We start from the raw sequence: 57,671 nt of genomic DNA, 5'->3' as shown, positions 1-57,671 counted from the left end.
GCCGGGCGACGTTATCTTGGACGGTTCCAGCGACCTCACACCCTTCCGGGCATGGGCACAGGCGGCACTGAACAGTTCGCTGTGGATGCAGATCAACCACCCGGGTCGCGTGGTCCAGCGCGACACCGGCTCGAGAGCGCTCGCTCCCTCGGCGGTCCCCGTGAGGGTCGGCTCGCTGTCCAAACTCTTCGCCACGCCGGTACCGATGACCGAGGACGACATCCACGAGACCATCGAACGGTTCGCCACCACGGCGGCGCTGGCGGAAGAGTCCGGTTTCGCGGGTGTCGAGATCCATGCGGCGCACGGTTACCTGCTCGCCCAGTTCCTCTCCCCGCTCGTGAACAGGCGTGACGACCAGTGGGGCGGGTCGCTGCGCGATCGCGCCCGGCTGCTCCTCGAGGTCGTGGCCGCCGTCCGTGCGCGCGTGTCAGCGGGCTTCGGTATCGCCGTCAAACTCAACTCCGCGGACTTCCAGCGCGGAGGCTTCGACCTCCACGACGCACGCCAGGTGATCGACTGGCTCAGCGACGGCGTCGACTTCGTCGAACTCTCAGGAGGAAGCGTCGAATCACTCGCCACCGCGGGGCACCCCGCGGACGGACGCACCCTCGAACGCGAGGCCTACTTCCTGAAACTCGCCGGAGAACTCGTAGAACACGCTTCGGTGCCCCTCATGCTCACCGGTGGTATCCGGCGAGCGCGGGTCGCGCAGGACGTGCTCACACGAGGGTTCTCGCTCGTGGGTGTGGCCACCGCACTGGCCCAACAGCCCGACGCCCCTCAGCGGTGGCTCGCGGGCCAGGACGCCGAAGTCGAGCCGCCGTGCACGCTGGTCCGCTCCAAGTCCCTTCGCGCCGCGGCCGTGCAGGCGAGCGTCACCGCACGTATGCACGAACTGAGCCGCGACAGACCGAACCGGTCCGTTCCGCCGCTCGCTGCCCTCGTCCTGGACCAGTGCAAGCGCTCACGTGCGATCCGTCGTCACCGACGAGCGGGGCCGCCTTCACCTTGAAGCGGCCTGGTGTTCCCGGAGAGACGGGGTGGGGTGGGCCGTGAGCGTCGGCTGGCTGTGACCGGCTACCGCGCTGAGCCGTGGAAAACAGAAGTGCGGGCCGAGATCCGACTCGACCCGCACCAGAAGGTCGACGCTTCCCGTGGGGAAAGGGTTCGTGTCCGAGGGGGACTTCGACCATTCCCCCATCAGGACTGGGCTCCCTGGTCCTGAGCACTGACCTGTCCCTGGACAGGCGATGATCTGCAATGGATTCTTCCCGCTGGTCCTGCTGGACCACTATCGTCGCCGTGCTGATGCTGGCCGTGATCGCGGCCGTGGTGAGCTACAGCCATATGTATGAACTCGCCCTGCGGCAGAGCGAGCCGGAGTGGCGTGCGGCGCTGTTCCCGCTGTCGGTGGACGGCATGATCGTCGCCTCACGATCACCTGGAAGTCCCCGTTGAGGGCTTCGATGGTTCGCTGGATCGTCTTGTAGAGGTTGAGCAGAGCGGTTCTGTCGGGCCCGCCAGAGCGACGTTGTCGGGGCTATCTTCGGGAAAGCAGACCTGGGATGGCTGGTCAAGGATGAGGAAGCGTGGCACGGGACAACTTGTCTGGCGCCGGGAGCTATGGAGGCTCTGGTGTGTGCCGCGTTTCGTGATGACTAACCTGGGCCGTGTGGAGCTCACGGGCTGTGGCCATGCGGACGTGCGGCTGCCTTCACCGCTGGAGGAAGTCGACGATGAGCTCCTGCGCGAGCACGGGGTCCGTTTGCTGCTCAAACGCGACGACCTCATCAGCGCCGAGGTGCCGGGCAACAAGTGGCGCAAGCTCCACCCCAACCTCCGTGCGGCACACGGGCAGGGCCACTCCACGCTGCTGAGCTTCGGCGGGGCCTACTCCAACCACATCCGAGCGGTGGCCGCGGCCGGCAGGGCGTGCGGGTTCTCGACCATCGGCATCATCCGAGGCGAAGAGCACCTTCCGCTCAACTGGTCGCTCACCTACGCCGCACAACAGGGCATGCGGCTGGAGTACCTGGACCGGACGACCTACCGGTCCAAGCACACACCCGCGGTCGTCGACGGGTTGCACGAGCGGTTCGGCGACTTCTACCTGTTGCCCGAAGGTGGAAGCAACGCCCTGGCCGTGCGCGGCTGCGCTCCGATCGCCGACGAGATCGACGAGGACTTCGACGCCATCTGCTGTGCGTGCGGCACGGGTGGAACACTCGCCGGTCTGGCGGCAGGTCTGGCCCCAACGCAGGAAGCCATCGGCTTCTCGGTGCTCAAGGGCGGTGACTTCCTCACCGAGGAGGTACGCCGGTTCCAGGAGGAGGCCGGTGTGGTGACCGACAACTGGTCGATCGAGACCGGTTACCACTTCGGGGGATTCGCCAAGCATCCACCTGGGTTGGCCGCCTTCATCGAGGAGTTCCACGCGCGCCACGGGGTGCTGCTGGAGCGGATCTACGTGGCCAAGATGCTCGCCGGGGTCTACGACCTGGTGGCGCGCGGCAGGTTCCGCCGGGGCAGCACCGTGGTCGCGCTCATCACCGGCCCGGCCGAGGGGACGTGACGAGCGATGAGCACTCACAGCCTCATGTGGTACTCGCGGATGGTCCTGTGTGAGGAGGCGTGGTCCACCCACGTGAGGGCCCACTCGCCGGAGTCGACCGAGAAGTCCTTGCCGAACCCCGACCACTTGCCCTTCATGGCGCGCCCCATCGGGTTGATGAGGAGCTGCGGAGTGCCGTGGTGGCCCACGCCGCGGTAGTGACCCGTGAGCGAGGCCCGCTCTCGCTCCAGGAGCCGCCAGCCACACCACGGGCTGTGACGTGGACGTCCAAGGATTCCAAGCGCTCCGCGGCTGCCAGGGCCCGCTCCCCCTCCGTATCGGCATCGGAGGTTCCATGAGCCACGAGCAGGGGCAGCTCATCGGCGACGGACTTCGCCCGGTGGGCGGGGTCTTCCGGCGCTGGCGCAGCCATCGGTGCCGGTCGCGGGAATGGCAGGCCTTGTCGCCGTGGAACTTGGCCGGGCGGCGCCTGCACGCTGATCTGTTGCCGCGCACTCACCAGATGAGACGAGCTCTTAGTTGTTTTTGCATGGGGCCGATGAGTTCCGCGGGATGGTCCGGTCTATCTGAACGACGGCCGACCAAAGAGAAGGGATCTGCGGCCATGAAGCTGACGACCATCACGAACGTCTCTGTCGATGGGGTGATGCAGGGACTCGGCGGGCCGGACGAGGACCGCAGGGGCGGCTTCGAACGCGGCGGATGGGCCCTGCCGCTCTTCGGCGACGAGGCCGAGATGTTCCTCGGCGAGGTCTACCAGCGCGCCGATGCCTTCCTGTTCGGCCGACGGACCTACGAGATCTTTGCCGGCTCCTGGGGAACAATGCCAGATCCGAGCACCAGCCCCATCGCAGCGGCGTTGAACACGCGGCCCAAATACGTGGCATCGTCCACGCTCAGCGACCCGAGATGGGCGAACACGACCGTCCTCTCCGGAGACGTCGCGGCCGCCGTCGCAGAGCTGAAAACCAAGCGGGAAGGGGAACTACAGGTCCACGGAAGCGGCAGCCTGGTCCGCTGGCTACTCGACAACCACCTTGTCGACGCGATCACCCTGTTGACCTACCCCGTGGTCGTCGGCCAGGGCACACGGCTGTTCCCCGACACCGGTCCGGACGCAGCACTCGACCTGGTTGACTCCCGAGCCTTCACGGGTGGCATAACGATCCAGGTCTACCGGACCAGCGGCCGCCCACAGTACGCAACGAACACACGGACCTGACGTACGAGACGCAGGTACCGCGCCACTGGACGCGGGCCGCCTCTGCCCCGGCCAAGCCCCATTGTGCGCCGATGACGTCGAGCCGGTCGGCGGTCAGGTTCCAGCGCCCGCGCGGGTGCCCTGCCCCGATTACCTCGGCCGGCGCGGCGGCTCGTTGGACGGGCGTCCAACACGAGATCGATGACAGAACGATGAGGTACTCCTAAGAACTCCTAACGGAATGACTATCTGGGGTCGGCTGCCTGACGTGGGGTGTCGTCGGGCAGCATGGGGCGATGCACTTCGATCAGCCGCTTCCTCGCGAGGTGAAGGTCATCGATTCATCCTCGCTGTTCAGGCTAGAAGAGCGTGCGCGTGCCCTCGGCTTGAACCAGCGGTTGGACCCGGCATGGGTGCAAGCGAATGCGGCGCCCGACGGAAGCCACTACCTGTGGCCGGCCCTGTGGAACAGCCTGTCCCATCGCCCGGACGTTCCACGTCAGTTGCGGTGTGAGCTGTTGGTCACCTTGAGTACCGGAGGCCGCGTGCTGAGCCTGCTAGACGTGCTTCCCGACGGCTTCACCTCGCTGCCGAGGGTGACCTCACGCGAAGAAGGCATGCATGTCAGTCGGCTGCTCGACCGTGCTCCTTCGGTCAGGGAATGGCTACTGCGGGAGAGCGGAGACTCGGACCGGCTGTGACAGGCGTCGTCGGCAGATGGGTTCGCATCCGAAGGTGAGGAAGACTTCGTGGATATCGTCATCGACTTCCCACGGCTTCGGCCGAGCCGCTCCACACCCCGATCAACGGTCCCGGAACGATCCAACCACCTCGAAAACCATTCCGTTAGGAGTTCTTAGAGCTCAGCTCATTTGGTGAGTTCGCGGTAGCAGATCAGTGTGAGGCGATGCCGGCGAAAGCCAGGAAGTGATCGGCTTCGCGCTCGTAGCGGCGGTGCAGGCGGCGGCATCCGGCCAACCAGGCCATGGTGCGCTCCACCTGCCACCGGTGTCGTCCCAACCGCTGAGAGAACTCCACCCCTTTACGGGCCAGACGGTGGACGATCCCCCGCTGGCGTAGCCATCGGCGCAGGTGGTCGTAGTCGTATCCCCTGTCGCCGTGCAGCTTGGCGGGCCTGCGCCGCCCCGGCCCGCGGCGAGAGCGGAGTCGGGTGGGTGCCTCGGGCACCACCCTCTGGAACAGCTCCCACAGTCCGTCCGGCACCAACCGCTCAACCATCGACACGCGGCCAGGTCACCGAGAACCCAAATGAGATGAGCTCTAAGGACTCCTAACAAAAGTGGTGGGCTTGACCTGGTCAGAGGTCGGTATCGTTCACGAGGCCGCCGGGTAGCGGGACGTGGTCAGCCGCGTAATCGCACGCGATAAACCCGACGACGTCGGCGATCATCCCCGGGATACTGGTCGCCCATGGATGAGATCAAAGTCGTCGTCGCCCATTCCGAGCGCGCGACCCTGCGCGCTGGCGACGTGTTCTTGAAGGTGGACGCCGATCAGGCGCGCATCGACGTCGAGGCCGAGGCGATGTCCCTCGCGCCGGTCCCGACTCCGGAGGTCCTGTGGCGCAAGCCGCCCGTGCTTGCGATCGCCTCCGTCCCGGGGACGGTGCTCGGCCGTCTCGGTGAGCCGTCGACCGCGTCGTCAGCGGCGTGGGCCGCGGCGGGTGCCGTCATCCGGCAGTTGCACGAGGCCCCGTTGCCGCCCTGGCCCGGCCGGCGCCGCCGGGGTCCCGACGAGTTGGCGGCGGAACTCGACGGCGAGTGCGAGTTGCTCGTGACGAACGGTGTCCTACCCGCTGACCTGGTCACCCGCAACCGCCAGGTCGCCGAGGCCGCGCTCCGGCCGTGGACTCCGGTGTTCACGCACGGCGACCTGCAGATCGAGCACGTCTTTGTCGACGGCGACGAGGTCACCGGCATCATCGACTGGTCCGAGGCGGGCCGGGGTAATGCCCTGTTCGACCTTGCCACCTTGACGCTCGGACACGAGGAGCACCTCGACGACGTCATCGCCGGTTATGGCACCGACGTCGACCTCGACGTGATCCGCGCGTGGTGGTCGTTGCGAAGCCTGCTGGGGGTCCGCTGGCTGGTCGAGCACGGCTTCGACCCCTTCGCGCCGGGCTGTGAGGTCGACGTGCTGAGATCCCGGCTGTGAGGCTGCGCGGGCCCGACTGCTGTGGGTGCGTTCTGACGCATCGAGCAGGCCATCCCCTGGGTCGCACCGCCTGCCCTTAGCTCCCGACAAAGTGCGGTGCGCAGTCGTCGCCAGCAGATGACGGCGCACTCGAGGGTGACGAACGCGTGGTGGATGTCGCCGCGGATCTCCCAGCGGATGCGCAGGCGGCGGAACCAGTGCAACAGCGCGATAGCTCGAGCGCACCATGGCCTGGCTGGCCGGATGCCGCCGCCTACACCGCCGCTACGAGCGCAAGGCCGACCACTTTCTGGCCTTCGCCGGCATCTCCTGCACGCTGATCTGCTACCGCAGACTGGCCAAATGAGATGAACTCTTAGGCGGCCCACCTCACCCCTGGTACCGATGGCGCCTGTCCTTCACAGAAGAGGATTGGGACCAACTGCCTGCTGGTCAGGAAATGAGGTCCTTCTTCCTGGAGCCTGACCACACCGGCCACACCCCCATCGAAGACTGGGCACGCTTCTATAACCAATCGGAACGCAGCATCGAGGAGCGCCAAGTGCCGAGGGCCCTCACACGGTTCGAGGACCTGAAATCCAATCCCGTGCCCACAGTCGCCGACGCACTGGCACGGTCCGACCTTCACCCACCTCGACACCTCATCGAGGAAGCGGTGCGCGGAAGCACGTTCGACGCGATGCGCGCGCATGAGGACCGCAAAGCCAGCGGAACGGGCCGAGTCATGCGGCAAGGGCGAGTCGGTGGCTGGGCAGAGTGGATCACCAGTGAGCTAGCCACCCACTTTGCGAAGGAGCCGATCGTTTCGACCGCCCGCAGATACGGCTACGACCTCACCCCTGGAGAACGGGGCGATCGGCCACGATGGTGAATGCCCGCCCGCATCAGCCCGGTTGGCTCGTGGCCGTCGTCCTGGGCAGCGCGGTCTTCCTCGCGCTGTTCGACAGCACCGCGGTGGCTACCGCGCTGCCGGCCATCGGGCGTGAACTGGAGATCAGCTCAGCGAACCTGACGTGGGTGGTCAACGCCTACTCACTCGGACTGGGGTGTTTCGTCCTGGTCGGCGGTCGTATCGCCGACCTCATCGGGCGCCGCCTCACACTGGTCATCGGTCTCAGCCTGCTAGCCGCGGCGTCGGCCCTGGCCGGTACGGCGCCGGTCTTCGGAGTGCTGCTGGCCGCCCGGGTGCTGCAGGGAGTCGCGGCGGCGCTGGCCCTACCCGCCGCTCTGGCCCTGACCGGGCAATTGTTCGTCCAGGAGCCGATGCGCAGCCGTGCCTTCGCGGTCAACGCGGTCGCCGGCAGCGCCGCCGGGCTGCTCGGGGTCATCGCGGGCGGGACCGTCACCACGGTCGTGGGGTGGCGGTGGATCTTCCTGTGTGCGGCCGTGCCCGCGGTCCTCGCCGTGCTGGCCGCGATCGCACTCCTCCCCCGCGATGCCCAGAAGCCTCGACGCAGAACGCTGGACTTGCTCGGCGTCGCACTGGCCGCCGCTGGCCTGGCGGGGGTGCTCTACGGGCTCACCTCAGCCGGCCAAGAGCAGCCCCTGCATGCGTGGTTGCCCGCGGCTGCCCTGGGTGGCGCACTCTTGGGGCTCTTCGTCCTTCGGCAGGTCAAGGCCACCGATCCGCTCCTGAACCTGTCGCTACTGAGATCCCCGCGAACCCTGGGCGGCAGTTTGGGCATCGCTGCTCACTCCGCCGCCTACACGGCCGTGAGCGTGATCGGAAGTCTGCAGATGCAACTGGCCGCAGGGGCCACACCCGCCCAAGCCGGCCTGCTGCTCTCCCCGGTGCTGGTCATCGTCATCATCGCCAGTGCGTTGATCGGTCCCGTACTGCGCCGCTTCGGCACCCGCCTCATCGCGGGAGCCAGTCTTGTACTCAGCGGAGCGGCCCTGGCCGTACCGGCCGCTGTGTCCTCCTCGGCCCCGCTGTGGGCCTATGGGCTGGCGCTCACCGTGTGGGCGGCCCTTGGCGGCGGGATCAACCACGTCGCCCTGACGCGTGAGACTATCGGGAACGCACCCTCGGGCCAACGCGGGGCCATCTCGGGCATCTTCGAGACCGCCACGCATATCGGCGGTGCCCTCGCCCTCGCGATCTACGCCGGGGCCCTGGCCGCCGGCGGCTTCTCCGCGGCCTACCTGTGGGCCATCGCGTTCTCGGTCGCCGGAGCCGCCGCGGTCTTTCTGCTCATCCCACGGCCATCCGCGCGAGAATGCGACGCAGCCCCCGGCGACCGCTCCACGCCCTGACACCACCGGCAGCGTCGGCACTGGGCGATCGATCTGGCTGACACCCGTAGAGTGCGCGAACAAGCAACCGAGCACTGTGGCTTGAGAATCCGGCAACACAGCCCTGCCAAACTCAATACAGGCCGAGAGCCTCCATCACACTCGGCACGAAGCACGTCATGTGGGGCGCTGGCGGGCGGACGCGGGCCCCTGGGCGGCCGGGCCCGCAGGGTCACGGAACGGCAGAATGCTCCGCGAGGTCCCCTCCACCTGTACGAGACCTTGCACTGGGGAGCACACACGGAGCATTCCAGGCCCCGATCGGTGCCGCGCGCCTTGCCTGTTCGACTCGTACGTCCTGTTGACCTGGGGTTTTGTGGCGCACCCGGCAGGATTCGAACCTGCGGCCATCGGATGAGAAGTTCGCCGGTTACGTACCGTGGCGTGTCGCTACGTACCGTTTCATGTCACCCCATCCGATCCGCCGTGCCGCCTGGCGTCATGTCATGCTGCCCGGTGTCGCCCAGTTCCGAAACCGCGGAGCACGAACGGAGCACGCACGCCCTGTCGCTGGCGTCCGATGGCACCTCACGAGGTTCTCGTTCGACGTTCGGCCGCCGACCGCGCGGTGCCCGGCGGTCACAAGGGCGTTCGCCTGCCGATGGGGACGGTCAGCAGCCGGAAGTCGCCCCGGCGGCCTTCCAACCGGGAGTACCACGACCACGTACACCGGTACGCGCCGCGCAGCGTAAGGGCCTCTTCCCGCTTGGCGGTGGTGCCCTGGCCGGCGTAGGGGCGCCAGGCGCGGACGCCCGCCAGGCGGGCGCCTTCGTAGAGGCGGAAGGCGTCGTGGATGGCGGTCCGGTGGTGGTCGGGGCGTTTCCAGTACAGGGCGTCGTTGATCAGGAGCAGGACGCCGCCGCTCCAGCCCAGGCGGTGGTCGGTCAGCCGTTCCAGGTCGCGGATGTCGCGGACCACGTCGTAGCAGGTCAGGTCCTGGGCGCTGTGGTTCTTGAGGGCGAAGCGCTCGCCCGCCACGGTCCCGCTCCAGGCCGCCCGGGGGTAGCGCAGCCGCAGGGCCAAGTGCACCCCCACTGCGGGGACGGACGCGCGCAGGTCCACGCGCTCGGTCCCTCGGCCGTCGCCGGGGTGGAGTTCCAGGGCCGGGTCGCAGGCGCGGATGCTGCGGGCGAGGGAGTGCACCAGGTCCGACTTGGACTGGAACACCGGCCGTGTGCGCCTCAGGTGCTCGATCCACGCCCCGAACCGGCTGCCCCAGTTACTCATGCCGGTCAACCTACAGTTGCACGACCACGCACGGTACAGGCTCCCTCGAACCCGGTACGCACCGGAAAGTCCGGAAACACGTTTTCACCGAAGTCGACACGCATCACCACCTTCATCACACCCGGCGCGAAACGCGCCGTAGATACGGCATGCCGTATCTACGGCGCCTGCCGAGGCAGAGCTTCCTAGGTCGCGGGTGGCTCACCACCCCCGTCCTCAGATTTAGGAAGGGGGCGTATCAGGCGGAGAACCCGCAGAGCGCGGTGTCGGAGGAGAGGGTTGCGCGACCACACTGCAGGAACGACCACAAATAATACAACTAGCAGCAGGGGCCAGCTCGGGGCGGTGTCCAGCACGGCGATCGCCACGTCGACCAGAGGGCGTGAAGGGGACACGGCATTCCTTCCACAGAATCGAAACGGATTGGTGAGACCAGCTTCGACTCTGTGAAAGGAGAGATGGACGGTCGGTGACGGGTACGTCCATCATCGGCCGAAACCTGACAGATGGCCACAGCGCCGGGCTGCGCCTGGCAGGATGTCTGACAGTTTCTGACACCACCGTACTCCCGGCTTGGAAGGAGCCACCGCATGCCACGGCCCTGGAAGCGCCCTGATCTCCCGACAGGCCCGCTTGCCGACCTCAACCGCTCCTTGCATGAACTACATCACCGGGCCGGATGGCTTTCCGCCCGTCAGATCCAGCGCTTCCTAGATGACAAGGGGGTGCCCATGTCCCACACCAAGATCCATGACACCCTCATCAAACCCACGCTTCCAACCAAGGGCGCCGTTGAGATGATCGCTGAGGTTCTGGCTGAAGCCATCCGCGGCGCCAACGTTGACGCTGAAGTCCACCGCCTTCTCGAACTGTGGGACGCCGCCTCCCCTTTTTCACCCGCTCCCGTTGGTACTGAGATAAGGCATGACAGCGAGGCCGATGGTCCACGCGCTGTTGAGCCCTTGCACCCTGAGCAGAAGTTTTCGGCGAGCGTCGCCTTTCCCGACAATCGCAAGCAGGACGCCAGCCACGTTAGCGATCACATTGACTTCCGTAACTCCACCTTCGTAGGTCCGGTTGTCGGCACAGTGAAAAATACACAGGACTTTGAGATCAGGCGAGAACAGCGCCACGACGACCTGGGGCCGCCACACCCTGGAGAGATTCAGACCACCACGGAACCGTCGCGCGCCGCAGGCCAGGACCTATTCGGCTCAATTACCGTGCCGCGCGATTACCGGGTCGCGGCCACTGCACATACAGGCAACAGCCAGTGTTCCCTACCGCTCCCTCTGGTCCTGCACGCACATGTTCCCCATCGGTTCCATATCGAGCATCTCCCTCCTGGTGCTAGCGGGCCACGAACGCAGGAGGTGAGGTTCCGGTTCTGGCCCCCCATCGCCGGTGTGGATGATGCGAACGCCTGGCGATGCCCCTGCGACCGGCCCACCGGTGAGACAACTGAGGGCCAAGGGCACTGGGAGATGCGGGTACCGATCAACCACTCTCGTCCCCCGAACCTGCACTGAACTCCTGGGTTTTGCTGAGATTCCGCTTCTTTGAGACGGGTGCTGGGGCTGCCTCCCGTCACTCGCTCTCATGTCTGTCGGAGCGGAGATGCCTGTCCCTGAAGCTGCGCTACTCCGATCCATCCCTGGTCGGATGTCGGTGCCGCCTGCAAGAATGTGGCGTAGCCGTCGTTGGGTTCACGACAGGAAAAAGTCGCGAGTCAGCGGGGTCGAAGGCTCAACGGGTTCGTGGACTTGGGGATCAAATGTCGGGGAAGCGTGCGGAAGAGCCTGAGCCGGGATCAGCGCGCGACTGGTACTTCGGTGACAGAGAGCCCCAGCTGCTCCCCACCCCCTGGCTCTCGGCCATGCGCTTCGAGGTTTTCGTTGAGCGGCTGTTGAAGGCACAGCCACTTCTCGGCACGGATGTGCGACACGTCGCGGATGTCGTTCGCTGGGGCGTCTCTGGTGATACTCAGGACGGCATCGACTTGTTCGGCCACTTCAATGATGGTGTGCCCGCAGCATGGCAGTGCAAGCACCTCACGTCCCTGCCACCAGCCCAAGTGCGCAAGGCGGTACAGGCACTGACGTTCAAGGGCGCCAAAGAGTTCTATCTCGTCTACGCCGATGTGGCGAAGGCTGGTGCACGCAAGGAGATCAAGAAGCATCCGGAATGGCAGTTGTGGGATCGGCGGGACTTGACCGTGAAGCTGCGTGAGCTGCCGGTGCAGATCCAGCGGGACATCCTTGACGAGTTCTGGGGTCAGGAGGTCAGGCGGCTGTTTTTGGAGAGTTCGGACGACGCCTTCGTGCCGATCGAGACGTTCGCGGACAGCCGACGGCGCCCCGAGGTTGTGATGAACGATCTTGGTGCTCTCGCCGGCCGGACCATCGAGATGGACACGATGAGGGCTGCTTTCGACCGCTTTTCGGGCGATTTCCGGCAAGTCGTGGTAGTGACCGGACCCGGTGGCCGGGGGAAGTCTCGCCTCTTGACCGAGTCGCTTCTCGAACTGCGGGAGCGACAACCGCACCTGCTTGTCATCTGTCTGAGGCCCGGATGGGTGTTCAGTGAGAAGGCGATGGGTGAGCTTCGGGGCGGCGCTTCGGTGGTCGTAGTCGATGACGCTCACGTCGACATCGAGGCGCTCGCGCCGCTATTGAGGTTCGCGCGCAGTCGGGAAGACGTCCAAGTCGTTTTGGCGACTCGTCCGAGCGCGCTGGAAGCCGTTAACCAACAGGTGATCCTGGCGGGTTTCCGGCCTTCCGAGAGAACGAGTGTTTCGGTCGGTGAGCTCACGAGAACACAGGCGCAGAGTCTCGTGAGAGAACTCACGGACGGGATGGGGCTGGGTTTTGACTTGCGGTCCTACCTAGCAGGTCAGGCACAACACAGTCCGTACGTCGCAGTGATCACCACCAACCTCATCCGACACGGGGAGCTGACCGCAGCGCTCGCTGTTGACGCCAACCTGCGCGAAACGGTCCTTGCGCGATACCGCGACCTACGTGAGCCCGACATCGATGGGTTCGACGGCAGCACCACACACAAGGTCCTGGCCACCTACGCCGCACTCGGAGCAGTACCCCGTAAGGACCACGAACTGATGAACCAGATCGCAGATTTCTGCGACCTGCCACTCCCAGATCTGGTGCGGATTATCGCCTCGCTGACCGACCACGGTGTCCTCGTGGAACAGGGCGATGTGTTCCGGGTCGTACCGGACATCGTGGCCGACAGCATCCTTGAAGAACAAGCGGCTTGTGGCAACTTCGATACCGGGTTCGCCACCGAGCTCTGGAAAGCCTTCGGTCACGGAGAGCACCAGCACCGGCTGATGATGTCTCTCGGTGAACTCGACTGGCGCCTGTCCAGGTGCGACGGCCCCCGTGTGATGGATCGAATCTGGGCGACGATCCGTCAGCGCCTCCAGACGTTGACCTATGGCGACTTGCACGACGAACTCGGCCACTTCCCACAGCTCGCGGCGACTCAACCGCGAGCACTGCTCGACGTGCTGGAGGACCTTCGTCTCCGACTGGATGAGGAGGATCAGAACAACACGCCAATCCCTCAGGGCAGTGGTGAACGGTTGTGGCGCCAACTCAGTGGTCTGCCACCCCTGGGTCGGGACGACGTTCGCAGCAAGCTACCTGCCCTGTACGCGCGTGCTGCCGTCCATGCACCCGAACTCCTCGAAACCGCCTTGGACGCGCTATGGGCTCTACACCAGCGCACCCCGCAGCCGTCCCACTCGAACCCAGAGAACGCACGGTGGGCGGTCGAGCAGCACCTCGGCAACCTGGTCAAACTCCCCGACCCTTCCTTCCCGGAACGCATCGTCGCGCAAGTCACCGGATGGCTCACCGAACCTGGCCAGGACGAAAGCGCCGCTACCCCGTTGTTCGCCCTCAAACCCCTTCTGGTGAAGGAAGAAGTCGTAACAGATCAGACAGCCCCACGGACGCTCTCGATGCAAGGAAAATCTATCTCCGCGACCGCGATGCGAACGGTACGCGACCAGATCCGAGCGCTCCTTCTCGACCAGGCCCTCTCCGAGAACCTTCACCACGCCTCTGAGGCCATCGAGCTGTTGCAGCAAGCCCTGCGTCAACCACACGGACACTTCGGCCAGGGAGTCGAGCCCCGCATCATCCTCTCCTGGGAAGATGACGACCTGGCGACCATCACCGTGCTGACCGAGATCTCACGGCGAACACCCATCCCCGCTCTCCGCCGGCGCGTGCGCCACACCCTCACCTGGCCAGCAGAGCGCGCAATGTCGTCACGCGTCATGCATGCCGCACTCACGACTCTGGCCGCACTCGACGGTGTCGACCACCTCGAGGATGACGTCGCAGACGTCCTTTTCGGCAGATGGCTCACACCTACCAGGGTCCATCCGGACGACGTGCCCACACTCGAGGAGCTCGAAGCCTCCCGAGCAACAGAACGTGAGCGTCTAACAGGCCTGACCAAGAGCGAAATCCAGGCCGAGCGTGCTGAGCAGTCAAAACAGAAGGTCCACCGTCGGCACGAACTCGAAGACGCCAGAGACGATGACATTGTCCGGCGCCTCCTCGACTTGGACACGTTTGTTGAAATGCTTGACCTGCTAGACCGCACTGCCCGCGACGTTATCAACCTCCATCACGACCGATCCTGCAACTTGTGGTCCATCTGGCAGCGCATCGCACAACGGGCACCAGAACTCCTCCTCGACATCATCCGCGGAATCGCTGACCGGGAACCCGGGCCCCTCGACCGAGGCTTGCAGCACCTGATCAACCTCATGCTGCAGCACAATCCCCATGAAGCCTTGATGTGGCTCCAGGAGGCTGTCGTCAGCGAGCGCACAGCCGTAAAAACGGCGATCGCTCACGGATTCGACCGCAACGCCTGGGACCACGTCGACGGCCTGTATGCCCTCTGGGTTACGGGCACCAGTGATCCCGATCCCAAGGTTGCAAACGAGTTTCTCAGTGCAGGTGGCCCCTACCTTCGCGCAGCGCCACTGGAAGCTGTCCCGTTCATGCTCGGTAAAGACATCACCGATACCGCCGCCACCTGTGCTCTATCAGAAGCCAGCGGCCTCGACGCAGCATCGTACGGAGCTGGACTCACCAGGGAAGAGGCCACCGCAGTTCTCCGGCTCATCGCACGCGCTGACTACGGGGCCTATGAGATCGAGAACGCGCTCACGGGAATCGCGTCCTCCCACCCCGACCTCGTACTCGACCACTTCACTGAACAGGACGCCGCAGATATCGCGCTACCCGTCGACCTGCACGACCTCGGAGCTGTCTATGACAACCACTCCACCGCGCTCGCATCCTGGCTCCGCCAGAATCTCTCTCTCGACCCCACCGTTCAAGACCGCCTCGGCCGCGTGGTCGCCACAGCCACTAACGATCGTCTAACCCAGGCTCAGGGGACGGCTCTCATTGAAATCCTCCCCGAACTCGACGCGGACTACCTCTTGGCCCTGACCCAGGTACTGAGAAGCGTCGATACGTGGCCGTTGTACCATCCGGTTCTTGCTGAGGCGATCATGACGCGTGCTCGCCAAAACGACGTCCACCACAAGGTTCGGGAGAGCTACCGGGACAGATTGCATCCGAGCCATTGGGGTGGCTGGAACGGCGAATCCTCGGAACTCACCGATGCTCTTGATCGCGCGCGACAGGCCGCGAGCCAAGTCCAGGATCCAGACCTTCGATCCGACTACGAGTGGGCCATAAATATAATTCAGAGCACCATCGACGCTGACCGTCGGCGTCACCAAGAGGACACTGAAAACGGGTGGGACTGACGAACTGGATGTTGCGCAATGACATCACTCCTGAAGAGATCGAGCATCTGTGTGAGGTGGGACCCTATGCATCGCAACCTGAGACATAACCCGGTGCCGCTGGTCTGCACCGAATCGGCAACGGCCTGTTCTGAAGCTGACCTGTCAAGAAGATGGGAAGCTTCGTAGTGAAACTCACGCTCGATACTAACTGCATCATCGCTTTGGATGAGAATCGACAGCCGGTGGCTGGATCTCTACGTCAGCTTCTTGCAGCACACTCGGTCGGGAACGTCCATCTGCGGCTGGTCGCCAGTAGCGCATCAGAATTTCAGCGTACGGGCGTCTACCTGACGAACTTTGGTCAGTTTGAGCAGCGCTTGGCCAGGCTCGACTTAGACCATCTGGAGGTTCTACGGCCACCTGCGACCTTGGGTGTCGGCTATTTGGGCCAGATGGTGCTCATTGGAGACGACGACCTGATCCTGCTGGAACGCATCCACGCAGTGCTATTTCCTTCCCATCCGTTCGAGTTGCAATATGCTATCGACGATGCGCCGCTTGGTACGGCCCAGGACATCGTCGAGCGTAAGTGGCGCAACCGCCGCCTCGACGTCGAAGCCATGTGGTGTCATATCCACTACGAGGGTGATGTCTTCGTCACCACCGACGATAACTTCTTCAAGGAGACGAAGAAGCCCCAGCTTTTAGCTCTCGGTGCACGTTCTATCCTCACACCGCTGCAAGCTGAAAAGCATGTCGAGCAGCGCCGTGCCTGATAAAAGCCACAGGGTGGTGTGCCGGGATTGTCTCCCGTCACTCACCTGACGCACTCCTTCTCCGCGGCCCGCCTATGCCTGGTGGTCATGGGGCGGCGGAGTCGATCCGGCATAGCCTGAGACCCGTGGCCCACACCGAAGACTTCGCCCAACATGCCGCTCGTGCTGTCAGTGTTGCCGCTCGGGCCCTGGGTGTTCCCACTTCACGGCTTGACGGACTTCCCGAGCTCGTTCGGATGGGAGAACGAGCGGTGTTCCGTCTTGGCAGTGACGTGATCGCCCGTGTTGAGCGCTCCGCGGACAGGTGGGAGGAGGCCGACCGGGAGGTGCGGGCCGCCCGCTGGCTCGCCGAAAAGTCACTTCCGGTGACCCGTCCCCTTCCCGGGAAGCAACCCGTCTTGGCCGAGGACCTCGTCGTCACTTTGTGGGAGGCGGTCCAGGGCGAGTGGACCGTTCCCCGGGAACTGGGCCGGCTACTGCGCGCCCTGCACCACCTCACCCCGCCACCGTCGCTCGGCCTGCCCGCCCTGGGCCCCTTCCACCGCGTGGCTGAACGCATCGACACCGCCCCTGGACTCGACACCGCCCAGCGCGACCTGCTCCGCACACACCACCAGGACCTCGCCGCCCGCTGGCCCACGGTCACACCTGTCCTCGGCACACACGTCATCCACGGCGACGCCAACATCGGCAACGTCCTGGCCACCCCCCAAGGGGTCGTGCTCTTCGACCTAGACGGCATCTGCTGGGGCCCACCCGAATGGGACCTGGTCTTGACCGCCCTGTACCGGGACCTGGGCTGGCACAGCGACACCGAGTACGCCGACTTCTGCGACGTCTATGGGTTCGACGTCACCTCCTGGGACGGCTATCCCCTCTACAAGCAGGTCAGGGAGTTGCGGATGACGACCTGGCCCGCTCAGAAGGGTGGGGAGAGCCCTGAGATCGATGCTGAGATCGCTCGGCGGATCGCCGACCTCGCCGACCCCCGGCGCCCTCGGAGCTGGAATCCCTACTGACCCGTGGATCTCACGGTTCCCGTAGTCCGGGCCTGGTGGAGGAACCGGTCCGCTTCCGGCTGCCCCCGATAAGCGTGCACACTGTCGACGAACGTGTCCAGGTATCCCTCACACCTGGCCAAGGATGTCGCCTGTACCTGCGGCACCACCGCGGCACCTACGTGACAGGCCTCCTCGACCTCGCCCTGCCCGAGTATCGCGGACGCCAGCACGAGCCGGGTGAAGACCCGGCTGCGCGCGTACTCCTGCCCGGAGGAGGCGGTCAGGCTTTGCTCGGCCGATCGTCGAGCGGCACGGGCTTCTCCCAGGTCATGATGGCAGTGGGCTACTTCATCGGCGTACTCCGCCTGGTCGAAGTACCCGATCCACGCCGGATCGGCATCAGGGTCACATCGGTTGAAGGCCTGCTCGGCGTGGCCCATCGCCCGAGAACACGCACCTTTGTCCCCCAGGGAAGCATGGGCACGCGCCTCCATCATCAGGAACTGCGCCCGCAGGGTCGCCGTTGCCCGCTCCCCGGCTCCGGTCAACGCCGCCCGCGCCAGGTCCCGCGCTTCGGCATAGGAGCCCACGTAGTTGGCCTGGTGGCTCATCGCCGACAGCACACTCGCCCCCAACAGGCGGTCTTCGGCATGGTCCGCCAGGTCCAAGGCCTGCACGAAGTAGCGTCGGGCCGTCCCGTTGCGCTGGGCATCGTAGGACATCCACGCCAGCGAGAGCACGAACTCCGCAGACACCGCGAACACTGATCGCCCGATACTGCTCGGGTACGACCTGCGCAGCAGCGGAACCACCGTGCCGCTGAGGTACTGCGTGGCCGCTATCCGCGCATGATCACCGCCGAAGCGGTTGTCCAGGCTCGCGAACGCAGCCGCAGCAGCCCGGATAGCCGCTACGGGACCTTCCTCACCCCGAAGCTTCTCGGAAACGGACGGGGTGTGGGACACCAACCACGACAGTACGGCCGAACTGATCACCGAATAGGGCGGTTGCGCTTCCACCCCGGGGACTTCCTCCAGATCCAGCCGGGTCACCCCCTCAAGGACCGACGCGGTCTGCTGCCCGGAGCCGTTCAACTCCAGGCCGAGTTCAGGCGGGAAGCGTTCCATCACCGGGCTAGGGATGTCGTACCCGCGAGTGAGACCCTCCAGCACCCGCTGGACGGTCTCCCGCTTGCGCAACTCGCGCTGTCCGCTCAGGACCCGGGAGACCATGGCCTGCGACAGGTCAACCATCCGCGCGACGGCGTCCTGGGCCAAGTCCGTATGCCGCAACCAACAGAAGGCGGATCAGCGCGTTGACGTCCTGATCGGCCACAGCCCGCCGCACCTGAGGCATGCGCCAAAAACGCGCAGGGACGCAAGAGCAGTCGTCGCTACGCAGGCGGCCACAATTTCCGCAGAGCACGGGTGCCTTCCATCGGAGACCTCGGGGCGGTCGGGTGGCACAGAAGACTACGCGGACCGCATACCGACCGGCCATGACCGGCTTGTCATAACCACCATGCCCGCACAGTCATGGGGTTGTCAGCGTTTTCTCTCAACAGTGGCCCCCTGACCCCAGCGAAAACGACTGAGACCGGACCGGCCGTTGCGCGAAGTGCTCATCGGACACTTCCCGGGCCTCCACACAGCACCCAGCCCCATGCTCACTGCGGTTTCCCGCCACCTTCGAAGACCGAGCTGAGAACAGCGGCGTGGCGAGGAGACGACCAGGGCGGGCCGGTCGTGTATGCCCCGCGCGGGTCGAGTGAGTTCGGTCCGTTGCTGCCACCACCCCGCGCCGATGACCCGGTGGGGCACGGGTACACGGCTTTCCAGGTGGTGCGGTTGGCGGTGTGGGCGGCGCGGGAGTGCCGGTGGGTGGACGCCATGGACCCGGTGCACCGCGCGGAGACCGCGTGGGAGGCCATCGCCGAACACCTCCAACTCGCCCACGAGCGCCCGGAGGAGACGGAGCTGATCGCCCTCGGGTGGAAGGCGATGAAGGCCCAGCATTACCAGGACCTCAAAGTCCGCGGCCTGGGCGGCAAGGACAAGGCCCTGCTGACGCGGGCGTTCGTGCGGTACTGGACCAGCGCCTCGGCACCCGCCCACTCCCACGAGGACCACATCGTCGACCGCCTCGCCCTGGCGCAGATCTGGACCGCACTGAAACCCGCCCACCGCCAGGTGCTCACCGCCCTGGCCGAACACGAGGATCGACGCAGTGCCGAACGTTCCCTGAACATGGACCCCGCCGCTTTCACCCGCACGTTGGGGCGAGCTCGCCGTGCCTTCCTGGCGCTGTGGCACGAGGGGGAGGCCCCGTCCCTGCTGTGGGGCTACGACCGGACCGGGGCGCGGCACCAGAACGTGATGTACCTGGTCCGGCTGCGCAAACGCCGCACCCTACAACGCAAGGCCGAGGGGCATGTGCGCCGCTACGGGCACCGCCCGCCCCGGGACCTGGGGGTTCCCGACGCCGAGCTGCTGGCCCGGCACGAGGCCGGGGAGAGCTACGCGGCGTTGGCCGCGTGCTTCGGGGTCAGCCGCGCACTGATCGCCTCCCGGGTGGCCAGGACCCGGGCCCGGACGCCGACAGGCGCTGGCGGTTCCGGGATTGGGCTGCGAGGCCCGGGCTGACGGCGACCCGTGTATGTGCGGGATTTGGGTCGGGGGTTGAACCACCTCGCGAGGCAGAGCGACCATCGACCAGCCCGCTGCAGGACGCACGTACCCGGCGGGTGTGGGAAGCCGTGTGCCGGGCGCGTCCGGGCGGGAAGCGCAGCCCCGGGCGGTAGACGCCGCCGGGGCCAATGACACTCACCCGGCCTGCACGAACACGCTGAACAACCAACAGAAGACAGGTGCCCCGACCGGTGCTGGAACACCGGACCGGGGCGCGATCACCACCTGATAGCTCCAGGAGGAGACCGTGCACGATCCTACAGTTGGCCGTCACCGGCGGCCGTGTCACAGCATGGCCGGGCGCGTGTGGGCGCTGACCGCCGCGCTGCTGGCCGCCGCTCTGGCTGCACTTTTCAGCCCTCGATCGGATGGAATTCCCCGCCGGGTCCCGCGCGCACTGCCCACCGCACCCCCGACCACCACCGCCGCCAAGTGGGGCGACCTGTTCGCCGACCGTCCCGGCTTCCCTGATCTGGAGGTTTGGATGACTGGAGCCTCGACCGCCTCGGCGCGCTGGGGGCAGGCCTACCGCGACCACTCCGCCTTGTTCGAGTCAGAGGATCGGGTGGACACTGACCCTGACTTGATCGCCGGAGCATTGGTGCGCCCCTACCTCGACCTCGCAGCCATTCCTCACCCCCGCCCGGCCGAACCGGAGGATTACCCGGCCACACCTCCGAGCGTGGAGCCAGAGCCGGTGGAGGAGGAGTTCGCCGAGCTAACCGACCGCATCCGCATCTATTTGGCGCTGCGGGGCTGAGGAAACCGCGAGCAGTCCGGGGCGTCTTCTCCTGCGGGAGGAGACGCCCCGGCGTTTTTCTGCGCCCCCGAGGCCGCCGTGTATTTCTCGATCAATGGCTGCGAAGAAAACACCCGAGATGGGATTCCAGCCAATCGACGCGCTCGGTCGACTTCCAGGCGTGCCGGTTATGTGGCTTTTGCGGGGTGGGCCTGTGACTCCGCCGGAGACTCCGCCTGTGACTGGGCCCAACGGGGTCCCTGTGACTCCGCCTGTGCGTGGGCCCATTAGAGCGGCCCACCCCATCCGCGTTATCAGTGCAGGTCAAAACCGCTCCGGGTAGGCCTTTCGCAACCCAGACACATACCCAAGTGGGTAGTTCCTCTTCACGTAGGGCGGGGCCGCCCCGGGGCTGGCGGGCCTCGGCCCGCCAGCCCGGCGATGCCCTGCCGTGCGGTCGTCTCCTCCTCCTGCTGCTCTCCCCAGCGCTTCGCATTCCCTTTCTCTGGTCTCTTGGAAAGACATTCTCGGAAACGCTGGAAAACAACCCGGTTCGGGGTGCTCGCGTGCCAGAGCGAGGTGATCGATGCACACACGAGGCGATCTGCCGGCCGCCACCTCGTTCGCGAGCCCGGGTGCTGCTCCTGGCGGACGGGGGCGTGCTGCGCGAGGGCTTCTCGCTCGATGTCTCATCGCAGACGCGGGGTGGTGGGTGGTTTCCTTCACGAAGGCCTGCGCCACCTTCTTTTCTGTCGCTCCTGGAGTGTGCTCATCCAAGGTCGGTGCGGTCCGGTTCCGGTGGGTGGGGCGGGCTCGACCTGCGGGCGGCGGAGCGGTGGCTGTCCGGTCTGGAGTGGACACCGCAGCGCCTTGTGCCGTCGTCCTTCTTCGGGGTGGTTCTGAGGGTGGACCCCCGAGTGAGAGCGACGTGAGAAGGGGTCCAACGGGTGGTCCGGCAAGGGGTCCAACGGGTGGTCCGCGCTCCTGGATCCCCCTTCGCTGCCATTCTTGCAGGTCAGGTGCTACTCAGATGGTCCAACGCCTGCCCAGACTCATACCCGGTGGGTAGTTCTCTTCACGTGGGGGGCGGGCGACGCCCCCGCAGGGCGGGAGGCACCGCCCGCCCAGCGGCCTCCCGGAAACCCCTTCCTGCCACTTTCGCTGCACCCCGCCCCCCTTCATTTCTGCTTTTCCTTTCTCTGTTCACCTGTATCGACATGGGTAGCGGAGCGGTGCTGGGGCGTGGCAGTTCGGGCGTGGAGATCGTCCGGCGTCGCGTGGTGGACGCCCCGGCATCGGTACCGACTCGTGAGGGCTTCGAGAGTGGAAGGGGCGGCGCGGGAAGGAGCGGGACCAGCCTGGCCTGGGCAGATCGCTGGGCGGGTGTCGCATCGGCTGCGGGGACGTCTTCATAGGGGTTCATCGGGGCGAGACGACGACACAGGGAAGAGGCCCACCGGTGGCGACACCCATCCACCTCCACCTGGCCCCACAACCTGGGCCAACGAACGGCCACTGGGAGCGGGGAAGTCCGGGGCCCTGCGCGGGGTCGCCGCTGTCGCCGTGCCCGGGGTCCTCGGGGCCACCAGCGCCCCGACGTCGCCCCACTGGCCGTGTCCGACCCATCGCCCCAGCACGCGTCGCCCGGGGCGGTCGGGCCGTTTGACGGCCCCGAATCGGTCGGCCCAGGTTCCCGTGCTGGATGGGCTCATGGCGGGCCCAGGCCGAATCCCTACCAAGCGGACACAGGGGCGAGGTTCTCCGCCCATCGGACGGGCAATCCGTCGAATCTGCTTGACCACCTCGGCGAGGTCGAGCGTGGATGCGTGGTGCCCCGTCGTCGGCGGGGTCGCGTGCCGTGTTCGCGCAGTTCAGAGGCGGTGAGGAGGTGGTTGTGGTGAAGCGGGAAACTCCGGTGATGCTGGCCGAGGTCGCCTCGCTGCCGGTGGTGTTGGGCCCAGTCCAGGCGGGGCGGATGCTCGGTCTGGGACGCACCACCGTCTACCGGTTGCTCCGCGAGGAGGCCTTCCCGGTCCCGGTCCGGAGAGTGGGGAAGGCGTGGGTGGTTCCGACCGCCGGGGTGTTGTCTTACCTCGGCTTGGAGATTCCAACGACCTCGACCGTCACCACTGGCAGGTGCGGGTGCAGTGCGCGTACGAACACCACGGAAGAGGGGTGAGCGACCGTATGAACGCATACGAGGGGTCGGTGTTCAAGCGGTGCGGGTGCCGGAGCGAGAACGGTGGTCGGGCGCTGGGGGTGAAGTGTCCGCGGTTGCGTCGGGAGGATGGGGCGTGGAACCCGAGGCACGGGAACTGGTGGTTCCAGCTCGAACTCCTGCGCACCGACCAGGGCAAGCGCCGCCAGGCCCGAAAGGGCGGCTTGGCCTCGCAGGAGGAGGCCAGGCGGCAGCTCGACCATGTGAAGGCGCTGCTGGCCCTAGCCGAGGGCGAGCAGGATCTTGAAGTCCAGGTCGCGGACCTGATCCAGGCCGCTCTCAAGGGCCGTCGTCCTCTGCCGGAGGTGGAGGAGGTGCGCAAGCGGATCGGCGCCGGGGTGGATGTCCGGCGGGAGCCGCCGCTGGTGGGGGTGTGGTTGCGCCAGTGGTTGGACGGCAAGCCCGACCTGGCGGAGGGTACCCGGGCCTCCTATGACGGGCACATCCGCAAATACCTCATCCCGCACCTGGGCAAGGTCCGGGTGGATCGGTTGCAGGCCCGTCATGTGGAGGTGATGTTCGCGGCGGTGGAGGAGGCCAATGTGCACATCCTGGAGTGCCGCGACTCCGAGGACCCGGAGGTACGGAGGTCGGTGCGGGGGCGTCGGGTGATCTCGCTGTCGACCAAGCACCGGATCCAGGCCACGCTGCGCAGCGCACTGTCGGACGCGGTCCGCTCCCCGGACCTGCCCATCACGGTGAACATCGCCTCGCACGTGCGCCTGCCCTCCTGTCCCCGCAAACGGCCCCTGGTATGGACCGCTGACCGGGTGCGCCAGTGGGAGAAAGACGGGACCGTACCCGGCGAGGTGATGGTCTGGACCCCCAAGCAGACCCGTACCTTCCTGACCCACGCGAGGAGGCACACGTGGTTGTTCCCGATGTTCCACCTCATCGCCGTCAAGGGGCTACGCCGGGGTGAGGCGGTGGGGTTGCCGTGGGCGAACACGCGGCTGGTGGACGGGCAGATCGACATCCGAGTCCAGGTCGTCCAGCTCGCGTGGGAGACGATCACTTCCACGCCGAAGAGCGCGGCGGGCCAGCGCACCATCACTCTGGACGCCGACACCGTCAAGATTCTCCGCGGTTGGAAGAGGTTCCAGAACGAAGCCCGACTCCAAGCGGGTAAGAACTGGCAGGTGACGGGGCCGGTGTTCACCCGCCAGGACGGCTCGGGCTGGCATCCGGGGCAGGTCAGTGACTGGTTCTGCCGCATCGCCAAGGCCGCCGGGCTCCCGCCGATCACGCTGCACGGGCTCCGCCACGGGGCTGCTTCCCTGGCGTTGGCGGCGGGTACGGACGTGAAGGTGGTGTCCTCCGAGCTGGGCCACGCGACCACGCACTTCACCCAGGACACCTACCAGTCGGTGTACCCCGACGTCGCCAAGGCCGCCGCTGAGGCGATTGCCGCGCTGCTGCGCGGGGAACCGGTGTCGGCCGGGTAGCGGGACGGGGGAGCACACCAGGAGCACATATGGCCCTGGAACGCGGCGAGAACCTCTTGCGAGGTCCTCGCGCGCCCCATCTGACCTGGGATTTTGTGGCGCACCCGGCAGGATTAAAACCTGCGGCCATCGGATTAGAAGTCCGGTGCCCCACTCCCCCAGTAAGAGGCCCGGTCTCCGCTTCTCCGTTCCGTTTCGGGAAGCCCTACGGGGACCCACCACGCCCCGGGGCCCGCCCCTCGCCACGGTCTCCGCGTGGTGGACCGGGGGCTTGGCCGCGGCTTCCGGGAACCGCCCTCGCCCTCGCCCTCGCCCTCGAGCACCGTTTCCGCCTGCCCGGCGGGTCCCGGCCGGTCGGAACCGCGATACCGCGATACCGCTCCACGCGGTCCGACCAGCCGGAAAGAGGATCAGGAGGTGCGGTCGCGCAGCTCGCGCTTGAGGATCTTGCCGGAGGCGTTGCGCGGCAGCTCGGCCACCACCCGCACCTCCTTGGGCGCCTTGAACGGCGCGAGGCGGGCGCGTACGTGCTTCACCAGGTCGTCGGGCAGCGTCTCGGGGTCGGCCTCGTCGGTGGGCACCACGAACGCGGTCACCGCCTCGATCCACTTCTCGTCGGGGGCACCGACCACCGCGGCCTCGGCCACCCCGGGGTGGGTGTACAGGGCGTCCTCCACCTCGCGGGAGGCCACCAGGACGCCGCCGGTGTTGATGACGTCCTTGATCCGGTCGACCACCTCGATGTAGCCCTCGGAGTCGATGCGCACCAGGTCGCCGGAGTGGAACCAGCCGTCGCGGAAGGCCTCCTCGGTCTCCTGCGGCTTGTCCCAGTACCCCCGGCACAGCTGCGGCGACCGGTAGACCACCTCCCCCAGCTCGCCGGGCCCCACGTCCTGGCCCTTGTCGTCCATCACCCGCAGTTCCACGAACAGGGCGGCCCGGCCCGCGGAGGCGGGGCGCGCCTCGTGCTCCTCCGGGCACAGGACGGTGGCCAGCGGACCGATCTCGCTCTGCCCGAAGCAGTTATAGAACCCCAGTTCGGGCAGGGCGGAGCGCAGCTTGTCCAGGACGGGCCCGGGCATGACCGAGGCGCCGTAGTAGGCCTTGCGCAGGCTCGACAGGTCGCGGCGGGCGAAGTCGGCGTGGCCCGCCATCGCCACCCACAGGGTGGGCGCGGCGAAGAACGCCCCGTGCCGACCGGTCTCGATCCGGCCCAGCAGGTCGGCGGGGTCGGGCGTCTCCACCAGGGTGTTGCGGGCCCCGACCGCCAGCCACGGCATGAGGAAGACGTGCATCTGCGCGCTGTGGTAGAGCGGCATGGCGTGCAGCGGCTCGTCGTCGGCGGACAGGTCCAGGCCCACCACGCAGGACAGGTACTCGTGCACGAGCGCGCGGTGGGTCATCATCGCGCCCTTGGGGCGGGACGTGGTACCGGAGGTGTACAGAAGCTGCACCAGGTCGGTGTCGGAGACCGCCACGTCCAGTTCGGGCACCGGGCCCCGAAGGCTGTCGGCGAGCAGTGAGCCGGGCCCCTCCCGCAGTTCCAGGACCTGTTCCACCCCGGTCTCGGCGCGCAGGCCGTCCACGGCCGAGCGCAGGGCCGGGTCGGCCAGGACGATGGAGCTGCCGGACTGTTCCAGCAGGTAGGACAGCTCCTCTCCCTGGAGGGCGAAGTTGACGGGCACGTGGACCAGGCCCGCGCGGGCACAGGCCAGGAACCCGATGAGGTAGGCGTCGGAGTTCCTCCCGTAGGCGGCCACCCGGTCGCCGGGGGCGGCGCCGAGGCCGAGCAGCCGTGCGGCGGCACGGGTGACCCCCGCGTCCAGCTCGGCGTAGGTCCAGGTGCGGTCGCCGAAGACCAGTGCGGTGCGCCCGGGGGTGCGCGCCGCACTGCGCCGGAGAAGGTCGTCGACGGTGCTGGATGTCGTTGAACTGTTCATGGCCCTGCTTCCCATCCGTCCGTACGGCTCCCGTGGAGCCGTTGGCACGACCCCATCCTGTTGTGGGCGGACCGCACTGGCAACACCTCGCGGGCCCGCGCGCCTCCTGGCGTCCGGGAGGTCACGGGAGGGACCGGTCGGGGACCGCGCCTTGCCATCGGGTGTCCCATGGTCATACGTTTTGCGGTGTTCGTGAACCACCTGGTTGGAGAGCCATGAAGATCCTTGTCGTGGGAGCCGGAGCGGTCGGCGGCTATTTCGGCGCGCACCTGGTGCAGGCGGGCCGGGACGTCGACTTCCTCGTCCGCCCCGCGCGCGCCGGGCTGCTGCGCGAGCACGGCCTGAGCGTCCACGGCCTGGACGGCGGTGTGGAGACCGTGCCGGTCTCCGCCGTCACCGCCGACCAGTTGGAGGCCGACTACGACCTGGTGATCGTGGCCGTGAAGTCCTACGGGTTCGACGCCGCGCTCAAGGACCTGGCCCCGGCGGTGGGCCCCCGGACCGCGGTACTGCCCCTCCTCAACGGCATGCGGCACATCGACACCCTGGTCGAGCGCTTCGGCGCCGACCGCGTCTACGGCGGGGTCGCCATGGTGATGACCCGCCTGGGCGAGCGGGGTGAGATCGTCGAGGTCGGCAGGATGGGCCAACTGGTCTACGGGCCGCTGGGCGAGCGGCCCGTCCTCGGCCTGGACGACGTCCACGCGGCGCTGGACACCGGGACCCACACCGCCACGCCCACCTCGCAGATCCGCCAGGAGATGTGGCACAAGTGGGTGTTCCTGGCGAGCCTGGGCGCGTGCAACTGCCTGATGCGCGGTCCCATCGGCCGGATCAACAGCGTTCCGGGCGGACAGGAGTTCACGTCCAAGGTGTTCGAGGAGGCCATCGCCGTGGCCACCGCCTCGGGTCACCCGCCGGGCCGGGAGGCCCGTGACCGGGCCAACGCCGTCATCGCCGACACCACGGCCACGACCACGACCTCCATGTACTGGGACCTGACCCACGGCAACCCGGTGGAGGCCGACCACGTCATCGGCGACCTGGTCGCGCGCGGACGCGAGCTGGGCGTGCCCACCCCGCTGTTCTCACTGGCGTACACGCACCTGAGCGTGTACGAGGCGGGTCGGGAGTAGGCTTCCGCCCGTTCACGGACCGCTTCCGAAGGGGGCGCCGACGGGGGCGCCCTCACAGCCGCCCCCGCCTCCGCTCCCTGCCCCCACTCCCTGCTTCCTGCTCCCTGCTCCCTGCTCCCCACGCTCTGCTTCCTGCTTCCACGATGGTCCCGGACGGAAGTCCGTCCGACCGGTTCACACCGGAGGCTCCTCCCGAAACCTCGGGTCCATGTGGTCGGTGATGAGTCCGGCCAGCGCCTCGGGCTCCTCCAACCAGGGGAACGCGGTGCGGGTGGAGGCACTCACCACGTGCGCCCCCGGGACGTTGCGGGACAGCACCGTTCGCAGCGCGGCGCCCAGGCCGGAGAGCTCTCCGGAGTAGACGGTGAAGCGTTCGGGAGCCGCGCTCAGGCAGGCGAACCAGTCGTGTTCGCGCGAGGACGCGGCGCCGTGGGGATCGGACAGGTCGAAGGGCATCGCCCGCACGAACCACGCGGTGGCGATGTCGTGGAGCAGGCGCCTGTCCTGTTCCTCCAGCACCTCGCAGCCGCCCAGGAAGTGGTTCACCATGGCCTCGACCCCCTCCTCGGGCAGCGTCCCGTGTTCGCGCAACTGCTCCTGGTAGGGAGCCATGGCCAGCAGGAAGCCCGCGACCTGCGCGGTGGGCTCGGGGAGCCGGTAGTCGGGATGGTCGACCAGCGCCTGGGCGTCGGGGTTGACCAGGAGGGCGTGCGCGGCGCGCTGGTCGGCGACGAGGCCGCTTCCCGCGCCGGCCGCCCTGTCGGAGGCCACCACCAGGTCCGCCCCCGCCTCGGGCAGGACCGCGCGCGCCGCGGTCCCGATGTGCTCGGCCAGAGCGTCCGGGGCGAGCCGGTCGGTGGGCGGCTGTTCCACCACGAGAGTACGGATCCAGGACGGCAGTGCCTCGATGAGGCGCCACCACACGCGCCGGTCACCGAGTTCGTGGACGAGGCAGACCACCGGAGCCTGGACGCCGTTCATGTCTTCCCTCCCGGGGCGAGGTGCGGGCACGCACACCGTGTGCCCGCACCGGTTCCGTCCCACACCTGCGGTGACGCTCCCGCGGGCCGTCGGACCCGGCCTTTGCGAAGCCGGAGCGAAGTGGAACCGAAGCCGGCTCGAAGCCGCCCGTGCCACAGTCCTTCAGGCGTCCGCAGGAGCGGGTGCCCGTATCTAGGACGGAAAGCCCCCATGTTCAAGAAGTTCCGGAATGCCGCCCTGCTCACGGCCGCCCTGGCCACCGGCTCGCTGGCACTCGCGTCGCCGGCTTCGGCCGCGGGTCCCGTGGCGTCCTACAACAACGCCTGCGGCAGCGGCTACGGCGTCGTCAACTACGCCAACGTCGGTAGCAAGGGCACGGTCTTCCTGACCTACAACAACTCCACCGGCTACAACTGCGCGGTCACCGTCCGGGCCAACCCGGGCGCGGCCGTCGAGATGGTGGTCAGCCTCAAGCGCACCAGCGACCCCGCCAGCGAGGCCAGGGTGGACAGCGGCTACTACACGACCTACGCCGGCCCCGTCTACCGCAGCGCGGCCGGTTCGTGCGTGGACTGGTACGGCTACATCGACGGCGCCAACGAGCACCGCAACGAGACCAACTGCGGCTGATCCGCCCCGCGCCGCGACGGGCGGCGCGCCGACGCACGACTGGAGCACCGTGAAGAACCTCCTGAGGAAGGCCGCCACCCTCGCCGCGGCCACCGGAATCGCCGCCGCGGGCCTGACGGCCACCGCCGCACCCGCCTCCGCCGCCGCCTACAACGGCGCGTGCGGGTCCGGCTACGGCGTCGTCAACAAGATCGAGTTCCACGACAACCGCGGGACGATCTTCCTGACCTACAACAACTCCACCGGCTACAACTGCGCGGTCACCGTGCGCACGAACCCGGGCGCGGCCGCGCCGATGGAGGCGTTCCTCCGGGTCTCGGGCACGTCGACGTGGAAGAAGGACAGCGGCAACTACACGACCTACGCCGGTCCCGTCTACGTGGCGGCCGCGAGCCGCTGCGTCGACTGGGGCGGCACGATCGGCACGATCACGCTCGACGAGTCCCGCACCAACTGCGGCTGACCCCCCGCACCGGGTTCAGCCCCGGACGTTCCACTTCCCGACCCGTGATTCCCGACCCGTGATCGGACATGACATGCACAAGTTCGCGAAGAAGGCCGCGGCCGTCGCCGTGGCCACCGGTATCAGCCTGGGCGGTCTGCTCGTCAGCGCCTCCCCCGCCGCGGCGGCCACCTACGGGGGCGAGTGCGGCAGCGGCTACAAGGTCGTCAACGAGGACAACATCGGCAGCAAGGGCACGGTCTACCTGACCTACAACAGCTCCAACGGCTACAACTGCGTCGTGGCCAAGCGCAACAACCCCGGCTCGGCCATCCTGATGGAGGCGGGCCTGTCGGTCAGCCCGGCCGGCAACCACTGGGACGTCTACGACGGCGGTTACTACACCACCTACGCCGGTCCGGTCTATCTGCACGCCTCCGGTCAGTGCGTCGACTGGATGGGGCGCATCACCGGCACCGAGGGCGGCGACCGCGGCACCAACTGCGGCTGATCCGCCCCTCCCGGGCGGCCCCGGATCTGTTCCTCCGGGGCCGCCCGGCCCGTATGCCCCCATGCCCCAGCCGGGGTTTACGAGTACTGAGAAAACAACTTCCCAAACAGACCGAAAACCAAAGCCCCAGGTCACATCTAAGACATATCGGACGCCAGTAGCATTATTTCTAAATAGGTGGACGGTGCGTCGAAAATTGCCATATGCTCCGCGACGCTGCGCAGTGGAATTTCATCGTGCGTAAGGGGACTCAGGGGTGGAGACCAATCTGTCAGGGATTCGGTACAGATTGCTCGGTTCTGTCGAAGTTCACATCGGAGGGCGTCTGGTCCAGACGGGAGGACCGAAGCGGCGCACGGTCCTGGCGGCCCTCCTCCTGCAACCCAACGTCGTCGTCTCCGACGACCGGCTCATCGACCTGGTCTGGGGCGAACGCCCACCACGCAGCGCCCGCCCCCAGCTCCAGGTCCACGTGCACGGGCTCCGCAAGGTCCTGGGCTCGAACACGATCATCCGGAGCGGCTGCGGCTACCGCGTGGCCGTGACGGCCGGAGCCACGGACAGCGACGTGTTCGAGCGGTTCCTGGCACGCGCGCGCTCCGAGCGCGCCGCCGGCCGCCTCGACGAGGCGGCCCGGAACCTGCGCACCGCGCTGTCGCTGTGGACGGGCCCGGCGCTCGACGGCGTCGCACCGGCACTCGCCGCCCACGCGCGCCCGGCGCTGGAGGAGAGGCGCCTGCACGCCCTGGAGGAGCTGCACGGGGTCGAGATCGACCGCGGCAACGGTGCCACCGCGGTCCCCGAACTGCGCGCACTGTGCGCGGAACACCCGACCCACGAGCGCTTCACCGGCCTGCTCATGTCGGCCCTGCACGCCTGCGGACGCACCGGGGAGGCCCTGGAGGCCTACGCGACGCTGCGCGAGAGGCTCGCCGACGAACTGGGAACCGACCCCGGCGCCTGGCTCCGGCAGCTCCACCTGGACCTGCTCACGACCGGGCGGGGCGGCGAGCGCGCGCATGGTCCGCACCGCGTCCACCACGTCCACCACGTCCACCGCGTTCAGCGGGTCCGGCAGGTCCGCCCCGCCGAACTGCCGTGCGGGGTCGGCGGGCTCGTCGGCCGTTCGGCTGAGCTGTCCGCGCTCGACCGGGCGCTGGACGCCGACCGGGAGGCCGACCGCTCCCCCACGGTGTTCCTCCTCACCGGGGTCGCCGGTGTCGGTAAGACCGCCCTGGCCCTGCACTGGAGCCACACCGTCCGGCAGCACTTCCACGACGGCCAGCTCTACGTCGACCTGCGCGGTTCCGCCCCCGACGGGAGGGCCACCCGCCCCGACGACGCGCTGCGCCAGCTCCTGCGCGGTCTGGGCGCGGCCTCCCAGCGCCTACCGACCGGCACCGGCGAACTCGCCAAGCTCTTCCGGTCGGTGACGGCCGACCAGCGCCTGCTGTTCCTGTTCGACGACGCCGCCTCGGTCGAGCAGGTCGCCCCGCTGCTGCCCACCGGCCCGGGCAGTGCGGTCCTGGTCACCAGCCGGCAACCGCTGACCGGACTGGTCGCCCTGTTCGGCGCCCGGCACCTCCCGCTCGACGTGCTGTCGGAGGAGTCCTCGGTGGAGCTGTTCCTGTCCGTCGCCGGAGCGCGGTCCCCGGCCACGGAGCTCGCGCTGGTCACCCGGATCGCCGACCGCTGCGGGCGGCTGCCGCTGACGCTGAGGCTGGCCGCGGCCGCCCTCGCCGTCGGCGGCTCCCCGGTCGACCGGCTCTGGCCCGGTGTCCCCGGCGCCGTCTCCGGGCCGCCGGCCGAGCGGCCTGCACTGGTCCCCTCGGACCCGGCCCCGGGGTGAGCGGCCGGGCCCGGACCGGGTCCCGCCTCAGGCCGGTCCCGCCTCAGACCAGCGCGCGCAGGGTCTCGGCGACCGGGGTGGTCGGGCGGCCGATCAGCCGGGAGAGCCCGCCCGTGGTCATGGAAAGCTCGCCGTCGCGGATGTTGGCGTCCAGGGCGGCCACGAAGCGCGCGGTGCCCTCGTCCAGTCCGGCGGCGGTCAGTGCCGCCACGTGCTCCTCGGTGGTGAGGTCGCGGTAGAGGACCTCACGGCCGAGCAGCTCGCCCAGGACCGCGGCGAGTTCGGCGTGGGTCCACGCGGTGTCGCCGGAGAGCTCGTGTACGGCGCCCGCGTGCGCCTTCGGGTCGCGGAGCACGGCGGAGGCGGCTTCGGCCAGGTCCTGGCGCGAGGCGCTGGCGACCCGCCCCTCGCCCGCGCTGCCGACGAAGGAGCCCGTCTCGCGGGCCTGGTCCAGCTGCTGCTCGAAGTTCTCGTTGTACCAGCCGTTGCGCAGGACCGTGTACGCCAGACCGGAGGCGGTGAGGACCTCCTCGGTGGCCTTGTGCTCGGGGGCCAGGACCAGCGTGGTGTCGGCGGCCTTGGGGGCGCTGGTGTAGACGACGTGTCCGACACCGGCCGCACCGGCGGCCTCGATCGCGTTGCGGTGCTGGTGCACCCGCTTGCCGACCTCGCTTCCGGAGACCAGGAGGAGGGTGTCGGCGCCCTCGAAGGCGTCCCTGAGCGAGGCGGGGTCCCCGAAGTCGGCGCGGGCGGTGCGCACGCCCCGGCCGGCGAGGGCGGTCAGCCCGCCGGTGTCGCGCCCGGTGGCGGTGATCCGCTCGGCGGGGTGGCCCTTGGCCAGGAGGTCCTCCACGACGAGGCGGCCCAGGTGGCCGGTGGCACCGGTGACGACGACGCTGTTCATGGGAATCCCTTCGTTCGGCCGGTTTCTCCGGCCGTGCGTGGGTGCCAACCACGCTGTTCACCGGCACATTCCAGATGTCGGGTACCCACCTTTTGGTAAGTTCGTGCCATGGACTCTCCCAGATCCCGCACCAGTGCTCCGGCCGGTGGCCAGGTGCTGTCCGCCGCCTGCCCCTCCCGCCGGCTGCTGGGCGACATCACCAGCAAGTGGGGCGTTCTCGTCCTCATCGCCCTGTCCAGGGGCCCCTCGCGCTGGAGCGAGCTGTCGCGGGCGATCGGCGGGATCAGCGAGAAGATGCTCGCCCAGACCCTGCGCACCCTCGACGGGGACGGCCTGGTCCTGCGCGAGGCCAGGCCGGTCGTCCCGCCGCACGTGGTCTACAGCCTCACCGAGGAGGGACGGCAGGTCACCGGTCTGCTGGTACCGCTGGTGGAGTGGGTGCAGGACCACGCCGGCGCCGCCGACGCGATGGAGCGGAGCGGATGACCCCCGGGCCGGCCGGTGGGGCCGGCGGCCCACTCGGCGGGACCGACCGAGGCGACCACCGCCCGTACCGGCTCGACCAGGGCGTCGAGCGTGTCCAGGGAGGGAGGGGCTGGAGCGGTGGGGCCTCCGGCCCGGTGCCCGGCACCCCGAGCACCAGCCGCACCTCGTCGGGGGCGCGGCGGCCGGTCTCGGCGACCGCCCGCATGGCCTGGCATCCGCTCTCACGGTCCTCGGTCGGTCCTCGGTCCGAGGCACCCGGCGTGGTGTCCAGGTCTGGTCTTCGGGCTCGAAGGCGCCTCAGGGCACGACCGGGTGCTCCGGTGTGCCTAACATCCTCCATATGACGTCCCCGACGATCGGGGCGGAGCCCGAGGCCCCGCCCCCGGAACCCGAACCCCTGCCCTACCACCGCCTGGCGCGCGCCCGCTCCCGGCCCCGCTGGTGGCGGATGCCGCTGACCGCGGTGCTGACGGCCGTGTTCTGCCTCGTCGCCGTGGTGCTGTTCTTCGCCGGACTCGACCTCGCCGCCTTCCTCGGGGTGGGCGGCGGCGTGCTGGACGACCTCGACACCACGATGGCGGACACGGAGGACCCGCTCGGACTGGTCCTCGCACTGTGCGTTATCGCGCTCCTCCTTCCCTGCGTCCTGCTGGCCGCGCGGATCTGCGGCCCCCGTCCGGTGGGGCTGCTGAGCTCCGTCGAGGGAAGGCTGCGCTGGAGGTGGACGCTGCACGCGGCGGGGATCTCCGCGGCCGTGTACGCCCTGTCCGTGCCCGCGCTGCTCCTCGCCGGGAACCTCGCGGGCACCGCCGAGTCCGTGCCCGCGCCGTCCGGGTGGACCCTGGTCGCCATGCTCGCCGCGGTGCTGCTCGTCGTTCCCCTCCAGGCCGCGGCCGAGGAGTACGTGTTCCGCGGTGTCGCGATGCAGACGATCGGCTCGTGGCTGCGGCATCCGGTCTTCGCCGTCGCCCTGCCGATCCCCCTCTTCGTCCTGGGCCACGACTACGGCTGGGTCGGCCTGACCGACGTGGCGGTCTTCGCGGTCATGGCGGGGTGGCTCACCTGGCGCACCGGCGGGCTGGAGGCCGCCATCGCCGTGCACGTCGTCAACAACCTGTGCGCCTTCGGGCTCTCGGCCTTCGGCTGGAAGGACGAGAGCCCGACCGCCCTGGTCATCACCCTGCTCGTCAGTGCGGCGCTGGTGTTCCTGCTCGACCGGGCCGGACGCCGCCGGGGTCTGGCACGGGTGCGGCCCTGCCCACGGCCCGCCGCCGCGCTGGAGCCGTGTGCGCGCTGACTCCCCGAGGGCGGCCGCGAACCGCGCGGGTGCTTCGGGCGCCGCGCTCTCGGGCAGGGGCCTTCCACGGCAGCACCGCGGCGCGGCTTCCCGCGCCACCGACCGCAGGACAGGAAGGGAGTCCCGTGAGCGGACGTACTGAGGGCACACCGCCGGAGGCCGACTTCCCGCCTTCGCGTGCACGCGCCTCGTCGGGGAGGGTGCCCGGCCCCAGCAGGGCGGAACTGGAGGCGGCCCGGAGCAAGGTGGTCCCCGACCTCCTAGCGGAGGACCTCGACGTGCTCTTCTGCGGGATCAACCCCGGCCTGGTCTCGGGTGCCCTCGGACACCACTTCGCCAATCCGGGCACGCGCTTTTGGCCCGCCCTGCACCGGTCGGGCTTCACCCCGCGCCGGCTGCGGCTCGACGAGGAGGACGTGCTCCTGTCGCTGGGCCTGGGGATCACCAACGTCGTCGCCCGGACCACGGCCCAGGCGGACGAGCTGAGCCGGGAGGAGATCGTGGAGGGCGGGCGGACGCTGCGGCGCAAGGTCCTGCTGTGGCGTCCCCGGTGGCTGGCCGTGCTGGGCGTCACCGCCTACCGGCAGGCCTTCGGCGACCGCGGCGCGAAGGTGGGGCACCAGGCCATGGAGATCGGCGGTACCCGGGTGTGGCTGCTGCCCAATCCCAGCGGCCGCAACGCCCACTGGCAGCCGGGCCCCCTCGCCGAGGAGTTCGCCCGGCTGCGGGTGGCCGCCGGACTGCCGGACCACTCCCCCGCCACCTGAGTCCACGGGTCTCCTCCGCCCGGTTCGGATGACGCCGTGGGCGGCCCGTGGGCACGGGGTGGGCCGGTGTCCGCCACGGCCTCACCCGACCCTGTCGAGGCAGCCGTGGCCGGTGCCGGGGCGGGAGCGGCTACGGCGGGTCGGGCGGCCTCCCCGGCGGGGCGGTGTCGCACGCGGAGGCGGCCGTACGGCGCCGGTGCGGGAACAGGGTGAGGACCGTGGCCGACAGGACCACCATCCCGAAGGCGGCCCCCCGCGAACACCACGGCGGCGAACGCGGCCGCGATCCCTCCGCCCGCGATGCCGAGGACCGCAAGCACGGGGACGGCGCAGCAGGCGGCGCAGGCCGTCGCAACCGGCCTCCAGGGCCGCCGGCAGGTTGGTCCCGATGGTCTGGAGGTCCCTGACACGGGACTCGGTCTCCACGAGCTTCGCGTCACCGCTCAGGTGGATACGGGCGGTCGTTCCGTGCTGTTCGACCCGGCGCGCGGACGAGGTGAACAGTCCGCCGAACTCGGCCAGGCGCGGAGGGCGTTCGACGGTCCAAAGCGCGCGGCTCCGCGGAACCCAGAATTCCTCTGTACGCCGGACCAGCGGATTCTTCCTCATACGCACCACGCTGAACCCGTACCCGCCTACGGGTTGCAAGTCCTGGACGCGAGGAAATCCCGACGAGAACACCGCAGGGGCATTCGGCGTCCGGGCCGCCGACGGAGATTCACCGCCTCCACTGCTCGCCTTTCCTCGGACTCGCGCCGTGTGCGCCCGGCCCGGTCGGCGGCCCGGCTGTCGCGCGACCGGCCTGTTCGAGCAGGTCGGCGGCGGTCCTGCGGCGACACCAGCCGCCCGGGCGTGCGATCCGGCGTTCCTCACCAGAGGCGCCGAGCGTGCCGGCGGGTCAGAGCCATCCCTTCGGTGAGGGGCGTAGCACCTGTGCACTTTCTGACCAGGCCAGTCCGGAATTTCCTTTCCGCGGTCGGGAAGGACGTGGAGGCGGCTCGCCGGGTTCCGGTGCCGACGCGCGGAAAGCCGTTCCGGCGCCGTTTCAATTCAGGTGGACGACGATCCCCGGGACCACGGACCGAGCCCCTGAGGGGGTCCGCTCCACCGCGGCCCCGGCACGCACCCGGGGGCTTTGGCACACCGACGCTGGACCGTGCCGGGCCGCGGCCCGGCGGGGCGCGCTCCTCCTCGGTACCGGCCGAGGTACCGGCGAGCACACCGGCGTCCGGCCGCTTCGGCGAGGTCCCCGAAAGGCGCGGGTCCACGTTCGTCGGCGCGACCGCCGTGTACTCCCCCACCTCCGGGCCGACGGGCTGGTCGGCGACCATCTGGACGGCTGCCCGGCCAGACCGCCCCGGCCGCGCCGGGTGATCCCCGGCGCCCCTCCAAGGAGGGCCCTGGGCCGACGTTCCGTCGCCACAGGCCGGTGGAACCCATGCGAGTGAAACGTTCTTACTACATCGCGCCCCTCTCTGGTAGACCCGCACGCAACAAAATCCCTGTTCACAGGGATCCATCGAGTGAGGGACAAAGTTTTCCGCGCAACCATTGACCATCGGGAGCATCTGTTGGAAACTTCGCTGAAACGTTTTAAGGCCTGTTCTCAACCGGCTCCACGTGTGCGCGCACGACTTCCCCCGTCGTCCCCGGCGCCCTGCTCCAGCGAGCGGGCGCAGGAAGGAAACCCCCATGCCCCACACACCGTCCCCCACGGAACGCCCGTGCTCCGGCTTCACCCCCACACGCCGCCTGTTCCTGGGGCTGGGCACCACCGCCGCCGCGGCCGCGGCCCTGCCGGCCGCCCTCGGCACACCCGCGGCCGCGGCGGCCCCGCAGGCCTTCACCGGAGGCTTCGAGGCTCCGGCGGCCACGGCCCGGGCGAAGTTCCGCTGGTGGTGGCCGCACGGCCTGGTCGACCCGCAGGAGGTGGCCCGCGAGATCGACCACGCCGCCGACGCCGGATTCGGCGGCATGGAGGTGGCCGACGTCCACCACAGCTCCTCGGAGTCGCTCGACCCCGGGGGACACGGCTGGGGCACCGGTCCCTGGCGCCAGGCCGTGGAGGCGGCCCTGTCCCGGGCCGAGGAGCGCGGGATCGTCGTCGACATGACCATCGGCCCGTCCTGGCCCGCCGCGGTGCCCAGCCTGACCCCGCAGGACAGGGCCGCCGTGCGCGAGCTCGCCCACGGCGTGCGCTACCTCGCCTCCGGTGAGGAGACCTCGGGCGCCCTGCCCGAGCCCGTGGCGGAGCCGGGACACGGGGTCGAGTCGCGCGAGCTCTTCGCGGTGCAGGCGGTACGCCTGGCCGAGGGCGCCTCACCCGAGGACAGGCGCACCGCCCTGGAGGCCGACACCCTGCAGGACCTGACCGCGTCGGTACGGGACGAGGAGCTGTCCTGGACCGCCCCGGGCGAGGGGGACGGCTCCACCTGGGCCCTCATCGCCTACTGGGAGCGCGGTTCGGGCCAGCGCCCCGAGGGCGGACCGCACACCGAGCCGGTCTCCTACGTGGTCGACCACTTCAGCAGCGCCGGCGCCCAGGCGGTCATCGACTTCTGGGAGGAGAACGTCCTCACCTCCAGGATCCGCTCCCTCCTCCAGGGGCCCGCGGGTGGTGCGGTCTTCGAGGACTCCATCGAGATGGAGACCGACGCGACCCTGTGGACGCACGACCTGCCCTCCGCCTTCGAGGGCCACCACGGCTACGACCCGGTGCCCTACCTGCCGGTCCTCGTACGCGTGGACGAGGACCAGGTCTTCTCCTTCGACCCCGACACCGACCGCCGGGCGCTGAACGACTTCAACGACCTGCTCTCACAGCTCTACATCGACCACCACATCGCTCCCATCCAGGAGTGGGCGCACGGACTCGGGATGGACTACCGGATCCAGCCCTACGGCCTACAGACCGACGCCGTGGCCAAGGCCGCCGTCGTCGACACCGCTGAGGGCGAGTCCCTGGGCTTCAAGAACCTCGACGACTTCCGCTCCCTGGCCGGCGGACGCGACCTGGGCGGCAAGAAGGTGCTCAGCAGCGAGGCGGGCGCGGTCTACGGCGGCTCCTACAGCACCACGTGGCAGCAGACCGTGCGCACCATCGCGCGCGAGTACTCCGCGGGCGTGAACATGGCGGTCCTCCACGGCTTCTCCTACGCCGACGCGCCCGGAGCACAGTGGCCGGGGTTCGCCGCCTTCACCCCCTACGGCGGCGGTGTCGGCTACAGCGAGTCCTGGGGACCGCGCCACCCCACCTGGCAGCACGTGTCCGACGTCTCCGGCTTCTTCGCGCGGGCCCAGCACACCCTCCAGTCGGGCACCTCGACGATCGACGTGGCCTTCCTGCGCCAGAAGGGCTACGCCGGCTCGGGCTTCGGCGCCGCCTACTTCAGCAAGGAGGGGGTGCGCCATGGCTGGACGCACCAGTTCGTCAGCCCCCGCCTGCTCCGTATCACCGAACCCCGGGTGGAGGGGGGCCGCCTGGCCCCCGAGGGCCCCGCCTACGGCCTGCTGGTCTTCGAGGGGGACGCGTTCAGCGGACGGCTCCCCACCATGGAGCTGGACACCGCCCGGCGGATGGTGGACTACGCCCGGTCGGGACTGAAGATCCTCATCGTCGGCGACTGGAGCGCCCCGCAGGAGCCGGGGACCGACCAGAGCTCGGCCGAGGAGCTGGTCCGGGCCATGGAGGAGCTGCTCGCGGAGCCCAGCGTGCACCGGGTCGACTCCCGCGAGGACATCCCCGACGGGCTCGCGGCGCTGGACGCGCGGCCCGCCGTCTCCTACTCCCAGGGATCCGCGCTGCTGCACGCGCGGCGCCGGGACGACGAGCTGGAGCTGTACTACTTCACCAACGGCTCCGACGACGAGACCGTCGACCACCGGGTCACCCTCCCCGCCGACATCGACCACGCCTACCCCTTCGCGCTGGACCTGTGGAGCGGACGGATCACCCCCCTGCCCGAGCACACGCGCGGCGACGGAACGGTCGACGTCGGCGTGCGCCTGGCGCCGGGGGCCTCGACGGTCATCGCCCTGGCCCCGCCCTCGTGGACGGCAAGCCATGGCGAGCCGGGACGGAAGATGCCGCCGGGGCGGTTGAAGAAGCTGCGTGTGGACGGCACCGACGCCGACGAGGTGCGCGTGGAGGGCGGGAAGGCCGTGGTCCGGGCCTCCTCGGCGGGCACCTACACCACCGCCCTCTCCGACGGGAGCACCGCCTCCACCGCCATCGACTCCGTCGGCGAGCCCGTCGACCTGGCCTCCTGGGAACTGGAGGTGGAGGACTGGCGGCCGGGAGGGTCGGCCACCGACACCGAGGTGGTCCTGCACGAGCACTCGCTGTCCTCCCTCGTCCCCTGGCAGGAGATCGAGGGGCTGGCCGACACCTCCGGTATCGGCCGCTACACCACCACCGTCGACCTGGGCGAGGGGTGGACCGGAGGCCACGGCGCCCGCCTGGACCTGGGCGGGGTGAGCGACACCTTCCGCGTCACGGTCAACGGCACGGACCTGCCGCCCTGCGACCAGCAGGACACCGTGGTCGACATCGGCCCCTGGCTGCGCGGCGGCTCCAACACGATCCAGGTCGAGGTGGCCACCACCCTGATCAACCGCATGCGGGCCTTCCGCCCCGACGTCTACGGAGACGTGTCCCGACAGGACTACGGACTGCTGGGACCGGTGCGGCTGCTTCCCTACGGCCAGGCCGAGCTGTGACCGTCCACCGTCCGGGCGGTGCGCCGCGCACCGCCCGGACGGTGGTGTGTCCCGCGCTCTTCGGAGCCGGGCTCCTGGCTTCCGGGGCCGCGTGGTTCCAAGGAGGACTCCCGATGGGGTGGTCGACCCGGAGCGGTGACCGGCCGTGGGGCCCTCAGGCCGCCGCGGCCGGCTCCACGGGGAGGCCGCCGCTTAGAGGCGGCCGTCGCGGAGCACCGCCCGGAGGACCGGGCGTCCGCCGGTGGTCGGGGACGCCCCGCGGGGAGCCGGAACAAGCGTTCCGCTCCCCGCTGAGGGGCCCCGGGGAAGAGCGGAACGGGCGCTGAGAGCCGCTCCGGGACAGGCGGACATGTTGAACGCCGGGCTAGAACGCGTCCGGGTAGAGCTCCTGGGCGATCGTCTCCACCGCGTCGATGTTCCCCAGGGCGCCGGGGTACAGGTCGCTCCCGGGAACGGCGATGAGGAGTTCGTTCTCCACCGCCGGGACTTCGGGGAAGGTGCTGCGGAGGTACTCGCGTGTCCGCTCCTCGTGCTCCGGTCCGCTCACGCCGAACACGATGGCCTCGGGGGCGCGGCTGACGATCTCCTCGGGGTTGATCTGTGCGGCGAAGAAGTCGGCGAACTCGGGCCCGTCGGGGTCGAAGACGTTGTCGCCGCCGGCGGTCCTGATGATGTCCGCCTCGATGCCTGCGCCGATGGCCGACAGCGAGTTGCCCTCGACGTAGACCTGCGCGACGGCGGGTGGCGGAGAGTCGCTGATCGCGGCCTCCACAGCGGCCAGTCGTTCCTCGGTGTCCTGTATGAGCTCTTCGGCCGCGTCGGGGACGCGCAGGATGGCACCGAGGTCCTCGATGTCCCTCAGCACGTCGGTGACCTCCGCGGTGTTGCGCCGGTCGGCGCAACCACCGGTCGCGACGTAGGCCCGGGCGCCGTTCTCGTCCAACTGCTCGATGCTGGCGAAGCCCTGTTCGGCCGTGAACTCGTACTCCGTGGGGGAGGCCACCAGGTCGGGGGCGACAGCGAGCAGGTCCTCGCGGGGCGGCGGAGCGTCCGCGCTGAGTACCGGGATGCCGGCGGCCTGCTCGGCGATGTCGTCCGGTAGCGCCGAGACCTCGGTCTGGGCCTGGCCGACGATGGAGTCCCCCACGCCGAGGCGGATGAGCAGCTCGGTCTGCGAGGGCATCAGCCCGACGACCCTGCTGGGAGCGGTGTCGAAGGACAGATCCCGTCCGCAGTTCGTGACCGTCACGGCTTCCCCGGAGGCATCGGAGGCCTCCGGGTCGCTGGTGACGCCGGTACCGCATGCGGTCAGCACCAGCGGCGCCACGGCGAGTGCGGCCCAGACGGTCGATAGGCCGCGGGTACGGGAGCGGCGCCGAGACGTGGCCCGGAAGGCGTTGCGTGTCATGGGGTGGTTACTTCTTCCTCGGTCGGGGTGGGTGGGTTCGTGGGGCCGTGGCCGTTCGGCTTCGGCGGGCTGCAGGCGTCGAAGAGGAGGTGTCGCCGTCCGGAACGCGGATGGGCGACGGCCGTCGACTCGACGCCGAAGACCGAGCGGACCAGGTCGGTGTGCAGTACCTCGTCCGGGGTGCCGAGGGAGAGCAGGCTCCCCTCGGCCAGGACGCCGATGGCGTCGCAGGAGCGCGCGGCCAGGTTCAGGTCGTGCAGGGCGACCACCACGGTGCGTCCGGTGGCCCTGACCAGATCGAGGAGTTCGAGCTGATGGGCGATGTCGAGGTGGTTCGTGGGCTCGTCGAGGACGAGCACGGGTGTGTCCTGGGTGAGCGTGCGGGCGAAGAGCACGCGTTGGCGCTCGCCGCCCGAGAGGGCCGAGAACGGGCGGTTCTCCAGGTGCGCGGCGCCGACGCGGGCGAGGGCCTGCTGGGCGAAGGAGATGTCGTGGTCGGAATCGCGCCCGTACCCGCGCCCGTGCGGGATGCGCCCGAGCAGGACCAGGTCGAGGACGGGGATCTCGAATTCCTCGCTGTGCTCCTGTGCCATCACCGCCACGCGCCGGGCCATCTCCTTGCGGCCCAGCGAGGTGATGTCGGTGCCGTCGAAGCGCACACGGCCGGCTGAGGGGGCCGCGAGCCCCGACACGGCGCGCAGCAGTGTGGACTTGCCGCTCCCGTTGGGCCCGAGCAGCCCGAGCACGGTGCCCGAGGGCACCGAGACGCTCACGTCGGTGATGACGGGCCGCCCCCCGCGGTGGGCTCGGAGGTTCTCGACGTCGACTCTCATCGGCCCACCCCCACGCTGTCGGCGCGGTCGCGTCGCAGCAGCCACAGGAAGAACGGTGCTCCGACCATCGCGGTGAGCACACCCAGTGGGATCTCCGACGGATCGGCCAGGGTACGGGCCAGGAAGTCACAGGTGGTGAGGAACACCGCTCCGCCGAGCAGGGCGACCGGGAGCATCCTGCGGTGGTCGGAACCGACGGTGATGCGCGCGATGTGGGGGATGATCAGCCCGACGAAGCCGATGCCTCCGGAGACCGCGACGACCGATCCGGTCAGCAGGGCCGCGGCGACGAGGGCGCCGCTGCGCAGCCGGTTGACGTTGACGCCCAGGGACGCGGCCGCGTCGTCCCCGACGAGGAGCGCGTTGAGTGCCCGAGCGTGGAACGCGGCGTAGAGCCCCACGATGAGCAGCGCCGCCGAGGGCAGGGCGAGGTGGCCCATCGTGGCGGCGGAGACCGAGCCCAGGAGGAAGAACATGATGCTGAAGACGTTCTGCGCGTGGGTGGTGATGGTCAGGTAGCTGGTCACGGCGCTGAACAGGGCGCCCAGCGCGACGCCCGCGAGGATGAGGCGCTGGGGTGCGATGCGCCCGTTCTTGTGGGCCAGGGTGTAGACGGCCGCGGTGGCCGTGAGTGCGCCGAGGAAGGCCGCGCCCCCCACGCCGAGGGAGCTGGTCCCGACGCCCAGGACGATGAACGAGACCGCGCCGACTCCGGCGCCGGCGGAGACTCCGAGGATGTAGGGCTCGGCCAGGGAGTTGTGGACCACGGCCTGCATCAGCGCGCCGGCCAGGGCGAGCGCGGCACCGGCGGTCGCTGCCAGGAGCACGCGGGGCAGCCGGAACTGCCAGACGGCGTTGTCCTGCACCGTCGTCAGCGACCCGTCCGACATCCACGGCATCCCGGGCACGAGGTGGCCGACGATGACGCGCAGGGCCTCCGCCGGGGACACGTCGATCGTGCCGACGCTGGTGGACAGCACCACCACCGCCAGCAGTGTGAGGGCCAGGACCGGAACGAGGATCCGGGCGGCGAGCACACCGCGCCTCCTGGTGTTTCCCGCCGGAGCGGCCGGAGCCGGGGCGCCGCCAGGGGGTGCTCCTCCGGGGCGCGTGTTGGCCAGAAGGCGTTGGAGGGAGGCCGACACGCGTCTCCCGTTGGTTGCTTGTGCCATCTGTTGCGAAGACTCTCTTACGTCGTGGATGGAGCGGTCCGCGCGGACCCGGTGATCGTGGCGGCGAAGCCGAGGACGGTCGTCCCGAGGCGGTGCAGGCTGTCGAGGTGGTTGCCGCCGTGGCCCGTTTCCGGTGCGCGCCATACGGCGGCGCTGCCTCCGACACGGCGCAGCGCGTCGACGACCGCCAGAGTGTCGTCGGCGACGACCCGGGAGTCCTCCGCCAGCACGATGCCGAGGAAGCGGGGAGGAGCGGTGCCGGGGGTGAGTTCCCGAGCACGGTGCAGCGGTGAGATCCGGCGCAGGTGCTCGATCCCCCCCGAGGCCCCGAACTCGTCGGCCCAGCGCCGCCCGAGCGGGTGGGCGCCGAGGTTGAGCAGGTCGAGCGGCGCCGCGGTGCTGACGACACCGGCGCACAGGTCCGGCGATCCGAGGGCGCAACTGGTGGCCAGGACTCCGCCGTGGGAGGCGCCGGCCAGGACGAGCAGGTCGGGCCGGGTGAGCCCGGCCCCGACCAGGCCGCGTGCGGCGACGGCCAGGTCCTCGATGCCGCGGCCCTTGGCGAGGCCGCGCCCGGCCTGCCTCCAGGCGGAGCCGTGCTCGCCTCCTCCCCGGACCTGTGCGATGGCGTACCGGCCACCGTGCTCGGCCCACGCCGGCACGGTCGGTTCGAACACCGGCAGACTCGGTACACCGAAGCCGCCGTAGCAGGTGAGGATCAGCGGTGCGGGGCCCTTGGCGCCGGTCGGCGAGGTGACCACGACGGGTACGCGCGATCCGTCCTCGGCGGTGAAGGCGTACCGTTCGGTGCGTGTGGGGGCTTCCGGGCGGGCCGCCGCCGGACGGTCGGACAGCAGCTCCTCGGCGGGTACGACCCGTGGGGGCAGGGCCGGGCCCTCGATGAGGACGTGGAAGCGGTCGGCGTCGGCGCTCACTCCGGTCGCGACAGCCGGAGCTCCCCGGTGGGTGACCTCCCGTTCGGCCGCGACCGAGCCCCGGACGAGCCGCACGATGACACCGCGGCCGGCGCGTACGCCGACGGCGACGATGTCCTGGCCGCGGGCGGCGAACGAGGTGACCCGCAGGTCCGGGTCGTCCCAGCGCCACCTCGGGGCACCGCTGCCCGGATCGAGGCCCTGAAGGCGGGCGCCGTCGTCGACGACGACGTCCTCACCCGCGGGCAGGACGCGGACGATGGCGGCGAACTCGGCGAGCTCGGCGCCGGTGGCCCGGTCGATGAGGCGGCCGGGGCTGCCGGGGCGGCTCTCGGCGAGCAGTCCGCGCCGGCCTCCGGGGAAGAGTCTGAGCCGGGTGCCCGGCGGTACGGCCGAAGCCGTCGACCGCCCGGTTCGCGCGTCGAGGCGGACGAGGCTGTGGGACCGGCCGGCGACCAGTTCGACACCGGACGAGTCGTCTTCCCAGAGCATGGGGTCGTAACGGCAGCGGATCCGCGGATAGAGCCGCAGAGATCCGGTGGCGGTGTCGACCAGCCCCAGCGCGGCGTCCTCGTCCGCGCGTTCAGCCAGTTGGACGCAGATGCTGCGCCCGTCCGGGGAGGGGGCCATGCGCAGGATGTGCCCCTCGGGCTCGATCACCGGTGAGCCGGTGTCCGCCCGGTAGATCCCCTGGCGTCGTCGTCCGGGCGGGCGGGCGAGCGCGAACCCGTTCTCCGGCAGGCCCGGGCGTCCGTGCCGTTCCCACTTCGTGAGCGCGGTGTCGATGGCGGGGACGAGGGGAGGAGGGAAGTCGTGCATCGCTCACCGGCCGATGGTGTCGGCGGCGCCGCCGTGCCAGTACAGGTGCCCGCCCTCGTCGAGCGGGCTGGGCACGGTGACGGTGTCGAGTCCGCCGCCATGGAACAGGTGCAGTTGACCGTCGCCTCCCCTGGTCACCGCGACCGTCGTCCCAGCGGGGTCGACGGCCACGGAGCGCCGCTGTGCGGGTGAGCCGCCGACCGGGTCCCAGGGCAGGCGTCCGGGGACGGGCGGGCGCGACATCGGGGGGAGCGGGATCCTGTGCGGGACGCGCATCCGCGGCTCGGCCCGCTCGATGACGGTGAGCTCGTCCCCGTCGGGATGGATCGTGGCGACGGCGGCCCTGGTGCCGCCGAGCGCGAAGCGGAAGGCCAGTCCCCGGGGCAGTCCCAGGCAGCGCGTCCGGCCGGTGGACAGGTCGACGTCGACCAGGTGGTTCGTCCACTCGGTCCACGCCGTCGGGGAGGCGGGCCCGCCTCGGACCACGCCCACCGCACGGCCCGTGGCCGGGTCCAGGCGCAGGTAGTAGGCGCGTCCGGGCACGGGCCAGGCGACGGCGCCGAGCATGCGCGGGACACCGCCGTCGATGACGAAGCGCTCCAGTCCCCTGCCGGTCGCGGTCGCCGCGATGCCGGTTCGCTGGTCGACAACGTCGCCGTGTCCGTCGTCGGCGATCTCGCGGACGACCTCACCGGTGATCCGGGGCACGTGCGAGGCGGCGTCGAGGCACCGGGAGAGGGGAAACGACTCGAGGGCTCCGGGCTCCCTGTGGCGCAGCACGACCACCGGTTCGCCGTCGGCCTGGTCGGGGACGATCATCGCCCCGGGCTCCCCGACCCGGGAGCGGAACCGTACCGACTCGCTCCGATCGAGGTCGACAAGGGTGACGACGTCGCTCCACGCCTTCTCGTTCGCGCCCAGCCCGGTCGTCACCACCACGTAGCGGCCCGAGGCGTCGCAGGCGAGGTGCTCGCCGGGGATGGCCGCGGGGAAGCGCCGTTCCCCGCGGGCCCCCGAGACCACGAGCGCTCCGGAGCGGTCGTCGACGAAGGCCCATTCGGCCTGCCCCTCCCCCCTGCGGGGCAGCGTCAGGAACCCGGCGTGCTCGGCGAGGACGGCGTTGCCGAGCGGCCTCACCGTGCCGTCCGCGACGGCGTACGTGCGACCCCCGCGGTAGTCGGCGACGAGGAGCTTCTGGAAGTTCATGGGGCAAAGCTATTGGAAACGGTAATCATTTTCAAGTAAAGTGACCGTCGTTCGCCCCGACGAACACGTATCGGCACAGATGACCGATACGTCATGGCTTGGAAAGGAAATCCCTCATGGACAACCAGATCGTCGCCGAGATCGAGGAGCCCGAGCAGCTCGCGCACCTGTCGGCCTCGCACTCCAACGCGCTCGTCGAGAACCCCTTCGACGTCGTGGCCGAGATCGAGGAGCCCGAGCAGCTCGCCCACCTGTCGGCCTCGCACTCCAACGCGCTCGTCGAGAACCCCTTCGACTAGTTCTCCCCTCCGGGACGTAGTCAGTGAGAACCACCCGGTCGGGCAGCCCCGCGCTGCCCGACCGGGCCCTTTGAGAGGTCGCCTTGCTCCCACAACCATCCATCGCCCGTGTGCCGGGGACCGGCGCGCACGTCATCGTCGACAGCGGAGGCACCGGTGTCGTACGCACCTCCTCAGGGCGCTTCCTCCGTCTCGTGTCCCCACCGCCCGGTCTCCTGGACGCCCTGGCCGGCGCTTCGGACGGTGACGGGGAGGCCTCCGCGTACGCCGAGGCGCTTCGGGCGAGGATGTCCGCGCTCGAGGAGGAGGACGCGCAGCGCCGTTGGCCGGGTCCTCGGCGCGAGGTCGCCCTGGTCGGCGGGGGCCCGCTCATCGACGCGGTGGCCGACGCCCTGGCCGGTTGGGGCGCGGCCGTCACCCGCCACACCGACGGCGGGGCCCTGCTCTCCACGATGGACGGAGCGGCCGACGGCGGTCGCCGGGGCGGCGGCACGGCCGTCCCCCGAGGAGGGGGCACCCGGCCATGGGGACTGGTGGTCGCGTACGCGGACTCCCCCGTGGAGCGCGTCGGCTGGGACCGGCTCGACACGCTGCCGAGCCAGGGCGTGGCCTGGCTGCGCGCCTACCGCGAGGGCGAGAACTGCTTCGTCGATCCGATCTGCCTCGACGGGGACGACCCCGGAGCCGAGCAGGTGTACCGGCGACGCCTGGCGGCGAGCTTCACTCCCCGGGAACTCGACACCTGGCGGCGCGCGGCCGTGGCCGCCGCGCCCGCCTCGGCCGCCGCACACACGCTGGTGGTGAGCCGGCTCCTCACCCTGGCCCTCGCCTGGGCACAGGAGTCTGACGCGTTGGAGGGCTACCGCACCACGCTGTGGAAACTGGTCACCGCCACCGGCACGGTCAGCGAGCACCCGGTACTGGCCTACGACCCGCCGTCCTCCGTCGACCGAGGGGCGCGTCGGCGGGTATGACGGAGGAGCTCGGACGCGCACACCTGTGCCGGGGCCGCGACGGCACGGTCCTGCGCGGGCGGATGTGGGAATGCGGGAGCCCGGAAGGCATCGTGGTGATCCGCACCCCCTACGACGCCGACCAGCACGTGGCGACGGCACGCTCGTGGAACGCCCGCGGCTACCACTGCCTCGTCCAGGACGTGCGCGGACGGTACAGGTCAGCGGGGGCCTGGTCCCCCTACACGCACGAGGAGGAGGACGGCGGCCAGGTGCTCGCCCACCTGCTCGACGAGTACGGAGGGCTGCCGCTGGTCCTCTTCGGCGCCTCGTACGCCGCTCACACCGCACTCGAGGCGGCCCGGGCCGTGACGCGCGACGGCGCGTGCCCGGTCGCGGCGATCATCGCCCTCGTCCCCGCCCTCGGGCTGGCCGAGACCGCGTGGGACCACGAGGGCTCCCCGCAGATCCTGCACCGGATCGGATGGTGGCACGAACACGGACGCCACCGGCGCTCCCAACGCCCGCTGTCCGCGGCCGAACTCGACCGACGCGTCGCGCAGGCGCGAAGGCAGGGCGTGGTCGAGGCCGCCGAGAACTGGGGCTGGTCGCCATCGGCGTCGACCGGCTGGCGGAGGCTGTGGAGCGCGGACCGCGTGGACCCGGCATCACGCTACGGCCACGTCGACGTGCCGCTACTGGTGGTCAGCGGCGATGACGACTTCTTCCACGACGACGCCCGGCGGCTCGCACGCGAGTGGAGAGCCCCGAGCCACTTCGCCAGCGGCCCCTGGGGGCACCGGCTGGTCGGCGGCGTCGCCGACCAGGCCCTGCGGGCCCGCATCTCGGCCGCGGGCGGACTGACCCACATCATCGACCCGTGGCTGGCGGCCCGGGGACTGCCCGGCTCCCCGGCGGAGTGGACCGGGATCCTCACGGCCGCGTCCACGCCCCACACCCGGTCGACCCTCGATCCCGCGTCAGAGGCATGGCGCCACGAAAGGACCTCACCTTGACCCCCACCACGACCGGGCGGCCCCGCCCGGGGACCGCCGGGACCGCTACGGCCCGGGCCGACCACCCCCTGCCCGTGGACTCGCTGGTCGACCCCGAATGCGGAGTCATCCGCTCCGTGCGGGCCGTGACGCACCCCGCCGGCGCTCCCACCTCCTACATGGGGCTGACCGCGGCCGTCGCCGATGCCCGGCAGCTCGGCGAGTGGCCGGCCGACCGCGTCTCGTTGGGCACGTCCTTCGACGACGCCGGGCAGGCCAGGATCGCCGCGATCGCCGAGGGGGTCGAGCGCTACTGCGGGAACTGGCTGCCCGCCGACCTTCCTCCCGACGAACTGCGCACCGGGTCCCGCGCGGAACTGCTGGCCGCGGGCCGCCGCCCGGTCGGCCTGGAGGACCTGCCCCGGTTCGCTCCGTGGCAGTACGCCCGGGCCGGGTTCCCCTACCAGCCCCTCACCGAGGACACCCCCGCCCTCTGGGCGCGCTGCGAGGAGCGCGACGGCGCCGAGGTCTGGATGCCGGCCTCGCTGGTCTACCTCAACTGGCGGCAGTCGCGCTTTCGCCACCTGCCGCGCGTGCACCACCTGAACTACGCCGGAATCGCCACCGGGCAGGGGGCCGACGACGCGAGGGACCGAGGAGTCCTGGAGATCATCGAACGCGACGCCCTCGAACTGTGGTGGCACCTGGACGGACCCACCTTCGGGATCGACCCCGCCAGCGTTCCCGGACTGGCCGACGACCTGGGCGGCAGCTCCCTGGACGTGTTCCTGACGGCCATGCCCTCGGAGTTCGCCCCCGCCGTGGCCGCACTCGTGCACGACAGGGAACGCGGCCTGTACGCCGCGGGGTTCTCCGCGGCGCTCGATCCCGTGAGGGCCGCCCGCAAGGCCGTCCTCGAAGCCGTCCACACATGGGTCTACACCCAGGGCTGCACCGACGCCGACGGGTGGGTCTTCCGTGCCGTCGAACAGGGGTTGATGGCCCGCGGCCTCCACCTCGACTTCCGCGCCGACGCCGCCTACCTCGACGCCGCCGGCGCCCAGTGCGAGCACGTCATCGACCTGGGCGCGCACGTCCAGATCTGGCTCGACCCCCGGGTCCACGGCCAGGCCCGGCGCTTCACGGCACCGGCTCTGGGGCTCCGGCCGGTCACCGAGGTGCCGGCCGTGTCGATGGACGAGGTCCACCGGCGGCTGGCCGACCGCGGACACCGCGTCCTCACCCGCGACCTGACGACGAGCGATGTCCGTCGCACCTCGCTGCGGGTGGTGCGGAGCTTCGTCACGGGGCTCGTCCCGAACGCCCCCGCGGCTTTCGCCTATCTCGGTATGCCCCGCTTCGAGCACGCGGCCCTCGAACGAGGGTGGCGCACCTCCTGGGACGGGAGCCCCGCGGGCCTCACCCTCGTCCCGCCCCCGCACATGTGAGGCCGCACCCATGCCCCTTCCCCTCCCATCGACCCCATCTCCTTACGGTGCGAGGCGCGGTGCGGCGGAGCCCTCGCGCCTGCCGCCCGCACTCGCACGCGCCTTCTCGGCCGAGGCACCGGGACCGCCCCTTCCGCCCGGACCGCGCGCCAGTCCCTGGCACCGTGCCGGAGCCGACCCGGTGGCGGTACCGGCCCGCGAACGCGCCCTGCTCGACGGCCTGTGGCGCGGCGCGGGGCACCACCGCCTGGCCGACGGGACGGTGACCCGTGTCCGCAGGCGTCCGGTGCCCTCCGCGGGCGCGGCCTACCCCGTGCGCACCCACCTGGTCGTCGGTGCGGACGGCCCCCTGGACGCGGGGCGGTACGCCTTCGACCTGGAGGACGGCACCCTCCACCGACGCGACGAGGCCCGCGAACGGGAGGCGGGCTGGCACGTCCCGGGTACGGGCACCGACGTGACGGGGACCCACCTGGTCCTGAGCGTGCAACCCGGTCGCAGCTTCGGCCGGTACCGTCACCGGGCCTGGCCGCTGTGGATCGCGGACACCGCCTACGCCCTGGCCGCGGTGGAGTTCCTGTGCGCTCCGGCCCCCTCCGCGGTACGGCTGGGCCCCGGACCGTGGCTGCGCGACCTGCTCGGCGTCCCGCGCGCGGCCGAGCACGGCCGGTGGCTCGCGCGCGGGCTCGCGCCGGAGATCCCGCTGGCCACCGTCGAACTGCCCGGCTCCTGGTCGGTCGTACCCGGGCGCGGGGACGCCCTGGCCGCGAGGCGCTCCCCGGCGACCGGCGAGTTCGAGGCCGCGGCGCGCGCCCACGACCCGCGGGCCGTTGACGTCGCGAGGGCCTCCGGGCAGGCCTGGGTCCTCGGGGCCCACCGGTTGGAGACGTGGTCCGTCGCGGTGGACACGCCCGCCGCCGAGTTCGCCCAGGCCCTGTGGCGGGCCCATCGGGCCGCGGCCGGCCTGTGCTACGCGGGCGCGCTGTCCGGGCGATGGCGCTGCCGTCCGATATCGGGATTCACCGCTTCGCGCGACCGCTGGACCGTCCACGCCCTGGCGATGCTCCCCGGCGGACACGCCCTCGACAAGGAGTCAGCCGCATGATGATCGTTCCCCTGCTGTGGCGGGAGGCGGCCCGGTTTCCCGCGGCTCTGGCACGGAGCGCCGCCCTGCTGGTCCTCGTCTTCCTCACCCACGTCGGGCAGGCCGTGGCGGTCGCCTGGTCGATGTCGGCGGTGCTGCGCGGCCAGGCCCAGGACGTACTCCTCGCGCTGTCGCTGATCCTCGGGATCGCGCTGCTGCGCCTGGCGCTCTCCCTGGCCCAGGCGTCGGCCGCCGCGCATCTGGGCGGCCGGGTCAGGCAGGCGGTCCGCCGCCGCGCGATGGAGGCCGCGCTCGTGCCCGAGCGGCTGCACGACACGGCGGCCCGAGACGGTTCGATGCGTGCCAGCCTCGGTGACGGTGTCGACGGCATCGACGCCTACGTCTCCAAGTACGTTCCCGCGATCGTGCAACTACTCCTCACCTGCCCGATCGTCGTGACCGCCCTGTTCTCGCTCTCACCGTGGGCGGGCCTGTGCGTCGCCGCCGGGGTCGTGTTCGCGCTGTTGGGGCCCATGGCGTGGAAGCGGACGACGGCCCGGCGCGGACTCGACCACTGGGACAGCTACGAGGCGCTCAGCGCCGACCTGCTCGAATCCCTGCGCGGCATGGCCACCCTGCGCACACTCGGCGACGTGTCCGGCACCCGCAGGCGGCTGGACCACCGCTCGGAGGCGCTGCGCAGGGCCACCGAGCGCGTGATGCGCGTCTCCCTGGGCGAGACGTCCGTCACCGACGCGGCCGTCCAGGGGGGAGCGGTCGCCGCCGCCGCCGTCGCCGTCGTCCACGCGGTCACCGGGCAGGCCCCCGCCCTCGAGGTCTACCTGATCCTCCTGCTCTCCTCCGAGGCGTTCCGTCCCATCCGGGACCTCTCGCGGCACTGGCACGCCGGATTCCTCGGCCTCACCGCGGTCCCCGGCCTCCAGCGGCTCGGGGCCTTCACCGAGCGGCGCGCCACCGCCCCGGACCACGACGCCCCAGAACACACCGCGTCCGGCCACGGGGACGGCCGGACGGCCCGGGGCAGGACGGCGGACGCGCTGCGGGTGACCGGTCTGAGTTTCCGCTACCCCGGCGCGCACGTGGACGTCATCCACGACCTCGACCTGACGGCCCGACGGGGCTCCCTCACCGCGATCGTCGGGGCCTCCGGGGCCGGAAAGTCCACCCTCTTCGACCTACTCCTCGGCTTCCTCACCCCGCGCACCGGAAGCATCGACCTCGACGGGCGGCCGCTCCGCGCCTTCGACATCGCCGTGGTCTCCCAGCGGCCGGTGCTCTTCGCCGGGACCGTCCGCGACAACCTCGCGGTCACCGGGACCACCACGGAGGCGGACCTCGTCGAGGCCTGCCGCGACGCGGGAGTCCTCAACGAGATCCAGCGCTTCCCGCGCGGCTTCGACACCGAGGTCACCGAAGCCGGCACCAGCCTGTCGGGCGGACAGCGCCAACGCCTCGCCCTGGCCCGCGCACTGCTGGCACGGCGCCCCGTCCTGCTGGTGGACGAGCCGACGAGCGCGTTGGACGCCGACCGCTCCGCGGACGTCGTCCGAACTCTGCACCGTGTCGCCCGCGACCGCGTCGTCCTCATGATCAGTCACCGCTCCGAGACCCTCACCGGGGTTCCCGACGTGTTCAGCCTCGATTCCGGACACCTGTACAGGAGCACCTCGTGAACACCCTCTCCGCGTTCCGGGCCTTTCGCGCACTGCTGCCCGTCCTGCGCCCCGAATGGCGGGGGATGGCCTGGATCTACCTGCTCGGCACCATGAGCGCGCTCGGCCTGGCCGGCCTGACCGTCCTCACGGCATGGGCGGTCGGCCACGCCGTCGTGGAGCGCACGCCGCCCGGGCCCCTCTGGTGGGCCCTGGTCCTCGGACTCGTGCTGCTGCGCGTGCTCCTGACCTGGCGGGAGATGGACGTCTCCCATGCCCTGGCCTACCGCGTGCTGGCGCGGCTGCGGATGGCGCTGTTCGACGCCTACGCGCGCAGCGTTCCCGGTCGGCGCCGCGAGCACTCCGGACGCGCGGCGGCGGTCGCGATGGACGACATCGAAAAGCTCGAGTTCTTCTACGCCCACACGGTCGCCCAGCTCGGCGCCTCGCTCACCCTGTTCACCGCCTCACTCGTGACCGCGTCCCTGCTGCTGCCCGAGGCCGCGCTCGTCATGCTCCTGGGCGCCGCCGTCGTGGCGAGCAGCGCACTGTACTGGGCGCGGGCCGCCCGGCGGCTGGGCGAGCGGGAACAGCAGGAGCGGTCGGACCTGTCCGAGCACATCGTGGACGCGCTGGGTGCCCTGCGCGAGGTACTCGCCTACGGACTCGCCCCTCGCATCATCGCCGAGACCAGCGCCGCCACCGCACGCGCCGCCACGGTCGCGCAACGGCGCGAACTGCTGTCGCACCTGGTCACCGCCCTGCGGGAACTCGTCCTCACCGCCGTGGTCATCGGCGTCATCGCCACCAGCGCCACCGCCGCGGGCGTGCTGTCGGCGGACGTCCCGGTACGGCTGGCCCCCGCGGAACTGCCCGCGCTGGTCGCCCTGGCCCTGGTCGGCATCGCCGCGATCGTGGACGCCACCGACACCCTCACCCGGCTGCATCCGCTCGTCTCCGGAGCCGAACGCGTCGCCGCCGGAATCAACCGCCCCCCGGTCGTCGCCGTCCCCCGAGCTCCGCGGCCGCTGCCCGCCGGACCCCTCGGCCTCCGCTTCCGGGACGTGTCCTTCTCCTACGAAGGCCGACGGCCAACGCTCACGTCCTGGTCCGCCGGACTCGCCCCCGGCGAGCACGTCGGGCTGGTCGGCCCCTCCGGTTCGGGCAAGAGCACCGTGATCGCCCTCGCGGCCCGCCTCTGGGACCCTTCGGCGGGCACCGTCGAGCTCGTCACCGCGGACGGCGGGGGCGTCCCCGTCGCCGATCTGGACGAGGCGGCACTGCGGGAGGCCGTCGCCCTGGTCGACCAGGACGCGACACTCTTCCACGGCACCGTGCGCGACAACCTGCTGCGCGGCTGCGGACCACGGTCCGACGGCGACCTGAACGCCCTGCTCGAACGCGTCGAAGCCGCCGCCTGGATCGGTCTTGACGACGAACTCGGAGAGGGCGGTGTGCGGCTGTCCGGCGGGCAGAGAGCACGCCTCTGCCTGGCCCGCGCCCTCGCACGCCGGCCGCGTGTCCTCCTCGTGGACGAGGTCACCGCCAGCCTCGACCCGGCCACCGAACGACTGGTGTCCGACGTCATCGCCCAGTTCCACGGCACCGTTCTCATCGCGTCCCACCGGGCCGAGACCCTCGCACGCCTCGAACGCGTCGTCGACGTGGCCGCGGCCCCGCACGCCGTACGGAGACCAGGTGGCTGACTCCGCGAAGCGGCCGTCCCCACCTCGGGCCCCGTCGCCGTTGGAGTCCGGGACGGCGGTACCCGCACGGGCCCGGCGGGTCGGCCCTCGGCCGCCGCTTGCGCAGCCGCCCGCACATGCCGAAGTGCCGTGGTCCGGGCCGCCGTCCCGAGCCGGGCCGGGCAGGGACGGCTTTCGCCGCCCGGTGCGGCCCCTCCCCTGCCGGGGCGGGATCCGGTGCCGCCGCCTCGGAAGCACGAACTCGGGAGCATCCGCACGACTGCCCTCCAGGTGAGCCGGGTATCGGAGGGGGGAAGCACAGGCAAGGGCGCCGTCCGCCGCGCCGCCGGAGCACGTCCGGCCCCGGGGCACGGGGCCTCCCGGCCTCCGCGTATCCGCGGAACGCGCCCTTGCCGGACGAGAGGCGAGGACATGGCTGAGGAACGAACGCCCTCCCCCAAGGTCGCGGTGGGCGTCGACGGGTCGGATTCGGCGCGCGGCGCCCTGGAGTGGGCGGCCGCCGAGGCCGGGCACAGGGGCCTGCCGCTGTACGTCGTGCACGCCCTGTCCATGCCGCTGGTGATGTCGGTCTACACCACCCCCACCCGCTTCCATCCCTCACAGGAGATCGCCGAACAGGGCCGCCGGGTCCTGGACGAGTCCGCCGAGCACGCGCGGGAACTGCGGCCCGGACTGAGGGTGGAGACGGAGCTGGCCCTGGAGGATCCCTCGCAGGCGCTGCTGCTCCGCACCGGGCGGAGGGACATGGTGGTCGTGGGCTCGCGCGGTCTGGGCTCGGTGCGCACCGCGCTGGCGGGCTCCTGCGGGATACGGCTGTCCTCCAGGGCGGAGTGCCCGGTGGTGGTCGTCCCCCGCCGCGGGGAGCGCCCCGTCCAGCACCCGGGGCCGGAGAGGATCGTGGTCGGCGTGGACGGCTCGGTGGACTCCCGGCGCGCCCTGGACTTCGCGATGCACCGGGCCGCGGCGCACGAGGGCTCCTCGGTCGTGGTGGTGCACAGCTGGAACGTTCCGCTGCCCTTCGACACCGAGTCCCTGACCGCGTCGGGCTGGGCCCCGCCCGACGACCTGCTGGAGCGCCACTCCGAGGAACTGGTGTCCGGGGTCCTGGCCGAGGTCGTGGACGACGCCACCGAGGGCGTGGACGTCAGCGCCGTGCGCACCCGGCACAACCCGGTGGAGGCGCTGGTGGAGGCGGGCGCCGACGCGGACCTGATCGCCATCGGCTCGCGGGGCATGGGCGGTCTCCGCGGCCTGGTGCTGGGCTCGGTCAGCCAGGGCGTCCTGCACGGCGCCACGGTGCCCGTCGCGGTGCTGCCCAGGCATGCGGCGGAGAACGAGTGACTCCGGGCACGGGGCCGGCCGGTGTCAGCGCGGGGAGGCGCTCCCCTCGGCGGGGGCGATCTCGGCGACGAGCCCCTCGACGCGCTCCCTGATCTCGTCGCGGATGGGCCGCACGGCCTCCACCCCCCGTCCGGCGGGGTCGGTCAGGGTCCAGTCGAGGTAGCGTTTGCCGGGGAAGACGGGACAGGTGTCGCCGCAGCCCATGGTCACGCACACGTCGGAGGCCTCGACGGCCTCGGTGGTGAGGATCTTGGGGTGCTGGTCGGTGATGTCGACGCCGACCTCGGCCATGGCCTCGACCACGGCGGGGTTGAGCGCGTCGGCGGGCGCGGACCCGGCGGAGCGGACCTCGACGCGGTCCCCGGCCAGGTGGGCGAGCCAGGCGGCGGCCATCTGGGAGCGTCCCGCGTTGTGGACGCACACGAACAGGACGGACGGCTTGTCGGTGCTGGTCATGGTGCCTCTTCCTCCTCGGATGCGGTGGCGGTGGCGGTGGCGATCGGGACGGCCACCGGGGTCGGGGCTTCCCCACTTGCGCGCCGACCTCGTCGCGGACCCCGCGCGAGCCGTCGGCCGGGACACCGTGGGCTCGGGGCGGACCGCTCACTTCGCATCAGCCAATGGTGATGCGATAATATCACCGCATGCTGATGTCAGTCGATGCTGATGTGATCAAGGCGGTGGCCGATCCGCTCAGGCTGCGGATCGTGGCCCTGCTCGCCCGCGAGACCCTGTGTACGACGCACCTGATGGACGAGACCGGTGCGCGCCAGACCAACCTGTCCAACCACCTGCGGGTCCTGCGCGAGGCCGGGGTGGTGGAGACCGAGCCCTGCGGGCGCTACACCTACTACCGGCTGCGCCCGGAGTCCCTGGAGTCGCTGTCCGGGGCACTCGCCGAACTGGCCCGGACCGCCCGCTCCGCCGACGCCCACGAGAACAGGAGGCCCTGCTGATGGCCGCCCCCCACGAGACGACCGGAGCCGGGGCCCCTTCCGTCGTGGCAAAGCTGTCCACGCTGGACCGGTTCCTGGCGGTGTGGATCCTGCTCGCCATGGCCGTCGGCCTGGGCCTGGGACGCCTGGTCCCCGGCCTGAACGAGGCCCTGGCCGCGATGGAGGTCGGCGGAATCTCCCTGCCCATCGCCCTGGGCCTGCTGGTGATGATGTACCCGGTGCTGGCCAAGGTCCGCTACGACCGCCTGGACACCGTCACCAGCGACCGGCGGCTGCTGGTCTCCTCCCTGGTGGTCAACTGGCTCGTGGGCCCGGCGGTGATGTTCGCGCTGGCCTGGATCTTCCTTGCCGACCTGCCCGAGTACCGCACCGGACTCATCATCGTCGGCCTGGCCCGGTGCATCGCGATGGTGATCATCTGGAACGACCTGGCCTGCGGCGACCGCGAGGCCGCGGCCGTGCTCGTCGCGCTGAACTCGGTCTTCCAGGTACTGGTCTTCGGACTGCTGGGCTGGTTCTACCTGGACCTGCTGCCCGGATGGCTGGGCCTGGACACCGGCGGCCTGGACGCCTCGCCCTGGCTGATCGCCCTCAACGTGGTGATCTTCCTCGGCATCCCGCTGGCGGCCGGATTCGCCACCCGCACGCTCGGTGAGCGCCGGATGGGCCGCGAGCGCTACGAGTCGGCGTTCCTGCCCCGGATCGGTCCGTGGGCGCTGTACGGGCTGCTGTTCACCATCGTCCTGCTGTTCGCGCTGCAGGGCGGCACGATCACCAGTCAGCCCCTGGACGTGGCACGGATCGCCGTCCCGCTGCTGGCCTACTTCGTGATCATGTGGTTCGGTACGTTCGCGCTCGGCAAGGCGATCGGACTGGGCTACGACCGCACCGCCACGCTGGCCTTCACCGCGGCGGGCAACAACTTCGAGCTGGCCATCGCGGTGGCCATCGCCACCTTCGGGGTCACCTCGGGCCAGGCGCTGGCCGGTGTGGTGGGGCCGCTGATCGAGGTGCCGGTGCTGGTGGGACTGGT

48 protein-coding genes and 2 pseudogenes (2 of these 50 running past the window's edge) are annotated in these 57,671 nt (G+C 70.1%); 36 read left to right on the top strand and 14 right to left on the bottom strand.

Annotation, left to right across the window (positions count from 1 at the left end; translation table 11 throughout):
* Together NOSIN_RS07225 and NOSIN_RS07220 are read left to right on the top strand one after the other, a co-directional pair.
* A protein-coding gene (locus tag NOSIN_RS07225) for an NADH:flavin oxidoreductase/NADH oxidase family protein (RefSeq protein ID WP_077689991.1) crosses the window boundary here: on the top strand, window positions 1–1,015 show its 3' portion. Its footprint begins 242 nt before the window's first position; only the last 1,015 of its 1,257 coding nucleotides appear in the window; the start codon falls outside the window, past its left edge; its stop codon occupies window positions 1,013–1,015.
* A 248-nt stretch (window positions 1,016–1,263) separates the two neighbouring features.
* Window positions 1,264–1,461 (top strand): DUF2637 domain-containing protein, encoded by a 198-nt coding sequence (locus tag NOSIN_RS07220; RefSeq protein ID WP_077689990.1) that lies wholly within the window; start codon window positions 1,264–1,266, stop codon window positions 1,459–1,461.
* On the opposite strand, the gene NOSIN_RS28160 is transcribed toward NOSIN_RS07220, so the two are convergent.
* The gene (locus NOSIN_RS28160; RefSeq protein ID WP_366930679.1) at window positions 1,441–1,686 is read right to left on the bottom strand and encodes a DUF3732 domain-containing protein; all 246 of its coding nucleotides are present in this window, start codon (window positions 1,684–1,686) and stop codon (window positions 1,441–1,443) included. The genes NOSIN_RS07220 and NOSIN_RS28160 overlap by 21 nt on opposite strands.
* Between NOSIN_RS28160 and NOSIN_RS07215 the strand changes: the two genes are divergently transcribed.
* Window positions 1,658–2,575 (top strand): 1-aminocyclopropane-1-carboxylate deaminase/D-cysteine desulfhydrase, encoded by a 918-nt coding sequence (locus NOSIN_RS07215; protein WP_077693463.1) that lies wholly within the window; start codon window positions 1,658–1,660, stop codon window positions 2,573–2,575. The two genes, NOSIN_RS28160 and NOSIN_RS07215, sit on opposite strands and share 29 nt — an antisense overlap.
* A gap of 14 nt (window positions 2,576–2,589) precedes the next feature.
* Here NOSIN_RS07215 and NOSIN_RS27150 read toward each other — a convergent pair whose 3' ends face one another.
* On the bottom strand, window positions 2,590–2,763 hold the full coding sequence (locus tag NOSIN_RS27150; RefSeq protein WP_170293664.1) for a hypothetical protein: 174 nt from the start codon (window positions 2,761–2,763) through the stop codon (window positions 2,590–2,592).
* A gap of 416 nt (window positions 2,764–3,179) precedes the next feature.
* Between NOSIN_RS27150 and NOSIN_RS07210 the strand changes: the two genes are divergently transcribed.
* Together NOSIN_RS07210 and NOSIN_RS07205 are read left to right on the top strand one after the other, a co-directional pair.
* Window positions 3,180–3,797, top strand: coding sequence for a dihydrofolate reductase family protein (locus NOSIN_RS07210; protein ID WP_077689989.1), 618 nt, complete (start codon window positions 3,180–3,182; stop codon window positions 3,795–3,797).
* A gap of 275 nt (window positions 3,798–4,072) precedes the next feature.
* The gene (locus tag NOSIN_RS07205; protein WP_077689988.1) at window positions 4,073–4,477 is read left to right on the top strand and encodes a hypothetical protein; all 405 of its coding nucleotides are present in this window, start codon (window positions 4,073–4,075) and stop codon (window positions 4,475–4,477) included.
* Between the two features lie 167 nt (window positions 4,478–4,644).
* Here the strand turns inward: NOSIN_RS07205 and NOSIN_RS07200 are convergent.
* Window positions 4,645–4,934: pseudogene (locus NOSIN_RS07200) on the bottom strand (transposase); the annotation flags it as partial.
* A gap of 273 nt (window positions 4,935–5,207) precedes the next feature.
* Here NOSIN_RS07200 and NOSIN_RS07195 point away from each other — a divergent pair.
* From NOSIN_RS07195 to NOSIN_RS07190, 4 genes and pseudogenes are all read left to right on the top strand, one after another.
* Window positions 5,208–5,954 (top strand): phosphotransferase family protein, encoded by a 747-nt coding sequence (locus tag NOSIN_RS07195; RefSeq protein WP_077689987.1) that lies wholly within the window; start codon window positions 5,208–5,210, stop codon window positions 5,952–5,954.
* 214 nt (window positions 5,955–6,168) lie between these two features.
* Window positions 6,169–6,300: pseudogene (locus NOSIN_RS27675) on the top strand (IS5/IS1182 family transposase); the annotation flags it as partial.
* A gap of 93 nt (window positions 6,301–6,393) precedes the next feature.
* Window positions 6,394–6,825, top strand: coding sequence for a sulfotransferase domain-containing protein (locus NOSIN_RS28155; protein ID WP_143832875.1), 432 nt, complete (start codon window positions 6,394–6,396; stop codon window positions 6,823–6,825).
* Window positions 6,826–6,854: 29 nt separating this feature from the next.
* Window positions 6,855–8,210: an MFS transporter gene (locus NOSIN_RS07190; RefSeq protein ID WP_170293665.1), complete on the top strand. Its 1,356-nt coding sequence runs from the start codon at window positions 6,855–6,857 to the stop codon at window positions 8,208–8,210.
* 618 nt (window positions 8,211–8,828) lie between these two features.
* Here NOSIN_RS07190 and NOSIN_RS07185 read toward each other — a convergent pair.
* Window positions 8,829–9,476: a hypothetical protein gene (locus NOSIN_RS07185; RefSeq protein WP_143832874.1), complete on the bottom strand. Its 648-nt coding sequence runs from the start codon at window positions 9,474–9,476 to the stop codon at window positions 8,829–8,831.
* Between the two features lie 731 nt (window positions 9,477–10,207).
* On the opposite strand from NOSIN_RS07185, the gene NOSIN_RS27670 reads away from it, so the two are divergent.
* The 4 genes from NOSIN_RS27670 (at window position 10,208) to NOSIN_RS07160 (ending at window position 17,077) form a co-directional block, all read left to right on the top strand.
* Entirely contained in the window at window positions 10,208–11,005 is a 798-nt protein-coding gene (locus tag NOSIN_RS27670) for a hypothetical protein (RefSeq protein WP_227014445.1), read from the top strand.
* 347 nt (window positions 11,006–11,352) lie between these two features.
* On the top strand, window positions 11,353–15,300 hold the full coding sequence (locus NOSIN_RS07170; protein WP_143832873.1) for a P-loop NTPase: 3,948 nt from the start codon (window positions 11,353–11,355) through the stop codon (window positions 15,298–15,300).
* Between the two features lie 167 nt (window positions 15,301–15,467).
* Window positions 15,468–16,058, top strand: a complete 591-nt coding sequence (locus NOSIN_RS07165) for a hypothetical protein (protein WP_143832872.1) — start codon at window positions 15,468–15,470, stop codon at window positions 16,056–16,058.
* A gap of 74 nt (window positions 16,059–16,132) precedes the next feature.
* Window positions 16,133–17,077 (top strand): phosphotransferase enzyme family protein, encoded by a 945-nt coding sequence (locus NOSIN_RS07160; RefSeq protein ID WP_330359715.1) that lies wholly within the window; start codon window positions 16,133–16,135, stop codon window positions 17,075–17,077.
* Here the strand turns inward: NOSIN_RS07160 and NOSIN_RS07155 are convergent.
* Window positions 17,071–18,336: a hypothetical protein gene (locus NOSIN_RS07155; RefSeq protein WP_227014447.1), complete on the bottom strand. Its 1,266-nt coding sequence runs from the start codon at window positions 18,334–18,336 to the stop codon at window positions 17,071–17,073. The genes NOSIN_RS07160 and NOSIN_RS07155 overlap by 7 nt on opposite strands.
* A gap of 504 nt (window positions 18,337–18,840) precedes the next feature.
* Between NOSIN_RS07155 and NOSIN_RS07150 the strand changes: the two genes are divergently transcribed.
* The 4 genes from NOSIN_RS07150 (at window position 18,841) to NOSIN_RS07135 (ending at window position 24,148) form a co-directional block, all read left to right on the top strand.
* Window positions 18,841–19,701 carry a hypothetical protein gene (locus NOSIN_RS07150; RefSeq protein WP_077689980.1) on the top strand — a complete coding sequence of 287 codons (861 nt, stop codon included), beginning with the start codon at window positions 18,841–18,843 and terminating at the stop codon, window positions 19,699–19,701.
* Window positions 19,702–20,038: 337 nt separating this feature from the next.
* Window positions 20,039–20,506, top strand: coding sequence for a hypothetical protein (locus NOSIN_RS26640; protein ID WP_143832871.1), 468 nt, complete (start codon window positions 20,039–20,041; stop codon window positions 20,504–20,506).
* A 1,837-nt stretch (window positions 20,507–22,343) separates the two neighbouring features.
* Window positions 22,344–22,664, top strand: coding sequence for a helix-turn-helix transcriptional regulator (locus NOSIN_RS07140; protein ID WP_236743317.1), 321 nt, complete (start codon window positions 22,344–22,346; stop codon window positions 22,662–22,664).
* Between the two features lie 8 nt (window positions 22,665–22,672).
* Complete coding sequence (locus NOSIN_RS07135; protein WP_077693461.1) at window positions 22,673–24,148, top strand: tyrosine-type recombinase/integrase; 1,476 nt, start codon at window positions 22,673–22,675, stop codon at window positions 24,146–24,148.
* Between the two features lie 410 nt (window positions 24,149–24,558).
* Here the strand turns inward: NOSIN_RS07135 and NOSIN_RS07130 are convergent, their stop codons facing one another.
* Entirely contained in the window at window positions 24,559–26,088 is a 1,530-nt protein-coding gene (locus NOSIN_RS07130) for an acyl-CoA synthetase (RefSeq protein ID WP_077689978.1), read from the bottom strand.
* A 215-nt stretch (window positions 26,089–26,303) separates the two neighbouring features.
* Here NOSIN_RS07130 and NOSIN_RS07125 point away from each other — a divergent pair, with 215 nt between their 5' ends.
* Window positions 26,304–27,224 carry a ketopantoate reductase family protein gene (locus tag NOSIN_RS07125; RefSeq protein WP_171986565.1) on the top strand — a complete coding sequence of 307 codons (921 nt, stop codon included), beginning with the start codon at window positions 26,304–26,306 and terminating at the stop codon, window positions 27,222–27,224.
* A gap of 174 nt (window positions 27,225–27,398) precedes the next feature.
* Here the strand turns inward: NOSIN_RS07125 and NOSIN_RS07120 are convergent, their stop codons facing one another.
* The gene (locus tag NOSIN_RS07120; RefSeq protein ID WP_077689977.1) at window positions 27,399–28,205 is read right to left on the bottom strand and encodes a hypothetical protein; all 807 of its coding nucleotides are present in this window, start codon (window positions 28,203–28,205) and stop codon (window positions 27,399–27,401) included.
* Between the two features lie 210 nt (window positions 28,206–28,415).
* Between NOSIN_RS07120 and NOSIN_RS07115 the strand changes: the two genes are divergently transcribed.
* The 4 genes from NOSIN_RS07115 (at window position 28,416) to NOSIN_RS07100 (ending at window position 31,637) form a co-directional block, all read left to right on the top strand.
* Complete coding sequence (locus NOSIN_RS07115) at window positions 28,416–28,835, top strand: spore-associated protein A (protein WP_077689976.1); 420 nt, start codon at window positions 28,416–28,418, stop codon at window positions 28,833–28,835.
* 49 nt (window positions 28,836–28,884) lie between these two features.
* Window positions 28,885–29,298, top strand: coding sequence for a spore-associated protein A (locus tag NOSIN_RS07110; protein ID WP_077689975.1), 414 nt, complete (start codon window positions 28,885–28,887; stop codon window positions 29,296–29,298).
* Window positions 29,299–29,371: 73 nt separating this feature from the next.
* Window positions 29,372–29,788: a spore-associated protein A gene (locus NOSIN_RS07105; RefSeq protein ID WP_077689974.1), complete on the top strand. Its 417-nt coding sequence runs from the start codon at window positions 29,372–29,374 to the stop codon at window positions 29,786–29,788.
* A gap of 289 nt (window positions 29,789–30,077) precedes the next feature.
* The gene (locus NOSIN_RS07100; protein ID WP_227014448.1) at window positions 30,078–31,637 is read left to right on the top strand and encodes an AfsR/SARP family transcriptional regulator; all 1,560 of its coding nucleotides are present in this window, start codon (window positions 30,078–30,080) and stop codon (window positions 31,635–31,637) included.
* Window positions 31,638–31,680: 43 nt separating this feature from the next.
* On the opposite strand, the gene NOSIN_RS07095 is transcribed toward NOSIN_RS07100, so the two are convergent.
* On the bottom strand, window positions 31,681–32,541 hold the full coding sequence (locus NOSIN_RS07095) for an SDR family oxidoreductase (RefSeq protein WP_077689973.1): 861 nt from the start codon (window positions 32,539–32,541) through the stop codon (window positions 31,681–31,683).
* 108 nt (window positions 32,542–32,649) lie between these two features.
* On the opposite strand from NOSIN_RS07095, the gene NOSIN_RS07090 reads away from it, so the two are divergent.
* The 4 genes from NOSIN_RS07090 to NOSIN_RS07075 all read left to right on the top strand — a co-directional run bounded on the left by NOSIN_RS07090 (window position 32,650) and on the right by NOSIN_RS07075 (window position 39,810).
* Entirely contained in the window at window positions 32,650–33,027 is a 378-nt protein-coding gene (locus NOSIN_RS07090) for a winged helix-turn-helix transcriptional regulator (protein WP_077689972.1), read from the top strand.
* A 340-nt stretch (window positions 33,028–33,367) separates the two neighbouring features.
* Window positions 33,368–34,324, top strand: coding sequence for a CPBP family intramembrane glutamic endopeptidase (locus tag NOSIN_RS07085; RefSeq protein WP_077689971.1), 957 nt, complete (start codon window positions 33,368–33,370; stop codon window positions 34,322–34,324).
* Window positions 34,325–34,548: 224 nt separating this feature from the next.
* Window positions 34,549–35,091: a G/U mismatch-specific DNA glycosylase gene (gene mug / locus NOSIN_RS07080; RefSeq protein WP_077693458.1), complete on the top strand. Its 543-nt coding sequence runs from the start codon at window positions 34,549–34,551 to the stop codon at window positions 35,089–35,091.
* 1,692 nt (window positions 35,092–36,783) lie between these two features.
* Window positions 36,784–39,810, top strand: a complete 3,027-nt coding sequence (locus NOSIN_RS07075) for a glycosyl hydrolase (RefSeq protein WP_077689970.1) — start codon at window positions 36,784–36,786, stop codon at window positions 39,808–39,810.
* Between the two features lie 364 nt (window positions 39,811–40,174).
* On the opposite strand, the gene NOSIN_RS07070 is transcribed toward NOSIN_RS07075, so the two are convergent.
* From NOSIN_RS07070 to NOSIN_RS07050, 5 genes are all read right to left on the bottom strand, one after another.
* Window positions 40,175–41,218 (bottom strand): ABC transporter substrate-binding protein, encoded by a 1,044-nt coding sequence (locus NOSIN_RS07070; protein ID WP_077689969.1) that lies wholly within the window; start codon window positions 41,216–41,218, stop codon window positions 40,175–40,177.
* A complete protein-coding gene (locus NOSIN_RS07065; protein ID WP_077689968.1) occupies window positions 41,215–42,051 on the bottom strand; it encodes an ABC transporter ATP-binding protein in 837 nt (278 codons plus the stop codon). Before NOSIN_RS07065 ends, NOSIN_RS07070 begins: the two co-directional genes overlap by 4 nt.
* Complete coding sequence (locus NOSIN_RS07060) at window positions 42,048–43,073, bottom strand: FecCD family ABC transporter permease (protein ID WP_077693457.1); 1,026 nt, start codon at window positions 43,071–43,073, stop codon at window positions 42,048–42,050. Before NOSIN_RS07060 ends, NOSIN_RS07065 begins: the two co-directional genes overlap by 4 nt.
* Before the next feature lie 167 nt (window positions 43,074–43,240).
* A complete protein-coding gene (locus NOSIN_RS07055; RefSeq protein ID WP_077689967.1) occupies window positions 43,241–44,977 on the bottom strand; it encodes a prolyl oligopeptidase family serine peptidase in 1,737 nt (578 codons plus the stop codon).
* A 3-nt stretch (window positions 44,978–44,980) separates the two neighbouring features.
* On the bottom strand, window positions 44,981–46,183 hold the full coding sequence (locus NOSIN_RS07050; protein ID WP_077689966.1) for a hypothetical protein: 1,203 nt from the start codon (window positions 46,181–46,183) through the stop codon (window positions 44,981–44,983).
* 116 nt (window positions 46,184–46,299) lie between these two features.
* Between NOSIN_RS07050 and amiA the strand changes: the two genes are divergently transcribed.
* The 8 genes from amiA (at window position 46,300) to NOSIN_RS07010 (ending at window position 55,682) form a co-directional block, all read left to right on the top strand.
* Window positions 46,300–46,482, top strand: coding sequence for a streptamidine family RiPP (amiA, locus tag NOSIN_RS07045; RefSeq protein WP_077689965.1), 183 nt, complete (start codon window positions 46,300–46,302; stop codon window positions 46,480–46,482).
* Between the two features lie 83 nt (window positions 46,483–46,565).
* Window positions 46,566–47,456 (top strand): hypothetical protein, encoded by an 891-nt coding sequence (locus NOSIN_RS07040; RefSeq protein ID WP_077689964.1) that lies wholly within the window; start codon window positions 46,566–46,568, stop codon window positions 47,454–47,456.
* Window positions 47,453–48,451, top strand: coding sequence for a CocE/NonD family hydrolase (locus NOSIN_RS07035; RefSeq protein WP_077689963.1), 999 nt, complete (start codon window positions 47,453–47,455; stop codon window positions 48,449–48,451). Before NOSIN_RS07040 ends, NOSIN_RS07035 begins: the two co-directional genes overlap by 4 nt.
* Window positions 48,448–49,878, top strand: a complete 1,431-nt coding sequence (locus NOSIN_RS07030) for a YcaO-like family protein (RefSeq protein WP_227014449.1) — start codon at window positions 48,448–48,450, stop codon at window positions 49,876–49,878. Before NOSIN_RS07035 ends, NOSIN_RS07030 begins: the two co-directional genes overlap by 4 nt.
* A gap of 181 nt (window positions 49,879–50,059) precedes the next feature.
* A complete protein-coding gene (locus tag NOSIN_RS07025) occupies window positions 50,060–50,983 on the top strand; it encodes a nitroreductase family protein (protein ID WP_077689961.1) in 924 nt (307 codons plus the stop codon).
* Complete coding sequence (locus NOSIN_RS07020) at window positions 50,980–52,656, top strand: ATP-binding cassette domain-containing protein (protein WP_077689960.1); 1,677 nt, start codon at window positions 50,980–50,982, stop codon at window positions 52,654–52,656. Before NOSIN_RS07025 ends, NOSIN_RS07020 begins: the two co-directional genes overlap by 4 nt.
* Window positions 52,653–54,341, top strand: coding sequence for an ABC transporter ATP-binding protein (locus tag NOSIN_RS07015; RefSeq protein WP_077689959.1), 1,689 nt, complete (start codon window positions 52,653–52,655; stop codon window positions 54,339–54,341). Before NOSIN_RS07020 ends, NOSIN_RS07015 begins: the two co-directional genes overlap by 4 nt.
* 411 nt (window positions 54,342–54,752) lie before the next feature.
* On the top strand, window positions 54,753–55,682 hold the full coding sequence (locus NOSIN_RS07010) for a universal stress protein (protein ID WP_077689958.1): 930 nt from the start codon (window positions 54,753–54,755) through the stop codon (window positions 55,680–55,682).
* Window positions 55,683–55,706: 24 nt separating this feature from the next.
* On the opposite strand, the gene NOSIN_RS07005 is transcribed toward NOSIN_RS07010, so the two are convergent.
* On the bottom strand, window positions 55,707–56,138 hold the full coding sequence (locus tag NOSIN_RS07005; protein WP_077689957.1) for an arsenate reductase ArsC: 432 nt from the start codon (window positions 56,136–56,138) through the stop codon (window positions 55,707–55,709).
* Window positions 56,139–56,326: 188 nt separating this feature from the next.
* Here NOSIN_RS07005 and NOSIN_RS07000 point away from each other — a divergent pair, with 188 nt between their 5' ends.
* Together NOSIN_RS07000 and arsB are read left to right on the top strand one after the other, a co-directional pair.
* The gene (locus tag NOSIN_RS07000) at window positions 56,327–56,638 is read left to right on the top strand and encodes an ArsR/SmtB family transcription factor (protein ID WP_077689956.1); all 312 of its coding nucleotides are present in this window, start codon (window positions 56,327–56,329) and stop codon (window positions 56,636–56,638) included.
* On the top strand, window positions 56,638–57,671 hold the 5' portion of the coding sequence (gene arsB, locus NOSIN_RS06995; protein WP_077689955.1) for an ACR3 family arsenite efflux transporter. The gene runs 49 nt beyond the window's last position; 1,034 of the gene's 1,083 nt are visible here — the first part of the coding sequence; its start codon is at window positions 56,638–56,640; the stop codon falls past the right edge of the window. Before NOSIN_RS07000 ends, arsB begins: the two co-directional genes overlap by 1 nt.

It is taken from the genome of Nocardiopsis sinuspersici, from assembly GCF_001998325.1.
Classification (GTDB): domain Bacteria; phylum Actinomycetota; class Actinomycetes; order Streptosporangiales; family Streptosporangiaceae; genus Nocardiopsis; species Nocardiopsis sinuspersici.
This window is presented reverse-complemented; position numbering and strand designations above follow the sequence as displayed.

Bases quoted from the DNA above. Each gene is read 5' to 3' on its own strand.
- NOSIN_RS07205 (WP_077689988.1), top strand. From the start codon at position 4,073: ATGCACTTCGATCAGCCGCTTCCTCGCGAGGTGAAGGTCATCGATTCA.
- NOSIN_RS07085 (WP_077689971.1), top strand. From the start codon at position 33,368: ATGACGTCCCCGACGATCGGGGCGGAGCCCGAGGCCCCGCCCCCGGAA.
- NOSIN_RS28155 (WP_143832875.1), top strand. From the start codon at position 6,394: ATGAGGTCCTTCTTCCTGGAGCCTGACCACACCGGCCACACCCCCATC.
- NOSIN_RS07090 (WP_077689972.1), top strand. From the start codon at position 32,650: ATGGACTCTCCCAGATCCCGCACCAGTGCTCCGGCCGGTGGCCAGGTG.
- NOSIN_RS07070 (WP_077689969.1), bottom strand. From the start codon at position 41,218: ATGACACGCAACGCCTTCCGGGCCACGTCTCGGCGCCGCTCCCGTACC.
- NOSIN_RS27670 (WP_227014445.1), top strand. From the start codon at position 10,208: ATGTCCCACACCAAGATCCATGACACCCTCATCAAACCCACGCTTCCA.
- NOSIN_RS07160 (WP_330359715.1), top strand. From the start codon at position 16,133: ATGCCTGGTGGTCATGGGGCGGCGGAGTCGATCCGGCATAGCCTGAGA.
- NOSIN_RS07105 (WP_077689974.1), top strand. From the start codon at position 29,372: ATGCACAAGTTCGCGAAGAAGGCCGCGGCCGTCGCCGTGGCCACCGGT.
- NOSIN_RS07050 (WP_077689966.1), bottom strand. From the start codon at position 46,183: ATGAACTTCCAGAAGCTCCTCGTCGCCGACTACCGCGGGGGTCGCACG.
- NOSIN_RS07185 (WP_143832874.1), bottom strand. From the start codon at position 9,476: ATGAGTAACTGGGGCAGCCGGTTCGGGGCGTGGATCGAGCACCTGAGG.
- NOSIN_RS07215 (WP_077693463.1), top strand. From the start codon at position 1,658: ATGACTAACCTGGGCCGTGTGGAGCTCACGGGCTGTGGCCATGCGGAC.
- NOSIN_RS07065 (WP_077689968.1), bottom strand. From the start codon at position 42,051: ATGAGAGTCGACGTCGAGAACCTCCGAGCCCACCGCGGGGGGCGGCCC.
- NOSIN_RS07130 (WP_077689978.1), bottom strand. From the start codon at position 26,088: ATGAACAGTTCAACGACATCCAGCACCGTCGACGACCTTCTCCGGCGC.
- NOSIN_RS26640 (WP_143832871.1), top strand. From the start codon at position 20,039: ATGGCCGGGCGCGTGTGGGCGCTGACCGCCGCGCTGCTGGCCGCCGCT.
- amiA (WP_077689965.1), top strand. From the start codon at position 46,300: ATGGACAACCAGATCGTCGCCGAGATCGAGGAGCCCGAGCAGCTCGCG.
- NOSIN_RS07125 (WP_171986565.1), top strand. From the start codon at position 26,304: ATGAAGATCCTTGTCGTGGGAGCCGGAGCGGTCGGCGGCTATTTCGGC.
- NOSIN_RS07120 (WP_077689977.1), bottom strand. From the start codon at position 28,205: ATGAACGGCGTCCAGGCTCCGGTGGTCTGCCTCGTCCACGAACTCGGT.
- NOSIN_RS07135 (WP_077693461.1), top strand. From the start codon at position 22,673: ATGAACGCATACGAGGGGTCGGTGTTCAAGCGGTGCGGGTGCCGGAGC.
- NOSIN_RS07195 (WP_077689987.1), top strand. From the start codon at position 5,208: ATGGATGAGATCAAAGTCGTCGTCGCCCATTCCGAGCGCGCGACCCTG.
- NOSIN_RS07095 (WP_077689973.1), bottom strand. From the start codon at position 32,541: ATGAACAGCGTCGTCGTCACCGGTGCCACCGGCCACCTGGGCCGCCTC.
- NOSIN_RS07000 (WP_077689956.1), top strand. From the start codon at position 56,327: ATGCTGATGTCAGTCGATGCTGATGTGATCAAGGCGGTGGCCGATCCG.
- NOSIN_RS07170 (WP_143832873.1), top strand. From the start codon at position 11,353: ATGCGCTTCGAGGTTTTCGTTGAGCGGCTGTTGAAGGCACAGCCACTT.
- NOSIN_RS07220 (WP_077689990.1), top strand. From the start codon at position 1,264: ATGGATTCTTCCCGCTGGTCCTGCTGGACCACTATCGTCGCCGTGCTG.
- NOSIN_RS07010 (WP_077689958.1), top strand. From the start codon at position 54,753: ATGGCTGAGGAACGAACGCCCTCCCCCAAGGTCGCGGTGGGCGTCGAC.
- NOSIN_RS07210 (WP_077689989.1), top strand. From the start codon at position 3,180: ATGAAGCTGACGACCATCACGAACGTCTCTGTCGATGGGGTGATGCAG.
- NOSIN_RS07075 (WP_077689970.1), top strand. From the start codon at position 36,784: ATGCCCCACACACCGTCCCCCACGGAACGCCCGTGCTCCGGCTTCACC.
- NOSIN_RS07035 (WP_077689963.1), top strand. From the start codon at position 47,453: ATGACGGAGGAGCTCGGACGCGCACACCTGTGCCGGGGCCGCGACGGC.
- NOSIN_RS07055 (WP_077689967.1), bottom strand. From the start codon at position 44,977: ATGCACGACTTCCCTCCTCCCCTCGTCCCCGCCATCGACACCGCGCTC.
- NOSIN_RS07020 (WP_077689960.1), top strand. From the start codon at position 50,980: ATGATGATCGTTCCCCTGCTGTGGCGGGAGGCGGCCCGGTTTCCCGCG.
- NOSIN_RS07115 (WP_077689976.1), top strand. From the start codon at position 28,416: ATGTTCAAGAAGTTCCGGAATGCCGCCCTGCTCACGGCCGCCCTGGCC.
- NOSIN_RS07005 (WP_077689957.1), bottom strand. From the start codon at position 56,138: ATGACCAGCACCGACAAGCCGTCCGTCCTGTTCGTGTGCGTCCACAAC.